This window comes from Corynebacterium sp. HMSC035E02, from assembly GCF_001836065.1.
GTDB classification, from domain to species: Bacteria; Actinomycetota; Actinomycetes; order Mycobacteriales; family Mycobacteriaceae; genus Corynebacterium; species Corynebacterium hiratae.
The window spans coordinates 57,672-98,489 of the sequence record NZ_KV827310.1; the positions used below are offsets into that span (position 1 = coordinate 57,672).

Annotated in this window: 39 protein-coding genes; 29 read left to right on the forward strand and 10 right to left on the reverse strand. The window is 62.6% G+C overall.

Features of this window, described 5'->3' with window-relative positions:
* Positions 1-11: 11 nt before the first annotated feature.
* From HMPREF2635_RS02235 to HMPREF2635_RS02245, 3 genes are read right to left on the reverse strand one after another with little or no spacing between them, the layout of a single operon-like run.
* Positions 12-1,757 (reverse strand): ATP-binding cassette domain-containing protein, encoded by a 1,746-nt coding sequence (locus HMPREF2635_RS02235; RefSeq protein WP_246824829.1) that lies wholly within the window; start codon positions 1,755-1,757, stop codon positions 12-14.
* Between the two features lie 9 nt (positions 1,758-1,766).
* A complete protein-coding gene (gene modA, locus HMPREF2635_RS02240; RefSeq protein ID WP_070821215.1) occupies positions 1,767-2,489 on the reverse strand; it encodes a molybdate ABC transporter substrate-binding protein in 723 nt (240 codons plus the stop codon).
* Between the two features lie 21 nt (positions 2,490-2,510).
* Entirely contained in the window at positions 2,511-2,771 is a 261-nt protein-coding gene (locus HMPREF2635_RS02245; protein ID WP_070681037.1) for a DUF2249 domain-containing protein, read from the reverse strand.
* Positions 2,772-2,864: 93 nt separating this feature from the next.
* Here HMPREF2635_RS02245 and HMPREF2635_RS02250 point away from each other — a divergent pair, with 93 nt between their 5' ends.
* Together HMPREF2635_RS02250 and HMPREF2635_RS02255 are read left to right on the forward strand one after the other, a co-directional pair.
* Positions 2,865-4,064, forward strand: a complete 1,200-nt coding sequence (locus tag HMPREF2635_RS02250) for a beta-carotene 15,15'-monooxygenase (RefSeq protein ID WP_070511559.1) — start codon at positions 2,865-2,867, stop codon at positions 4,062-4,064.
* Positions 4,045-5,424, forward strand: a complete 1,380-nt coding sequence (locus tag HMPREF2635_RS02255; RefSeq protein ID WP_070821216.1) for a multicopper oxidase domain-containing protein — start codon at positions 4,045-4,047, stop codon at positions 5,422-5,424. Before HMPREF2635_RS02250 ends, HMPREF2635_RS02255 begins: the two co-directional genes overlap by 20 nt.
* Here the strand turns inward: HMPREF2635_RS02255 and HMPREF2635_RS02260 are convergent.
* The 5 genes from HMPREF2635_RS02260 to HMPREF2635_RS02280 all read right to left on the reverse strand — a co-directional run bounded on the left by HMPREF2635_RS02260 (position 5,411) and on the right by HMPREF2635_RS02280 (position 10,767).
* Positions 5,411-5,977 (reverse strand): molybdenum cofactor guanylyltransferase, encoded by a 567-nt coding sequence (locus HMPREF2635_RS02260; protein WP_049155084.1) that lies wholly within the window; start codon positions 5,975-5,977, stop codon positions 5,411-5,413. The two genes, HMPREF2635_RS02255 and HMPREF2635_RS02260, sit on opposite strands and share 14 nt — an antisense overlap.
* A gap of 6 nt (positions 5,978-5,983) precedes the next feature.
* Complete coding sequence (moaC, locus tag HMPREF2635_RS02265) at positions 5,984-6,469, reverse strand: cyclic pyranopterin monophosphate synthase MoaC (RefSeq protein ID WP_049155083.1); 486 nt, start codon at positions 6,467-6,469, stop codon at positions 5,984-5,986.
* Between the two features lie 126 nt (positions 6,470-6,595).
* A complete protein-coding gene (locus HMPREF2635_RS02270; protein WP_049155082.1) occupies positions 6,596-7,813 on the reverse strand; it encodes a molybdopterin molybdotransferase MoeA in 1,218 nt (405 codons plus the stop codon).
* A 10-nt stretch (positions 7,814-7,823) separates the two neighbouring features.
* The gene (moaA, locus tag HMPREF2635_RS02275) at positions 7,824-8,963 is read right to left on the reverse strand and encodes a GTP 3',8-cyclase MoaA (RefSeq protein ID WP_049155079.1); all 1,140 of its coding nucleotides are present in this window, start codon (positions 8,961-8,963) and stop codon (positions 7,824-7,826) included.
* Positions 8,964-9,012: 49 nt separating this feature from the next.
* Positions 9,013-10,767, reverse strand: coding sequence for a long-chain fatty-acid--CoA ligase (locus HMPREF2635_RS02280; protein WP_070547243.1), 1,755 nt, complete (start codon positions 10,765-10,767; stop codon positions 9,013-9,015).
* A 466-nt stretch (positions 10,768-11,233) separates the two neighbouring features.
* On the opposite strand from HMPREF2635_RS02280, the gene rho reads away from it, so the two are divergent.
* The 21 genes from rho to HMPREF2635_RS02380 all read left to right on the forward strand — a co-directional run bounded on the left by rho (position 11,234) and on the right by HMPREF2635_RS02380 (position 30,316).
* Positions 11,234-13,177, forward strand: a complete 1,944-nt coding sequence (gene rho / locus HMPREF2635_RS02285; protein ID WP_070821217.1) for a transcription termination factor Rho — start codon at positions 11,234-11,236, stop codon at positions 13,175-13,177.
* Entirely contained in the window at positions 13,177-14,253 is a 1,077-nt protein-coding gene (prfA, locus tag HMPREF2635_RS02290; protein ID WP_049155076.1) for a peptide chain release factor 1, read from the forward strand. Before rho ends, prfA begins: the two co-directional genes overlap by 1 nt.
* Positions 14,254-14,275: 22 nt before the next feature.
* Positions 14,276-15,196 carry a peptide chain release factor N(5)-glutamine methyltransferase gene (prmC, locus tag HMPREF2635_RS02295; protein WP_070821218.1) on the forward strand — a complete coding sequence of 307 codons (921 nt, stop codon included), beginning with the start codon at positions 14,276-14,278 and terminating at the stop codon, positions 15,194-15,196.
* Between the two features lie 54 nt (positions 15,197-15,250).
* Positions 15,251-15,928: an L-threonylcarbamoyladenylate synthase gene (locus tag HMPREF2635_RS02300; RefSeq protein ID WP_070515577.1), complete on the forward strand. Its 678-nt coding sequence runs from the start codon at positions 15,251-15,253 to the stop codon at positions 15,926-15,928.
* Positions 15,929-15,938: 10 nt separating this feature from the next.
* Positions 15,939-17,114, forward strand: coding sequence for an MraY family glycosyltransferase (locus tag HMPREF2635_RS02305; RefSeq protein ID WP_070821219.1), 1,176 nt, complete (start codon positions 15,939-15,941; stop codon positions 17,112-17,114).
* Positions 17,115-17,130: 16 nt separating this feature from the next.
* Positions 17,131-17,565 (forward strand): Cg1360 family ATP-synthase-associated protein, encoded by a 435-nt coding sequence (locus HMPREF2635_RS02310; RefSeq protein WP_049155069.1) that lies wholly within the window; start codon positions 17,131-17,133, stop codon positions 17,563-17,565.
* Between the two features lie 447 nt (positions 17,566-18,012).
* Positions 18,013-18,825 carry a F0F1 ATP synthase subunit A gene (gene atpB, locus HMPREF2635_RS02315; protein WP_049155068.1) on the forward strand — a complete coding sequence of 271 codons (813 nt, stop codon included), beginning with the start codon at positions 18,013-18,015 and terminating at the stop codon, positions 18,823-18,825.
* 98 nt (positions 18,826-18,923) lie between these two features.
* The gene (locus tag HMPREF2635_RS02320) at positions 18,924-19,166 is read left to right on the forward strand and encodes an ATP synthase F0 subunit C (protein WP_010187073.1); all 243 of its coding nucleotides are present in this window, start codon (positions 18,924-18,926) and stop codon (positions 19,164-19,166) included.
* Positions 19,167-19,211: 45 nt separating this feature from the next.
* The gene (locus HMPREF2635_RS02325) at positions 19,212-19,784 is read left to right on the forward strand and encodes a F0F1 ATP synthase subunit B (protein ID WP_070821220.1); all 573 of its coding nucleotides are present in this window, start codon (positions 19,212-19,214) and stop codon (positions 19,782-19,784) included.
* Positions 19,785-19,790: 6 nt separating this feature from the next.
* Positions 19,791-20,606, forward strand: coding sequence for a F0F1 ATP synthase subunit delta (locus HMPREF2635_RS02330; RefSeq protein ID WP_010187070.1), 816 nt, complete (start codon positions 19,791-19,793; stop codon positions 20,604-20,606).
* 60 nt (positions 20,607-20,666) lie between these two features.
* Positions 20,667-22,307: a F0F1 ATP synthase subunit alpha gene (gene atpA, locus HMPREF2635_RS02335; protein ID WP_010187069.1), complete on the forward strand. Its 1,641-nt coding sequence runs from the start codon at positions 20,667-20,669 to the stop codon at positions 22,305-22,307.
* A 56-nt stretch (positions 22,308-22,363) separates the two neighbouring features.
* The gene (locus HMPREF2635_RS02340) at positions 22,364-23,347 is read left to right on the forward strand and encodes a F0F1 ATP synthase subunit gamma (RefSeq protein ID WP_070511577.1); all 984 of its coding nucleotides are present in this window, start codon (positions 22,364-22,366) and stop codon (positions 23,345-23,347) included.
* A 3-nt stretch (positions 23,348-23,350) separates the two neighbouring features.
* Positions 23,351-24,799 (forward strand): F0F1 ATP synthase subunit beta, encoded by a 1,449-nt coding sequence (atpD, locus tag HMPREF2635_RS02345; RefSeq protein ID WP_010187062.1) that lies wholly within the window; start codon positions 23,351-23,353, stop codon positions 24,797-24,799.
* A gap of 10 nt (positions 24,800-24,809) precedes the next feature.
* Positions 24,810-25,178: a F0F1 ATP synthase subunit epsilon gene (locus tag HMPREF2635_RS02350; RefSeq protein WP_049155064.1), complete on the forward strand. Its 369-nt coding sequence runs from the start codon at positions 24,810-24,812 to the stop codon at positions 25,176-25,178.
* Positions 25,179-25,352: 174 nt separating this feature from the next.
* Entirely contained in the window at positions 25,353-25,838 is a 486-nt protein-coding gene (locus tag HMPREF2635_RS02355; RefSeq protein ID WP_070511579.1) for a DUF2550 domain-containing protein, read from the forward strand.
* 23 nt (positions 25,839-25,861) lie between these two features.
* Positions 25,862-26,554 carry an endonuclease NucS gene (gene nucS / locus HMPREF2635_RS02360; protein WP_049155061.1) on the forward strand — a complete coding sequence of 231 codons (693 nt, stop codon included), beginning with the start codon at positions 25,862-25,864 and terminating at the stop codon, positions 26,552-26,554.
* Positions 26,554-26,838, forward strand: a complete 285-nt coding sequence (locus HMPREF2635_RS13610) for a hypothetical protein (protein ID WP_083306479.1) — start codon at positions 26,554-26,556, stop codon at positions 26,836-26,838. The genes nucS and HMPREF2635_RS13610 overlap by 1 nt, the downstream gene beginning before the upstream one ends.
* Before the next feature lie 10 nt (positions 26,839-26,848).
* Complete coding sequence (locus HMPREF2635_RS02365) at positions 26,849-27,157, forward strand: thiamine-binding protein (protein WP_049155059.1); 309 nt, start codon at positions 26,849-26,851, stop codon at positions 27,155-27,157.
* Positions 27,154-28,089: a tetratricopeptide repeat protein gene (locus tag HMPREF2635_RS02370; RefSeq protein ID WP_070821221.1), complete on the forward strand. Its 936-nt coding sequence runs from the start codon at positions 27,154-27,156 to the stop codon at positions 28,087-28,089. The genes HMPREF2635_RS02365 and HMPREF2635_RS02370 overlap by 4 nt, the downstream gene beginning before the upstream one ends.
* Positions 28,090-28,292: 203 nt before the next feature.
* Positions 28,293-29,870, forward strand: a complete 1,578-nt coding sequence (locus HMPREF2635_RS02375) for a peptide ABC transporter substrate-binding protein (protein WP_070511583.1) — start codon at positions 28,293-28,295, stop codon at positions 29,868-29,870.
* A gap of 47 nt (positions 29,871-29,917) precedes the next feature.
* Positions 29,918-30,316 (forward strand): arsenate reductase/protein-tyrosine-phosphatase family protein, encoded by a 399-nt coding sequence (locus HMPREF2635_RS02380; protein ID WP_070515586.1) that lies wholly within the window; start codon positions 29,918-29,920, stop codon positions 30,314-30,316.
* Positions 30,317-30,407: 91 nt separating this feature from the next.
* Here HMPREF2635_RS02380 and glgB read toward each other — a convergent pair whose 3' ends face one another.
* Both glgB and HMPREF2635_RS02390 read right to left on the reverse strand, forming a co-directional pair.
* Positions 30,408-32,528: a 1,4-alpha-glucan branching protein GlgB gene (glgB, locus tag HMPREF2635_RS02385; protein WP_070821222.1), complete on the reverse strand. Its 2,121-nt coding sequence runs from the start codon at positions 32,526-32,528 to the stop codon at positions 30,408-30,410.
* A gap of 106 nt (positions 32,529-32,634) precedes the next feature.
* Complete coding sequence (locus HMPREF2635_RS02390; RefSeq protein ID WP_070821228.1) at positions 32,635-34,641, reverse strand: maltotransferase domain-containing protein; 2,007 nt, start codon at positions 34,639-34,641, stop codon at positions 32,635-32,637.
* Between the two features lie 57 nt (positions 34,642-34,698).
* On the opposite strand from HMPREF2635_RS02390, the gene HMPREF2635_RS02395 reads away from it, so the two are divergent.
* The 6 genes from HMPREF2635_RS02395 (at position 34,699) to HMPREF2635_RS02420 (ending at position 40,584) form a co-directional block, all read left to right on the forward strand.
* Positions 34,699-35,547: an ABC transporter ATP-binding protein gene (locus tag HMPREF2635_RS02395; RefSeq protein ID WP_046648947.1), complete on the forward strand. Its 849-nt coding sequence runs from the start codon at positions 34,699-34,701 to the stop codon at positions 35,545-35,547.
* A gap of 96 nt (positions 35,548-35,643) precedes the next feature.
* On the forward strand, positions 35,644-36,471 hold the full coding sequence (locus tag HMPREF2635_RS02400) for an NUDIX hydrolase (protein WP_049154926.1): 828 nt from the start codon (positions 35,644-35,646) through the stop codon (positions 36,469-36,471).
* Positions 36,472-36,492: 21 nt separating this feature from the next.
* A complete protein-coding gene (locus HMPREF2635_RS02405; protein WP_070821223.1) occupies positions 36,493-37,641 on the forward strand; it encodes a THUMP-like domain-containing protein in 1,149 nt (382 codons plus the stop codon).
* Between the two features lie 34 nt (positions 37,642-37,675).
* Positions 37,676-38,476, forward strand: coding sequence for an electron transfer flavoprotein subunit beta/FixA family protein (locus HMPREF2635_RS02410; RefSeq protein WP_070821224.1), 801 nt, complete (start codon positions 37,676-37,678; stop codon positions 38,474-38,476).
* A 12-nt stretch (positions 38,477-38,488) separates the two neighbouring features.
* A complete protein-coding gene (locus tag HMPREF2635_RS02415; protein WP_070821225.1) occupies positions 38,489-39,448 on the forward strand; it encodes an electron transfer flavoprotein subunit alpha/FixB family protein in 960 nt (319 codons plus the stop codon).
* Positions 39,448-40,584: a cysteine desulfurase family protein gene (locus HMPREF2635_RS02420; RefSeq protein ID WP_070821226.1), complete on the forward strand. Its 1,137-nt coding sequence runs from the start codon at positions 39,448-39,450 to the stop codon at positions 40,582-40,584. Before HMPREF2635_RS02415 ends, HMPREF2635_RS02420 begins: the two co-directional genes overlap by 1 nt.
* Positions 40,585-40,818 lie beyond the last annotated feature (234 nt).

A 40,818-nucleotide genomic window follows, 5' to 3' on the forward strand; every position in this document is an offset into this window, starting at 1 on the left:
GACTCAGAAGATTAAGTACGGGTATAGACCGTGAGGGCGCTGGCGTCGAGGGCCACAGGCACCACCTGGCCGGGAGCGGTTTTACGCGCTGGCTGGCCCACCGTGACCCGTTGGCCGTCGATGTCAACGAGGGTAGTGCTTCCCAAATCAGCCACAATGGTGGCACTCAAACTGGTGGCGTGCTGCGCGCCAGTGGGGTCGAAGTGCAGCGCGGTCTGCGGGAAGGCCGCCCAGTGCTCACCGTCGCGGTCTGGAGCAAACGCGTCTCCTCTGATGGAACCGCGCAGAACATTAACGCCCGCTAGCTCCGCCATGAAGCGGGTGGTGGGCTGCTCCAATAGTCGGTCCGCAGGGCCTTGGGAAGTGACTTCGCCGGCTTCCATCACCGCGACGTCATCCGCCAGCGTGGTGAGGTCCACGCAGCTGTGGGTAACAATGACCGTGGTACGGTCAGCGGCCGAGATGCGCAGAAGGTGGCGCCACCGCGCAGCGGATTCGACGTCCATGGCGGCAAAGGGCTCATCCGCAACCAATACTTCTGGCCGCGCCGCCAGCGCGCGCAAGAGGGCAACCTGCGCGGCCTGGCCGCCGGAAAGTTCTGATACATGGACCAGCTCCTGCAATCCGGCGGCCTTCAGCAATTCCTCCGTCCGTCGCGGGTCATTGGTCACCATGGTCAACGCTTGAGCCACGGTGGCTGTGGGCGGTAGTCCGGGGTTTTGAGAGAGCATGATGACGCGTTCAGTGTTAGTTTGCGCTCCCTGGAGCCGCCCGCTGATAAAACGCATCAGCGTGGTCTTGCCGGCGCCGTTGGGTCCGACCACCGCGGTCACGCGCCCGCCCCGGAAGGTCGTGGTGGTGTCGCCGACCGTCACGGAAAGATCGTGGGGCGGCGTCAGCGGGGCAGTCGCCGCGCGGAGTGCATTTGGGTCCATCGGTTGCAAAGCGCGTACAGCTTGCTCGCGGCGGCGGCGCAGCAGCAGGGGCATTCCGGCAGCGGTGAGCGTAAGGATGGCTATCCCGATTAACACGGCCGACAGAGCATAGGCTTTGTCCGCGCTGACTTCACGTTCAAGGTAGATACCGCTCGGCATGGTTCGGGTAGAACCGGGCAGGGATCCGGCGAAGGTGATCGTCGTTCCAAATTCACCCAGTGAGCGGGCGAAAGCCAGTGCACCGCCCGTGAACACGGCGGGGAGGATAGCCGGGAGGATGATGTGCCGAAGGATGGTACTTGGGCTGAGGCCGACGCCCCGCGCGCTAGCCACGACCTCAGGATCGAGCTGCCGCAAAGCAGAATCCACCGCCACCACCACGAAGGGGAGGGTGACAAAGAGATGTGCTGCCACGACACCGGGGAAGGCAAAAGATATGTGCAGCCCTGCTTGCTCCAATACCGGGCCAAGCAGACCGCGGCGCCCGAGCAGCGCGGTAAGAGCCAACCCGCCCACCACGGGAGGCATGGCCAAAGGGAGGTAGACCACCAGCCTCACAAGGTGAGAGGCGCGGCGCAGCTGCTGGAGCCACAGAGCCAGGCAGGTGCCTAGGAACGTGGATAGCAAGGTTGACAACGCCGCCGCGGAAAGGCTGACGCGCAGAAGATCATGGGTCGTTGGAGAGCTCAGCGTGTCAGAGAGCTGTCCCCAAGGCACCCGCAGGCCCAGGGCGAGGACAGGGGCAAGGATGTAAATAGCGGCGAGCGTGCCGGCGGCGATAACCGGCCAGGGGACTCGTGGGCGCTTTTCGCGCAGAATCATGCGCGACACCTAGTTCACCGAGGTGAAACCGTACTTTTCCCAGGTGCTATCAAAATCCGACTCGAGGAGCGAGAGGACCTCTTGGGCTTCCTCATGTCGGGGCGAATCAGACACGACCGCGCCCATGATCTCGTTACGGAAGTCTTCCGCGCGGTCAAGCGGAATGGCCTCGACATCCTCGCTAGCGGCGGCGTCGGTGGAATAGACCCACCCGGCGTCCGCCTCGCCGGAGGCAACCTTGCCTAGGACGTCAGCTACCTGTCCCTCCAGGGAGGAGGCGTGCAGGTCCCAGTTGTTGGCCTCCATGATGCGCGTGGAAATGGCACCGCACGGCACGTTTGGGTCGCAGAGGACCAAGCGCGCGGAGGAATCCAAGTCCGCCGCGGAGCGCAGTCCTAAGGGATTGCCTTTCGGCACGACCATGACCATGACGTTGCTAGCGAGGGCCACGGGGGTGTCCACGTTTCCCTGAGCGGTTGCATCATCCATGGTCTCGCGAGAGGCAGTAAGCAGCAGATCTGCGGGAGCGCCTTCATTGATCTGCTGGACTAGGGCGGAAGAACCACCGTTGTTGAACGCCAGCGGGGTTTCGGACGCACTGGAGAGGTCGTCATTGAGCACTCGCGTGGATGACGCGGCGAAGACCTGCAGCGGTTCATCGGAGCTGGAGGTGCAGCCAGCGACAGCCAGTGCGGCAGCGAGGACGGGGACGGCAATTTTGACAAGGCGCATGCTAGGTACCTTACGGGAGTGCTAGGCGGTGCGCGTGAATTTAATATGGACTTCCTTTGGTTCCTTCTTGAGGTATTCACGGTCGAAGGATTCTTCGCGCTGGTCCACCTCTGTGAGCAACGGAAGCGGGTCGTGCGGAGCGATGAGAATCATGGATTCGCCCACGTTGAGGGTGCCCAGCGCTCCATGGATGGCGCCGTGGCGCACCGCGTGGGGAATTTCGGAGGCGTTGAGGGTGGGGATGTCGTGGCCCTTGGAGGCGTCGAAAAGCGGCAAGTTCATTGATGGATTCCTTTCGAGTTCTAGCAGAGTGGGCGTTGCTGCCCGGGCCATCAATTTACTACGATTATATCCGTGCAAATAACAATGTCAGATATGTCTTTGCGTGATGTCTCCCTGGCTTCGCGCCGGCGCTGGCACACCATTGCTTTCAGCCTCGTCGCGTTCTGGATTGTGGCAGGCGTGGGGATCACCGTGGCGAATATCTGGGGCGCGCCCGTCGTATGGTGGGACCTCATTCATCCTTTCACCCTCGGGGCGCTGACCACCGCCATCCTCGTATTCAGCACCCACTTCACGGAGGCGCTGACCCGCACTCCGGCCGCCGGTTTCCGCGGGGTGGGCGCGCGGGTAGGGCTGGTCCAGGTGGGGCTGGTTCTTCTACTCGTTGATCGCGCAGGCTACGACTGGGGCGTGCTCTCGGATAGTGGCTCCGCTCTCGTCATCGCTGCCGTTGCGTGGCACCTGTGGGCGCTGTGGGGCAAGCTCCGGGGGTCATTGTCTGGTTCCTTCGCCGTCACCGTGCCCTTTTATCTGGCTGCGGCCTGCTTCATGATCTTCTCAGTAGTCCTGGTGATTCTGGCTGCGCACGGGGTAGGGAATTACTCGCTGCTGGTGGCCGCGCACTCACGCGGGATGGTGTGGGGCTTCGGCCTGCTTACCATCCTGGGCACGGTCATCACGCTTGTGCCGACGTTTACCCGGACCCCCATTTCCTCGGTGGCCCGGGCGCGGTGCAGCCGGGCTTTGGCAGTGCATTGCGTGGGCCTAGCGGCGGCCATGCTTGCCGACGCCTCCGGGCTCACCCGCGCCGCCGGTATGGCGCAGCTGCTCACCGTGCTTGCTGCCGTGCTCATCATCCAGCCCGTGCTTGCCAGCGCTCTTGGCGGCGAAAAGACGACGGCAAGCGTGTCCGCGATGGCAGGCCTGGTGTGGATGGTGGCGCTCTGCGCCGGTGATGCCGCCGCTACCGTCGCAGGGGCCTACCCGCGTGCGGTTACCTTGCTGCTCATGCCGGCATTTCTCGGTGCCGGCCTACTGCAGCTCGTGACCGGGGTGCTCCACCACATGCTGCCCATCCTGGCCGGGGCGGCACGTCCCGCACGTGGGCACCTCGCAGGGTTCCTGCGCGTGGCACTCATCAATCTCGGCGGCGTGCTCAGCCTTCTTGGCATTGCTGGCGTGTCCTTCGCCGGGCTTATCATGATGGGGCTAGGCCTCATCGCCAATATTGTGGCCCTGGTGTGGGCCGTCTCGTCACCTCAAGGAGAAGTTCATGTCAAGCGTGCCCGTTAAACAGGAGCATTCTGAGAAGCAATGGGCATCCTGGCTCATTATCATCGTGGCGCTTCTCGCCGTCATTGGGCTGGCGGTGTTCAACTCGGCCACAGGCAAGCAGGACCCAGCTACGGTGGCATCCGCCGACGCCGTGACTGTTGATGTCTCCGTGGACGGCATGGCCTTTGTCCCGTCCTCCATTGACGTGGCCGCGGGCAGTCACCTCGTAGTGAACTTCACCAACACCGGCGACCAGGTACATGACCTGAAGATCGGACGCGAGGAGACCGGACGGGTAGAACCGGGCGAGACCGTGCAGCTGGATGCCGGGGTCATCGAGGAGTCCATCGAAGGATATTGCACGATCGCCGGCCACAAGATGCAGGGCATGACGTTCATGGTCAACGTCGATGACTCCGCTTCGAGTGGGCATGATCATGCGGGGGCGTCGGAAAGCACGGGCTCTGCCGCCGCACCCGCGACGGTGCCCTCGGTTGCCGAGCGCATGGCAGCCCGCGAAGGATTTGAGGCTTTTGATGCTTCCCTTGCCCCTGCTAAAGGTGACCTTCATGAGGAAACGTGGGTGATGACTGAGGAGGAGATGGAAGTCGCCCCAGGAGTCCGCCAAACCCGGTGGCTCTTCAACGGGCAGGCACCCGGCCCAACCCTTCGCGGCAAGGTAGGGGATACGTTCCGCATCACCATCAAGAATGAAGGCTCGATGGGACACTCGGTGGATTTTCACGCCGGTGAGGTCAACCCGGATGAGAACATGAAGACCATCCAGCCGGGCGAATCGCTGACCTATGAATTCGAGGCCCACAGGGCGGGTATCTGGATGTATCATTGCTCGACCATGCCGATGAGTCTGCACATTGCCAACGGCATGGCGGGAGCGGTCGTCATCGATCCGCACGGGAAGGATGCATTGACAGACGTCGATGCGGAGTACGTCATGACGGCAAACGAGATTTTTCTGGCCTCCGCGGGCAAAGAAGCAGAGGGTGCGGATGCGCAGCGAGTCAGCGACGGCGATTATGACCTCACCGCCTTCAACTACTATCCCAACCAATATGACGAGGGCTTAGCCCCGCTGCGCGCCAAGGTGGGCGATACCGTGCGCATTTGGCTGGTCAACCTCGGCCCGGATCTGCCATTGAGCTTCCATGTCGTGGGCGAGCAATTCGACACCGTGTATAAGGAAGGCGCCTACCTAATTAAGGGCGCGAAGGACTCCGGCTCCCAGGCGCTGGACCTTTTACCGGCCCAGGGCGGATTCGTGGAGATGACCTTCAACGAGCCGGGCACTTATTCCTTTGTTAATCACCTGATGACGAATGCGGAGAAGGGCCAGCACGGCCAATTCATCGTTGAGTAGCAAGTCGCTCGCGCCGCGCTCGTAGCTCGTCCAAGGTGTCGATATCGCGCACTGCGGGCGTTGCCTCGACCTCGGCGATGGTGCCCGCGAGCCTCAGTAAGTGCATGGCCGGCTTGTTGCGTGGATCTCTGAGCTCCTCCAGCGCGCGGGTGAGGGCCTCGGTGCGCCACAGCGCGCACAGCGGCTGCGGGAGCCCATCGAGTGTGGCCACTGCGACATCAGCACCGGAGCTTTCTAATGCCTGTTCGAGGGCAGGCAGCATCTGTGGGGAATCCGGGGCATCGACGGCCAAGATGGCGGTCGTGGACTTTGCGGCACCAGCCAGCGCGGCGTGGCCCGCGGCGATTCCCGCGGCTGGCCCGCCGAAAAGGGGCTTTTCACATACTTGGGGCATGCCCAAGTGGTAGGGCGAGACAACCGCCACCGGCGCATCATAAGGCAATTGGCGCAGGAGGCGGTCGATGAGGCGCTCACCGGCGAGGATGATACTTGCCTTGTCCACACCACCCATGCGTGTGCCGCGCCCACCCGCCAAAATAATGACACCTGACATTGTTCACTATCCTTCCTCACCCGGCAGGTCGCGGGACCAATCACCCGAGCGGCCGCCGGACTTCGCTGTGATGCCGCAGCGCCGGATATAAGCGGAGCGGTCCACGCCTTTCACCATGTCGATGAGAGCTAGCGCCGCAACGTTCACCGCGGTCAGCGCCTCCATTTCCACGCCGGTGCGGTCGGCGGTGTGAACGGTGGCTTCGATGAAGACGTGGTCTTCGCGCAGCTCGATGTCGACCGCGCACCCGTGCACGCCGATGGTGTGGGCAAGCGGTAGGAGATCCGGGACCTTCTTGGCGGCCGCAATACCGGCCACTCGAGCAACCGCAAGCACGTCGCCCTTCGGCACGGTTCCTTCCTGCAGCGCGGTGAGGACCTCCGGCGAGCAGGCCACCTCGCCTTGGGCGGTGGCGGAACGCACGGTGGGCTTCTTATCGGTGACGTCCACCATGTAGGCGGAGCCGGCCTCATTAAGGTGAGTGAACTTCATGGCTACAGCGGGTCCTTTCCTTGGGTGGACCTAGCCTATCTGACGAAGAGTGGGCCGATCCGGCGTTTAGAGGCGCGATCTTTGGCAACAACGGAGGGGTGGGGGATGTGGTGAAGCACCGTGAAGCTAGTAGGGGTAGACGGTAAGTTGCTCCCCTGTGGTGACGGGGCTCGTCAGCAGCGCGAAACCTTGCGTGCCGGGCAGTGCTGCAACGTGGTGGCTGCGCATGCGTGGTCCAGGCGGCGGGAAGGCGGTGATGCTTCCGTCCAGAGCAATCGAGCACGGCTGAATAAGCGGGCGGTGCGGATGCGGGAAGTCAGCCCCAGCGACGGCCGTCAGGTGCGGCCGGTCTAAAACTCCGGTGGGGCGGGGCAGCCCACGCAAGGAACGCATCAGCGGGGTGAGGTAGAGATGCGCGGAGACGAACGCCGCCACCGGGTTGCCCGGCAAACACACCACGGGAACACCGTCCCACAGCGCGTGGCCTTGCGGCGCGCCGGGGCGCTGGTTGACGTGTCCGAACCAATAAGAGCCGCGCTCCACGGCATCCTCAACGACCGCGCGAACCACGTCAAAGGCTCCTGCGGATACCCCGCCGGTGGTGACGATGAGATCGGAGTCAGCGGCAGCCGCGTCGAAGCGGCGGCGCAGCTCAACGGGTGAATCGCCACATACCGTGCGGGCGATGTCAACGGGGCCGGTAGTGCTAAGGAGTGCGTCGAGCATCGGACCATTGGAATCCGGGAGCTGGCCGTTGAGCAGCTCCTCACCCGTGGCAATGACGGTCACCCGCGGGGTGCGGTGGAGCACGGCGGTGTCGACGCCGGCGGAGAGGGCGGCGGCGATAAGGGAGGCGTCCACCAGCGTGGCGGCACCGGCTAGTTGGTGCCCGGCCTCGATGTGGGAGCCGCGCCGCCGGATGTGGTTGCGCTCGGGAAGGCGGTGCACCGTGACGGTCTCAGGCAGTGGCCCGGGGCCTGGTGGAATATCGGTGTCTTCCACGGGGATGACCAGACCATCAAAGCCCGCGGGTACTGGACCACCGGTCATGATGCGCAGCGCAGTGCCGGGCGGCAGGGTTTGGGCCGGCGCGCCGGCAGGCACATCACCCACGACAGGCAAAGTGAAGGGAACGGTGAGACTGTCTGGTGAGGAAGGCTGAGGAATGAGGAAGCCATCCATGGCCGAATTATCCTGCGGCGGGAGGGGAAGGCGGGCGACGAGGGGCTCAGCCAGCACGCGACCCTGCGATAAGGCAGCGCGTTCCGAAGGCAAGGCGCGGACCAGCGCGTGGAGGCACTCGAAGTATTCCTCGATACTTAAGTCAGTCCCGGTACTCGTCATTGCACCCAATCTAGCCACCGATGGCGGACATCGGGCGATCCGGCTGGAGGAAACCTTCATCATCCACCCCGTGGCCCGGTAATTTCCTCCACATTTCACCCGCCCACGCGGTAGCTAGCTCCGCATCGCTGGCGCCAGAGCGCATGAGGTCGCGCAGGGAGGTTTCCGAGTTGCCGAAGAGGCAATTGCGCACCGCGCCGTCTGCGGTCAGGCGCGTGCGGTCGCAGTCCCCGCAGAAGGGCCGAGTTACGGAGGCGATCACCCCGATGTGTCCTATGGGGAGGGAGCCATCGCGCGAGACCGCGGACCACAGTGCCGCCGGCGCGGAGCCGCGGGGTTTCTTAGCCGGGGTGAGCTCGAAGTCTTCGGCCAAGCGCGCCAAGATATCCTCCGCGGTGACCATCCGGGAACGCGCCCACTCCTCCCGTGGGCCCAATGGCATCTGCTCGATGAAGCGCAGTTGCGCGCCGCGTTCGAGGCAAAAGCGAGCCAAGGGAAGGATCGCAGACTCGTTGACACCCGGCATGATGACGGCGTTGATCTTGACTGGGTCCATGTCGGCGGCCAGCGCGGCGTCGATGGATGTGAGCACATCTGCCAGGCGGTCGCGCCGGGTGAGCCGGGCATAGAGCTCCGGATCGAGGGTGTCTAAGGAGATATTGACGCGGTCGAGCCCGGCGCGCTGCAGCCCCGGCAGGCGCTTATCTAGGCCCAGCCCGTTGGTGGTGAGAGCAGTAGTGGGTGCCGTACCTTCGTCGGTCCGCAGAGCTTTGGTCGCGGCGATGATTTTCTCTAAGGAGCCGCGCAGGAGCGGCTCCCCGCCGGTGAAGCGCACCTGCTGGATGCCGAGCTTGTCTACCGCGAGGCGGATAAGACGGATGGTTTCTTCATCGCTGAGCGTGTGTTCGGTGGGCAGCCACTCATAACCTTCGGCGGGCATGCAGTAGGTGCAGCGCAGGTTGCAGCGATCCGTCAGGGAGACACGCAGGTCGCGGGCTTGGCGGCCGTAGCGATCCACGAGCGCGCGGCGGCCGTCGGGCCCTGGCGCCGGCAGGTCCGTGGGCGGAGTCCCCGCGCCCCGTACGCGCGGCAATGGCAGCGTCAGCGGGGCGGAGGTGTGTGGCGAAGGTTGGGATCGTTGGGCGGACATTGCTGGCAAGTCTAGATCGAAGCCTGCCGAATGAGTAGGCGGGGTGGGGCTAGTCTTCCGCGCCGCCCTCTTCGGCGTCTAAGCGCTGCGCCTCGCCCGGGCCCTTCAGCCGGATGATGTTGTACTCGCCTTCCGCCAAGTGGGCGCGCAGGTCCTTCTTGTCGAACTTGCCCACCGAAGTCTTATCGATGGATTTTACAAAGGTCCAATACTCCGGCAGCATCCAGGAGGGAAGCTCAGAGCGCATCCCGTTGCGCAGGCGCTCGGCGGTCTCAATCGTGGGGCTGATGTCCGCGGCGAGCACGGTGACAGCCAGCGGGCGCTCGACCCATTGCTTGTCGGGGTAGCCAATGACGGCGCATTCCAGCACCACCGGGTTGGCCATGATGAGGTTCTCCAATTGGACGGAGTAGATCCACTCACCGCCGGAGCGGATGACATCGCGGGCGCGATCCTCCACGGTGAGGAAGCCATCCTCGGTGACGAAGCCGACGTCGCCGGTGCGCAGCCAGCCGTCGGCCGTGAACTTGGAGTCCGCGTCCTCGACATCCTTGCCACGGAACTCGTGGGCAGCACCGCCGTCCTCCGAAGCGGGCGAGTGGTAGTAAGAACCGGTGACCAAGTTGCCGCGGACCTGAATCTCACCAGCGTTGCGGTCGGTGGTGTTGACCACGTGGCCGTCATTGACCACGCGGTATTCCAGGGAGGCAGGGAAGCGCCCTTGGGAGATGCGGTAGGCCCAGCGAGCCTCGCCCGAGGCGCCTGAGGGTGGGCGGGCCACCGTGCCCACCGTGGTGGTTTCCGCCATGCCCCACACGTGGACCACGTCCACGCCGTAGCGCTCTTCCCAGCTTTTGATGAGCTGCGGTGGCACAGGCGAGCCGCCAGCGAAGATCTCCGTCAGCGTCATGCGCTCCGGTGGATTCTTGAGGTAGTGCACGAAGAGCTGAATCCAAATGGTGGGCACACCGTGCGCCACGCGCGGGGAGGTGGCGGCGATGATTTTGGCCAGGGTGGCGGGGGAGACGTCGGCGTCGGGAAGCACCAGCGGCGTGCCCGTCATCCACGCAGCAAAGGGAACACCCCAGCTCAGCACGTGATAGATGGGGATGCAGCACAGGAATGTCTCGCCGTGGGTCACACACAGGGAATCGGAGGAGCGCAGCTGCATTCCTTCCAAGTACAGAGCGCGGTGGGAGTAGAGCACGCCCTTTGGTGCACCAGTGGTGCCGGTGGAGTAACACAGTGCGGCGGCGGTGTGCTCATCCAAAACCGGCCAGTCATAGACGGTGGAGCGCCCATCCAGCAGTTGCTCGTAGCTGTAGATTTCAACGTTGCCCGGCAGAGCGGTGCTGGGCTTGCCGACGCCCGTAAACACCACCGCACGCACACAGTCCACACCTTCCAGAACCTGGGCAAGCTGCTCGGCGAGGCGACAATCCGCGACGATGACGCGGACCTCGGCGTGGTTGATGATGTGCCGGATCTGATCATTCATCAGCTGCTTGTTGAGCGGGGTGAACACCGCTCCCTTACAGGCGGTGCCAAAAAGCACTTCGAGGTGCTCGGCGCAGTTCCACATCAGTGAGCCCACGCGCTCGTCACCGGTGATGCCGAGCGTGTCATGCAGGGCGTGGGCGAAGGCGGCGGCGCGGGCGCCGACATCAGCGAAAGTGGTTTCCTCGCGTTCATTGCCGGGATTGGCGCTGTGCCAGGTGATGACCTGGGTTTGGCCGTGGACGGAGGAACCGTACTCCAGGATGCGGGTGAGGGACAGCGGGATATCCTGCATTGTGGAGAGCATGCGCACTACTTTAGCCGTGTCAGTGTGAGCGCGGGGGAAGGATGCGGTATAGTTATCCGCGACTGGTGGGGAACGCTTTCCCCGCATCTCCGAGCTCCCTCCACGGCGCACACACCTGCGGTGACACTCTCATGGCAGTCCAACGGTGCGCGCGACGGTGAGAGGGGAGAGATACGCTCGCAGTCGCCTTCTTAAAATATCTCCCCGCGCTTGACCCGCGGCCGATTCCTTGAGTGCTTTCAGGAGTTCAACAAGGAGTCCTTCACGTTCCGTACCGCCGGGCCGGAGAGGGGGGAGAGCCAAGACAACCACCGCCCACGGGGATCGCGGTTGCGTGAACTCGCTGGTGGCGGAGGACCATCCCAATTACACACTGGCTTCCAACGCCCGCTTGGAACAGCACCACGCACAGTGCAGGTGCGGCAGACAAGACGGCGCGCGTTGGTGAAGCGACGAAAGGATATCCGTGAGCGATACGGACAAGACCGCAGCACAGGATCTCGCCTCCCTGAAGCTGCCGGAATTGCGCAAGCTAGCTGCGGAGCGCGGACTTCGCGGCGTCTCCGGACTGCGCAAGGGGGATCTCATTACTGCCCTGACCACCGGCCAGGTGCCGGCGCGCGGCGCGAAGGCCGCTGCCCAGGGCGAGGCTAAGGACGCACCCGCCGCAGAGGACTCCGCACAGAAGGAGTCGAAGAAGGACGCGCAGCCGCGCCGCGCGACCCGCAAGGCTTCCCGCCCTGCCGGCGCTGCTGACCAGGCCTCCGAGAAGCAGGAGCCTGAGAACACCCACAAGGGCGAGGACGGCGCTCAGGAGTCCGAGCAGAAGGACGGCCACGACGAGCAACGCTACGAGTCCCGCTCCCAGGCCCGCCGCGCCCGCCGTAACCGCGCGCGCCGCCAGGAGCGCGAGGCCCGCGAAGAAGCCAAGGGCAATAACAACGGCAACGGAAATGGCAACGGCGCCGAGGACAAGCAGTCCAAGTCGGAGGGTAACCAGTCCCGTGGCGGCAACAACTCCGACAACTCCGATAACGGGGACCACGGCAACGGTGGCAACAACGGCGGTGGCAATAGCGGGGGCGGCAACAACAACCGCCGCGATAACCACCGCAACGATGATGACAACAACGGCGGCGGTGGCCGCCGCAATCGCCGTAACCGTCGCAACCGCCGCGGCCGTGACCGCGATGGCGGCGGCAACGGCGGCAATGACCTGCAGATCCGCGAAGGCGATGAAGTACAGGTAGTGGGCGGCATCCTCGAGGTCGTCGACAATAACGTGGCCTTCCTGCGCACTACCGGCTACCGCGCGGCCAGCTCCGATGTTTTTGTCAACAACAACCTCGTGCGCCGCCTGGGCCTGCGCTCTGGCGACGCCCTGACCGGCAAGGTCAAGGTCTCCGGCCCGACCCACACCCATGGCAACGGCCGCAACCGCCGCAAGTACAACCAGCTCGTGGAGGTCGACACCGTCAACGGCCTGGATCCGTCCACCGCGAAGGAGCGCCCGGACTTCGCCAAGCTCACCCCGCTGTACCCGAACCAGCGCCTGCGCTTGGAGACGGACCCGAAGATCCTCACCACCCGCGTCATCGACCTCATCATGCCGATTGGTAAGGGCCAGCGCGCGCTCATCGTCTCCCCGCCGAAGGCCGGTAAAACGACGATCCTGCAGAACATCGCCAACGCCATCGCCACGAACAACCCGGAGTGCTACCTCATGGTCGTCCTCGTGGACGAGCGCCCCGAAGAGGTCACCGACATGCAGCGCAGCGTCAACGGTGAGGTCATCGCCTCTACCTTTGACCGCCCGCCGTCAGAGCACACCTCGGTGGCGGAGCTGGCGATCGAGCGCGCCAAGCGCCTGGTGGAGCAGGGCAAGGACGTCGTCGTCCTGCTCGACTCCATCACCCGCCTCGGCCGCGCTTACAACAACTCCTCCCCGGCATCCGGCCGCATCCTGTCCGGTGGTGTGGACTCCAACGCCCTGTACCCGCCGAAGCGCTTCCTGGGTGCTGCTCGCAACATCGAGAACGGCGGCTCGCTGACCATCATCGCTACCGCGATGGTGGAAACCGGCTCCACCGGTGACACCGTCATCTTCGAGGAGTTCAAGGGCACCGGCAACGCCGAGCTCAAGCTGGACCGCGCCATCTCCGAGCGCCGCATTTTCCCGGCCGTGGATGTCAACCCGTCCGGCACCCGCAAGGACGAGCTCCTGCTGGTTCCGGAGGAAGCACGCATCATGACCAAGCTGCGCCGCATCCTCTCCGGCCTGGACTCCTTCGCCGCTATTGACCTGCTGATTAAGCAGCTCAAGAAGACCCGCTCCAACGGCGAGTTCCTCATGCAGGTGGCCTCGTCCGCGCCCATGGCGGCTGACACGGATGAGGAGGACTACAAGTAATGTCTAACCAGGTTTCCCTCGTCGATGACATTGTCTCCGAGTTCCAAGGCATCGAAATGCAGATGGCTGACCCGGAGGTAGCCGGTGATCAGTCCCAGTTCCGCAAGCTGTCCAAGCGCTACGCCGAACTGCGGCCCATCGTCGCCGTGAACGACGAGCTGGTCCAGGCTCGCCAGGACCTGGCCGATGCCAAAGAGATGGCCTACGAGGACCACGAGTTCCAGCCCGAGGTCGACCGCCTTGAGCCGCTCGTCGTCCAGCTGGAGGAAAAGCTCGCGGACCTGCTGGCCCCGCGCGATGAGCATGACTCCGAGGACATCATCATGGAGATCAAGGCCGGCGCCGGCGGCGAAGAGGCAGCACTCTTTGCCGGCGACCTGGCCCGCATGTACGAGCGCTACGCCGATAAGGTCGGCTTCCAGTGGGAGGTCCTGGGCCTCAACGAGTCCGACCTCGGTGGTGTGAAGGACATGTCCATCTCCTTCAAGTCCAAGACCCCCTCGCGCGATGGTGCGTGGAGCGTGTTCAAGTTTGAGGGCGGCGTCCACCGCGTGCAGCGCGTGCCGGTGACCGAGTCCCAGGGCCGAATCCAGACCTCCGCAGCTGGTGTGCTGGTCTACCCAGAACCGGAAGAAGTCGAAGCCGTTAACATCGATGACAAGGACATCCGCGTCGACGTGTACCGTTCCTCCGGTAAGGGCGGCCAGGGCGTGAATACCACCGACTCCGCGGTGCGTATTACCCACCTGCCGACCGGCCTGGTGGTGACCTGTCAGAAGGAACGCTCCCAGATCCAGAACAAGGCGCGCGCCCTGCAGGTGCTGCAGGCACGCCTGGACCAGATGGAGCGCGAGGCCCGCGAGGCCGAGGCCGGCGAGCAGCGCGCTTCCCAGGTGCGCACCATGGACCGCTCCGAGCGCATCCGCACCTATAACTGGCCGGAGAACCGCATCACCGACCACCGCATCGGCTACAAGGCCAATAACTTGGATTCCGTGCTCAACGGTGACATGCAGGACCTCATTGATGCCCTGCAGGCCCAGGAGCGCGCGGAGCGCCTTGAGGCTGAGGACTAAGGCTAAGGCACGGTTTAGTTCGGTGACTTTTCACACCTATCGGGAGGCGCTTCGTGATGCCACGGAGCGCCTTCGCGCTGCCGGGGTACCTTCACCCGAGTGGGACGCGCGCCTGCTGGCTGCCCACCTCATCCACTGCGGCCACATGGACATCCCGCTTAACGAGGCTCCGATGCCCGGCTTTGACGTGGCATATGGGGCGTTGGTGGGGCGTCGTGAAGCGCGCGAGCCCCTCCAGCACATCCTGGGCGTGGCGTGGTTCGGCGCCCTCGAACTCGAGGTGGGCCCCGGCGTGTTCATCCCGCGCCCGGAGACGGAGGTGCTCGCCGACTGGGGAGTTAAGTTTCTGACGAAACTTAACTCGGGGAAGATGACGATATTTAACTCGTACGGGACAAAGGAATTTAACTCGCAGCCGCCCCGCGTCGTGGATCTGTGCGCCGGATCCGGGGCGCTGGCGCTGTACGTCGCCCACTATGTGCCGCAGGCCCAGGTGTGGGCAGTGGAGCTTGCCGACGCCGCCCTGGCCTACACCCGGCGCAATGCCGCAACCGCTGCGCGCGGCCGGGCGGGTTCTGTGAACGTGGTGCAGGGCGACGTCACCGACGCCCAGCTCTTGTCGGAGCTGCACGACACCGTTGACCTCGTGCTCACCAACCCACCCTACGTTCCGGAGACCCCGGACCTGGACCCAGAGGTCTACCAGGATCCGCACGATGCGGTGTTTGGGGGAGCAGACGGCATGGAGACCATCAACGCGATGATTCCGACCATCGCCGCGCTGCTGCGCCCCGGCGGGCGTGTGGGCATTGAGCACGACGACGAGACCTCCCAACAAGTGCAGGAAGCCCTGCGCGCGCACGGCGGCTTCAGCGATATCGAGGTGCTCAAAGACCTCACTGGCACCGCACGATTTGTCACAGCGAAGCGGGGAGTACAGTAGATTGGTCGAAGATTGGTCGACAAGCCGACAAGAACGGGATTAAAGGAGAGACCAATGCAGGGACAGATTTATAACTGTGCGGACGCTGCTGAGCGCGAGGAAGGCATGGCACTTGCCGTCAAAGCAGCCAAGTCAGGCCGACTCGTCGTGATGCCCACCGACACGCTCTACGGGCTGGGCTGCGATGCTTTCGATAACGATGCCGTGGCCAGCCTTTTGGCCACCAAACACCGCGGCCCGGACATGCCGGTGCCGGTGCTCGTCGGCTCCTGGGACACCGTCAAGGGGCTTGTCGCTTCGTTGGATGACACCGCGCAGACCCTCATCGAGGCCTTCTGGCCGGGTGGGCTGTCCATCGTGGTGCCGCAAGCGCCTTCGCTGCCTTGGAACTTGGGCGATACCCGTGGCACGGTGATGTTGCGTATGCCCCTGCACCCCATTGCTATTGAGCTCCTCCGCGAGGTCGGCCCCATGGCGGTCTCCTCCGCGAATATTTCTGGGCAAACCCCGCCGACCACCGCGATTGCCGCCAAGCAGCAGCTGGGCAAGGCCGTCACGGTCTATCTGGATGGGGGAGAGGCCGAGGTGGGCAAGCCCTCCACCATTATCGATCTGTCCGGTCCGCGCCCCTACCTCTTGCGCGAAGGCGCGCTGAGCGCCGAGCAGATCGGCGAGGTCATCGGAGTGTCTGCAGAGTCCTTGCGCACCCGGCCGGGTAGCCAATCCTCTTAAGGAGACATCAGTGGCTGGAACCGGAGTGCCGCTGCGCGAACTGGCGTTGATCATTTTCGTCGCGGCGGCGTTTACCTACATCACCACCGGACTGGTGCGCAGCGTCCTGGTGCGCAGCGGACAGGTGGCGGAGATTCGTCTGCGTGATAGTCACTCGCAACCCACCCCGCAGTTGGGTGGCGTTGCCATGTTCACGGGGTTTGCGGCTGCTGTCTATCTCGCGGGCCAGCTTCCAGCCTTGACTCGCGGGTTTATGCCGGTCACGCCGGAGATGAACGCTGTGCTGTGGTCAGCCGCGGCCATCGTACTCGTCGGCGTGGTGGATGACCTGGTGGAGCTGAGCGCTCTGGTCAAACTCATCGGGCAATTGGTGGCCGCGGCCATCATGAGCGGTCTCGGTCTGACGTGGACTCTTCTCTTCTTGCCCTTTGGTGATGGAACCACGGTCATCCTCGACCAGGTCCAGGGGACACTCTTGACTACGTTCTTTACAGTCCTGCTCATCAACGCCATCAACTTTGTGGACGGACTCGATGGGCTGGCTGCCGGGCTGGGCATGATTGCGGGTGGTGCCATCCTGCTTTTCTCGCTGACCGTGCTGCACGACCAGGGCGGGGCGGTCTCAGCCTATCCGCCGGCGATCATCGCGGCGGCGCTCGTGGGCGTGTGCGCCGGGTTCCTTCCACATAACTTCGAGCCCTCCCGCATCTTCATGGGGGATAGCGGAGCGATGCTGATCGGTTTGTTGCTTGCCGCGGCGTCGACCTCCGCGTCGGGCAAGATCAACATGTCGCTGTATGGCACCGTAGACATCGTGGCGCTGATGTCGCCCGTCATCGTCGTTGTTGCTGCGGTCTTTATTCCAGTCCTCGACCTTGTCTGGGCCGTGATCCGGCGCGTGTCCCAGGGGCGCTCACCCTTTGCTGCGGACAAGGCCCACATCCACCACCGGCTGCTCTCGCTGGGGCATACCCACCGCCGCACCGTGTTGGTGCTGTACCTGTGGGTCTCTGCGGTGGCCTTCGGGGCGGTCTCTTTTTCCATCGTCCCCGCGCCCGTGGCCGTCGTACTAGCGCTTGTTGCGCTCGTCGTTGCCTTTGGCGTGACCCTGATTCCGCTGCGCCAGGGCAAGCTTGGGCGCCAGTCGCGTCCCACCAGCGTGGTGCTGGAAACGGATCCCTCCTGAGGTAGGGTATGGGGCTGTGACTGATTCAACGACCTCCGAAGAGCTTTCGCCGTACGACGATCATCGGCGTCCCCTCAAGCGTGCGCTCCGCCTTGGGGCCATCGGCCTTGTCGTCGTGACCATCGCGTCCCTGGCTATCTGGGGCGGTGTCCGTGGGTTGCCCGGAATCTGGGGTGTCCTCGTTGGCGCGGCCATTGGTGGCGGCTTCGTGCTCTTTACCGCGGCCTCAGTTCTTCTTACTGCGCGCACCACGCCGTCGACCACGATGGCGGTGGTGCTCGGCGGCTGGCTGCTCAAGGTGGTCATCCTCATTATGGTGCTGTTGCTGATTAAGGATCTTGAGTTCTACGACACGATGGCGCTTTTCGTCACCGTGCTGCTAGCGTTGGCTGTGACGCTCGGCACTGAGGTCTGGGGTGTGATTACATCCAACGTGACCTACGTGTCCTAGCCAGTCTCGACCTTTTAGAGTGAGCCACTGCTTCCGGTGACCCCGGGAGGGTGGCTTTTTGTGTAGTTAAGTGGTCACGGCGACAGCCCCCGTTACCCCCGTCAAGGTGGGAAAACACGGGTGTGTGACCAAATACACTTGGCAGGGTTTCGGCAGAATGTGGGCGTTTTATAGGGCCCACTGGCACTAGGCTGTGCCTTTAGGGCCGCAACGGGGCCCCCACGTGCGAAAACTTGAGGGCGAACTGATAGCATTCTCTTCGGGTTACCGCGGGTTAGCGTCATGCTATCCCGAAAAAGTACGGTTTATCCTTGCCCTGTTTACGCTGATGTGCGACGGAGTCCGTAGACAGGGCAAAGAGCTTGAGACGTCCATCGCACCACATAGCCTTCGACAAGCTGTGTGGCCCGAACACGGGAGAGAACGCTGAGCGTTACGACATTGGCCATGAAGGGTGAGTTTCACGCACCCGAACTGGATCCAGAATTTTTCCCGGGGCACGTAACCGATGATGGTGAAGTCGTCGATCTTCTTTTCGCCGATTTCGCCAACGGTTGGTTCGCTTTGGATCGCATCATGCTGGTTCGTCTGTTCATGGCGGCCATCCTGGTGCTCCTTTTTGTTGTCGCCTTCAGGAACCCGAAGCTGGTTCCTAAAGGATTGCAAAACGTAGCGGAGCATGCGATTGACTTCGTACGAATTCACATCGCAGAAGACATCTTGGGCCGCAAGGAAGGACGTCGATTCCTTCCGATCCTGGCCACGATCTTCTTCGGTGTTTTGTTCTGGAACGTAGCAACTATTGTTCCAGCTCTAAACATCTCTCCGAACGCTCGTATTGGTATGCCAATCGTGCTGGCTGTCGTCGCGTACATCGCCATGATTTACGCCGGCGCCAAGCGCTTTGGCTTCGGCAAGTTCATCAAGTCCTCGGTGGTTATTCCTAACCTGCCGCCGTTGCTGCACGTGCTTGTCGTGCCGATTGAGGCTTTCTCTACGTTTGTCATGCGCCCAGTCACGCTGGCTCTTCGTCTGATGGCGAACTTCCTGGCTGGCCACCTCATTTTGGTCCTGTTGTACTCGGCAACGAACTTCTTCTTCTTCCAGTTCAACGGTTGGACTGCACTGAGTGGCCTCACTCTGGTCGCAGCGGTTCTGTTCACGCTGTACGAAATTATCGTCATCTTCCTGCAGGCATACATTTTCGCCCTGCTGACGGCGGTATACATCGAACTGTCGCTGCATGCAGATTCGCACTAACAACAACGCGAACCTCGCGGTTAACTAAATACCCCAAAACCACCACATCCCCCGCGGAAGAATCCGTGGGAAAACTTTGAAAGGGAACGACTTTCATCATGAACGAAATCATTCTTGCTCAGGCTGCTGACGAGTCCACCCTCAAGGGCCTCGGCGCCATCGGCTACGGCATCGCAACCATCGGCCCGGGTCTGGGCATCGGTATCCTCGTCGGCAAGACCGTCGAGGGCATGGCACGTCAGCCGGAGATGGCTGGCCAGCTGCGTACCACCATGTTCCTGGGTATCGCCTTCGTTGAGGCCCTCGCCCTGATTGGCCTCGTTGCAGGCTTCCTGTTCTAAAGAGCGCTTTACACAAAGTAAATCGAACTTTAAGAACGGAGCCCCATGAACAACGTCATTTACTACCTTGCAGCAGAAGGAAGTGAAACCCTGCCCCTCGAGTCGGGCAACTCTATCCTTCTGCCCAAGATGTACGACTTGGTCTGGTCTCTCATTCCGTTCATCATCATCCTGATTGTGTTCTGGAAGCTCGTTCTTCCGGCATACAACAAGATGCTGCAGGAGCGTGAAGACCGGATCGAAGGTGGCCTTAAGCGTGCGGAGGCTCAGCAGGCCGAAGCAAAGGCCGCTCTGGAAAAGTACAATGCTCAGCTCGCTGACGCGCGAGCAGAGGCTGCGGAGATTCGTGAGCAGGCGCGCGAGCGCGGCAAGCTGATCGAGGCAGAGGCTAAGGAAGCTGCAGAAGAAGAGTCTCGTCGCATTCTGACCGCTGGCGAGAAGCAGCTTGAAGCTTCCCGCGCACAGGTCGTGTCTGAGCTGCGTTCCGACATCGGACAGAACTCCATCAACCTGGCAGAGAAGCTGCTCGGCGGCGAACTTTCGGACGCCACCAAGCAGTCCTCCACCATTGATAACTTCCTGTCCGAGCTCGACACTGTGGCACCGGCCGGAAAGTAGGCAACGATGAAGGCAGCTAGCCGCGAAGCACTCGCTACCGTTGAGTCCAAGCTGGATGAGTTCCTCTCCGGTGACCGCTCGGTGGCGACTGCTACCCAGGCAGGCCAGGACCTCTTTGAGGTGGTCCGCGTTCTCGACGGCGACCGCGAGCTGCGCGTCGCGCTGACCGACGACGCCTCCACCTCCGAGGAGCGCAAGTCCCTGGTCCAGACCCTTTTCGGCGGCAAGGTTTCCCCGGTAGCACTGCAGGTGCTCCAGGAGGCAGCCGCCGCACAGTGGTCGACCCCGCGTGATATCGCCCGCGGCCTTATCATCCTTGGCCGTCGCGCACTGCTGCGTGGCGCTGAGTTTGAGGGCAAGCTGGGCCAGGTGGAAGACGAACTCTTCTCCCTGTCGCGCGTGCTTGACCGCGAAGGCGAACTGACCCAGCTGCTTTCAGACCGTACTGCGACGTCCGACCGCAAGGTTGGGCTGCTGGCAAGCGTGCTCTACGGCAAGGTCACGATGGTCACTGAAGCGCTTGCGCTGCAGGCCATTGGCCGCCCGGAGCAGAACCCGATTGATGATCTCGCCGGATTGGCGGACACTGCAGCCAAGCTGCAGGGCCGTACCATCGCGCGCGTGACCTCGGCGGGTGAGCTGAACGATAGCCAGCGGGCAGCACTCGCTGAAAAGCTGGGCAAAATTTATGGTCGTGCGATGTCCATCCACTCTGAGGTTGACACCAGCCTCCTCGGTGGTATGACCATCCGCGTCGGCGACGAAGTCATCGATGGTTCGACGGCAGGCAAGATTGCTCGCCTTCGCGCGCAGATGGCATAAGCCGAAACGACAGAAACGATTAAGTAATTGCTGGAAGATACTACCGAGAGCAGGAAGAACATGGCGGAGCTGACGATCTCCTCCGACGAGATCCGTAGCGCGATTGCGAACTACACCTCGAGCTACTCCGCGGAGGCCTCCCGTGAGGAGGTCGGCGTGGTCATTTCGGCAGCTGACGGTATTGCGCAGGTTTCGGGCCTGCCGTCCGTCATGGCGAATGAGCTGCTCGAGTTCCCCGGCGGCGTAATTGGCGTCGCACAGAACCTTGACACCAACTCCATCGGTGTCGTGGTCTTGGGCAACTTCGAGTCGCTTAAAGAAGGCGACGAGGTCAAGAGGACCGGCGAGGTTCTCTCCATCCCTGTGGGCGAGGAATTCCTCGGCCGCGTTATCAACCCCCTGGGCCAGCCGATTGACGGCATGGGCCCGATCACCGCTGAAGAGGACCGCGTCCTCGAGCTGCAGGCACCGTCCGTGCTGCAGCGTCAGCCGGTGGAAGAGCCGATGCAGACCGGCATCAAGGCTATTGACGCGATGACCCCGATTGGTCGTGGTCAGCGTCAGCTGATCATTGGTGACCGTAAGACGGGTAAGACCGCCGTCTGTATCGACACCATCCTGAACCAGAAGGCTAACTGGGAATCTGGCGACAAGAACAAGCAGGTCCGCTGCATCTACGTCGCCATCGGCCAGAAGGGCTCCACCATTGCTGGTGTGCGCCACACCCTGGAGCAGCACGGCGCTCTGGAGTACACCACCATCGTGGCTGCTCCGGCATCCGACGCCGCCGGCTTCAAGTGGCTGGCACCGTTCTCCGGTGCAGCTCTGGGTCAGCACTGGATGTACCAGGGCAACCACGTCCTGATCATTTACGATGATCTGACCAAGCAGGCTGAGGCCTACCGTGCGATTTCCCTTCTGCTGCGCCGTCCGCCGGGCCGCGAGGCTTACCCGGGCGACGTCTTCTACCTCCACTCCCGTCTGCTGGAGCGTGCTGCAAAGCTCTCTGACGACATGGGTGCAGGTTCCATGACCGCACTGCCGATCATTGAGACCAAGGCGAACGACGTCTCCGCCTTCATTCCGACCAACGTTATTTCTATTACCGACGGCCAGGTCTTCCTGGAGTCCGACCTGTTCAACCAGGGCGTCCGTCCGGCAATTAACGTCGGTGTGTCCGTCTCCCGTGTTGGTGGTGCCGCACAGACCAAGGGTATGAAGAAGGTTGCCGGTAACCTCCGTCTCGAGCTGGCTGCCTACCGTGACCTGCAGGCCTTCGCGGCCTTCGCATCCGACCTGGATCCGGCTTCCAAGGCTCAGCTGGAGCGCGGTGAGCGCCTCGTCGAGCTGCTCAAGCAGTCCGAGTCCTCCCCGCAGCCTGTCGAGTACCAGATGGTGTCCATCTTCCTCGCAGACCAGGGCATCTTCGACGTCGTTCCCGTCGAGGACGTACGCCGCTTCGAGAAGGAGCTGCACGACCACCTCAACTCTGCAACCCCGCAGGTGTTCGAGCAGATCCAGGGCGGTACCGCTCTGACCGACGAGTCCAAGGATGCACTTGTTGCAGCAGCAAAGGACTTCACTCCGTCCTTCCGCACGACCGAGGGCAACAACCTTGGTACCGAGGCGCCGGTTGACCCACTCGCCGCGGATGATGTGAATAAGACCGAGCTCAACGTCTCCCGCAAGACGGCCAAATAGAGTTTCGCACGCTCTAAGAATTAACCGTCTAGAAAAAGAAGGGAGGAGCGAACACCATGGCTAATCTTCGTGAACTGCGTGACCGTATCCGGTCCGTCAATTCCACCAAGAAGATCACCAAGGCACAGGAGCTCATTGCTACCTCGCGCATTACCAAGGCTCAGGCCAGGGTAGAAGCGGCGCAGCCTTATGCACGTGAACTGTCCAACGTGCTTAACAAGCTGGCGGCGCACACGTCCTTGGATCACCCGATGCTCCGGGAACGCGAAGATGCGAAGGTTGCCGCTATTCTCGTGGTCTCTTCGGACCGCGGTATGTGCGGTGGCTACAACAACAACATCTTCAAGAAGGCGGCCGAGCTGGAAGCCCTGCTCAAGAGCGAGGGTTTCGAGACCGTCCGCTACGTGACCGGCAACAAGGGCGTTGGCTTCTACAAGTTCCGTGAGGACGAGGTCGCAGGCAGCTGGACTGGATTCTCGCAGGATCCGACCTGGGAAAAGACGCACGATGTGCGCCGCCACATTATCGACGGCTTCGTCGCCGGTTCGAACGGCCAGGCCAAGACCCGCGAGGGCATTAACGTGGAGGGCGAGACCGTTCGCGGTTTCGACCAGGTACACGTCGTGTACACCGAGTTCGAGTCCATGCTGACCCAGACCGCGCGTGTGCAGCAGCTGCTGCCGGTGGTACCGGTTATCGAGGAAGAGGACTACAACCTGGGTGAGTCCGCGCTTTCCGACGCCGAGCCGAACAATCAGATCACCCCTGATTACGACTTCGAGCCGGATGCGGACACCCTGATGGAAGCGCTGCTTCCGCAGTACGTGTCTCGCCTCCTATTTGCGATGTTCTTGGAGTCCTCGGCCTCCGAGTCCGCCGCACGCCGTACCGCAATGAAGTCTGCAACCGACAACGCTACCGAGCTGGTCAAGGACCTCTCGCGCGTGGCCAACCAGGCCCGTCAGGCGCAGATTACCCAAGAAATCACAGAGATCGTCGGTGGCGCTGGGGCGCTCGCCGAAAGCGCAGAAAGTGACTAGATTATGACTACAGCTCTGCAAGAGCAGAACACACAGTCGTCGGCTACCGCCGGCCGTGTGGTGCGTGTCATCGGTCCGGTCGTCGACGTGGAGTTTCCGCGTGGCGGGCTGCCGGCACTGTACAACGCACTGACCGTCGAGGTGACCCTCGAGGCTGTTGCAAAGACCGTCACCCTTGAGGTCGCTCAGCACCTCGGTGACAACCTCGTCCGTGCCGTGTCCATGGCTCCGACCGACGGCCTCGTCCGCGGTGCCGCCGTGACCGACACCGGCAAGCCGATTTCCGTCCCGGTGGGCGATGTGGTCAAGGGCCACGTCTTCAACGCCCTCGGTGACTGCCTTGACCAGCCGGGTCTGGGCCGCGATGGCGAGCAGTGGGGCATCCACCGCGAGCCGCCGGCTTTCGACCAGCTCGAGGGTAAGACCGAGATTCTGGAGACCGGTATTAAGGTCATCGACCTGCTGACCCCGTACGTGAAGGGCGGCAAGATCGGCCTGTTCGGTGGTGCAGGTGTGGGTAAGACCGTTCTTATCCAGGAGATGATTACTCGTATCGCACGCGAGTTCTCCGGTACCTCCGTCTTCGCCGGCGTCGGCGAGCGCACCCGTGAGGGCACCGACCTCTTCCTCGAGATGGAAGAGATGGGCGTTCTCCAGGACACCGCACTTGTCTTCGGCCAGATGGATGAGCCGCCAGGAGTCCGTATGCGCGTGGCTCTGTCCGGCCTGACCATGGCGGAGTACTTCCGCGATGTGCAGAACCAGGACGTGCTGCTGTTCATCGACAACATCTTCCGTTTCACCCAGGCCGGTTCTGAGGTGTCGACCCTGCTGGGCCGCATGCCTTCCGCCGTGGGTTACCAGCCGACTCTGGCTGATGAGATGGGTGTGCTGCAGGAGCGTATTACCTCCACCAAGGGTAAGTCCATTACCTCCCTGCAGGCCGTCTACGTGCCGGCCGATGACTACACCGACCCGGCTCCGGCGACCACCTTCGCCCACCTCGATGCCACCACCGAGTTGGACCGTGGTATTGCTTCGAAGGGTATTTACCCGGCAGTGAACCCGCTGACCTCTACCTCTCGTATTCTGGAGCCGTCCATCGTGGGCGAGCGCCACTACGAGGTTGCACAGCGCGTCATCGGTATTCTGCAGAAGAACAAGGAGCTTCAGGACATCATCGCCATCCTTGGTATGGATGAGCTATCTGAGGAAGACAAGATTACCGTTCAGCGTGCTCGCCGTATCGAGCGCTTCCTGGGCCAGAACTTCTTCGTCGCAGAGAAGTTCACCGGCCTGCCGGGCTCCTACGTGCCGCTGGCCGATACCATCGATGCTTTCGAGCGCATCTGCAACGGCGAATTCGACCACTACCCGGAGCAGGCCTTCAACGGCCTGGGTGGCTTGGACGACGTCGAGGCTGCGTACAAGAAGCTGACTGAGAAGAAGTAGGGAGAGGCACATGGCTGACATCACCGCCGAATTGGTTTCCGTCGAGCGCCTGCTGTGGACCGGCAAGGCCACCATGGTGACGGCTGAGACCACCGAGGGTGAGATCGGCGTGCTTCCTGGTCATGAGCCCATGGTCGGTCAGTTGATCGACAATGGTGTTGTGACCATCCACCCAGTCGACGGCGACCGTCGCGTCGCCGCTGTCCAGGGTGGCTTCCTCTCCGTGTCCGAGAACAAGATCACCGTCCTCGCCGATTGGGCCATCTGGGCCCGCGAGGTCGATGAAGCCCAGGCACAGGAAGACCTGAAGTCTGAGCGTGAGTTGACAAGGTCTCGCGGCGAAGCTGCACTGCGCGCCGTACGCCGCTTCAACAGCTAACGGATGAGCGGAGAGGGAACCGACGGGCAGCAATGACCGCCCTTCCCACTTTCACTTAGGAACCCCACAACCTCGCTAAGAGGGGGTGGGGTTCCTTCGTCTTCTCCGCCCCCAAGACGAGTAACTCTGAGCAATGACTAGCGTTGTCTACTCCAACGGCGGTACAATCAACCCATGAATTCTCAGGTGCTTCAGGGGCTAACAATTCTTTTAGGTCTGTGTGCACTGGTCCTTCTGGTTTTCCTCATCCTGGCGGCGGTGCGCTTTTTCACCGTGCGCTCCCGCGGCACGAGCATCCTTTTGCGCCAACTACCGTCGAAGGACTCTCATTCTTGGCGTCACGGTCTCGTGCGCTATGACGGCGAGTATATGAATTACTTTAAGCTTCGCTCCGTCATGCCGCGCGCTAACAAGCGTTTTAATCGCCTCGACATCGAATTGGGTAAGACTCGCCCGATGGACGATGACGAGGCTTCTTTTATGCCCTCGGATCATCAAATTATCCAGATTCGCATCGATGGGCGGGACTACGAGATTGCCTCCGATGCGCAGGGCATTATGGCCCTGAACGCGTGGGTGGAGTCGGCTCCGTCGAAGCGCCAAGAAAAGCTGGACTATCACCAGATGCGCCAACGGGCTACCCGTTTACCTAAGAAGTAGCGCTCAACGATAGGGTAGAGGGCATGCGTCTTGTCATCGCCCAATGCTCCGTAGACTACGTCGGCCGCCTCGACGCCCACCTTCCGATGGCGGATCGGCTCATCCTCATTAAGGCCGATGGTTCGGTGTCCATCCACGCGGATGATCGCGCCTACAAGCCCTTGAACTGGATGACGCCGCCGTGCACCTTTGAGGAGTCAGCGATTGAGGATATCGATGGCGAAGACACCGGGGAAAAGCTGTGGCTGGTGGAGAACCCCAAGGGTGAGCAGCTGCGCATCACCATTGCTGCGATCCACCAGGATATCGACATGGAGCTAGGTGAAGATCCGGGCTTGGTCAAGGACGGTGTGGAGGCCCACCTGCAAGAGCTGCTGGCCGAGCACATCGAAACGTTGGGGGAGAAGTACTCTCTGGTGCGCCGCGAGTACCCCACGGCTATTGGCCCGGTGGACATTATGGCGAAGAACGCTGAGAACGAGTTCGTCGCCGTGGAGGTCAAACGCCGCGGGGGCATCGATGGCGTCGAGCAGCTCACGCGCTACCTCGAACTGCTTAACCGCGATGATTTGCTAGCACCCGTGCATGGTGTCTTCGCCGCGCAGGAAATCAAGCCCCAAGCCAGGACACTGGCGGAGGACCGCGGCATTCGCTGCGTGGTCCTGGACTACCAGGAGCTGCGCGGCATCGAATCCAACGAGCTGCGGTTGTTCTAGTGCCACGCCGCAACCGCAGAATCCGCGAGGAGTCGCGCTCGCTGCCGCGCGATGGCAGCGCCTTCCTGGGCTCGCAGACGGTGGCAGGGCCGACCTGGACCAATGGCGAGCCCTTCGTCATGCGGCACGTCGGAAGTGCCGCCGCCCAGAAGTTTTACGTTTGCCCAGGATGCAACCAGAATATCCCTCCCGGGGTGGCGCACATCGTGGCGTGGCCACGGGATACCGGTGGGCGCGGTGAGGACCGTCGACACTGGCACCGGCACTGCTGGGACCGGCGGTAGGATGGCGGGCATGATTGTTGCCTTTTCCGTAGCGCCCACTGTCGTGGGCGATGAAAGTGCTGAAATGTCCGAGGCCGTGGCCGAAGCAGTGCGTGTTGTCCGTGCTTCGGGCTTGCCCAATGAGACCAACTCCATGTTCACCATCATTGAGGGTGAATGGGACGAGGTCTTCGCGGTCATTAAGGAGGCCACCGATGCCGTACGCGCCGTGTCGCCGCGCACGAGCCTGGTGATTAAGGCCGATATCCGCGAAGGCGTGACCGGGCAAATCACCCAAAAAGTAGATTCCGTTAACCGTTACCTGGAGGAGAATAAGTGACCGGACCGTACGTAGGAGGAGCCCTCGACCTGGGTGCGATCAAGCAGCAGGCGGAGGCACGGGCGCAAGCCCAGACACAGGCTGCAAGCGCCGGAGCCGCTAGCTCCAGCGGAGGGATCGCGCCCTTCTTCGAGGTCACCGAGCAGAACTTCGAGAATGACTTGGTGCGCCGCTCTGCGGAGGTGCCGGTTATCGCCCTGATTGGCTCGCCGCGCTCGCCTGCCTCTGAGCAGCTCAAGAAGGACTTCGAGGAAATGGCGGCCGCCGGTGGGCTGAAGTTCATCGTGGGCTACATTAACGCTGATGTCGTGCCCCAGGTGGCGCAGGTCTTCGGCGTGCAGAATCTGCCGACCACCGTCGCCATTGCCGCCGGCCAGCCTGTGACCAACTTCGAGGGCGGGCAGCCGCGTGAGAACCTCGAGCAGTGGATCGCGGCGATCGTCGACAAGCTCGGCCCCCAGCTCAAGGGCCTACCCGAACAGGGCGAAGCAGGGGAGAACCCCGCAGAGGAAGTTGCTGATCCGCGCCTGAGCCTTGCGGAAGACGCACTCAACCGCGGCGATTTCGATTCCGCCATCGCCACCTACGAGGAGATCTTGGCCGCCGAGCCAGACAACGTGGAAATCAAGCAGGCCCGCGATACCACGCTGTTGCTCAAGCGTTTGGACCCAGCTAATCGCAGCGAGGATCCCGTCGCCGCTGCGGATGCCGCCCCGGAGGATGTGTCCAAGCAGCTCGATGCCGCCGACGCGGAGGTTGTCGCCGGTGCCCCTGACCGCGCCTTCGAGCGCCTCATCGACGCCATGAAGCGCACCGGTGGGGATGAGAAGGAACAGCTCAAGACCCGCCTCTTGGAGCTCTTTGGGCTCTTTGACTCCGGCGATCCGCGCGTGCTGGCCGCGCGCACGAAGCTGGCGAGCGCGTTGTACTAAAGACGGCGTAGTAATAGTGCCCGGCTTGTGCTGGGCCCAGAGTGACCTTCCAAGACTGTCGCGGGTTGAACCCTCAGGATGACTCCGTTGAGTCCTCTCCTGAGGGTCTTTTGCGTTAAATCTATTATGTGAGTTGAAGCATGCTAAATTCCTTCTAGTGTTATCACGCACACTTGTTGTTTAACTCTTTCAGGAGGACTCTCATGCGCAAGCTCCTCGGCGTCGTCGGCGCCGCCTCTCTTGCTTTTACCCTTGCCGCCTGCGGAAGCGACGGCTCCGATAGTGCCGGCGGTGCCAACTATGTTCGCGTTCTGGGCACCGAGCCGCAGCAGGGGCTTATCCCCGCGATGACGAATGAGAACGGTGGCGGACGCATCGTCGACATGCTGTTTTCCGGATTGGTGTACTACGACGCTGACGGCAACGTGCACAACGAGATGGCCGAGTCCATTGACAAGGAAGGGGACAAGACTTACAAGGTCACGCTCAAGCCGGACCTGAAGTTCTCCGATGGCTCCGCCGTAACCGCGGCTACTTTCGTCGATACGTGGAACTACGCTGTAGCCAACGAACAGCTCAATGAGAGCTTCTTCTCCTCCATTAAGGGCTACGGTGAAGGCGTCAAAGAAATGGAGGGCCTCAAGGTCATCGATGAGCGCACCTTCACCATCGAGCTCACCCAACCGGAAAGCGACTTTCCGAGCCGCTTAGGTTACAACGCGTACTTCCCGGTGCCTGCGGCCGCACTGGAGGACCCACAGGCTTTCGGCGAGACCCCGGTGTCCAACGGTCCGTACAAGATCAAGGAATGGAACCACAACCAGAACCTGATCATCGAGCCGAACCCGGAGTATAAGGGCGACCGCGCAGCGCAGAACGACGGCATCGAATTCGCCTTCTACGCCGACTCTAGTGCTGCGTACATGGACCTGCTGGCGAATAACCTCGATGTGCTCGAAGCCATTCCTTCATCCGCTTTCGGCAGCTATGAGCAGGACCTGGCCGGCCGCGAGGAGACCAAGCCGGCTGCCACCTACCTGGAGATGTCCATCCACGTAGAAACGCCTCATTTCAGTGGGGAAGAGGGCACGCTGCGACGCAAGGCAATCTCGATGGCCATCAACCGTGAGGAGATCGCGGAGACCATCTTCCATGGCACCCGCACCCCGGCCCGGGAGTTCACCTCACCGGTGCTGAACGGGTACAACGACAGCCTGCCGGGTTCGGAGAACCTGGACTATAACCCGGAGGAAGCCAAGAAGCTGTGGGCGGAGGCCGACAAGAAGTACGGTGCTTTTGAAGGCACGTTCCCGATCAACTATAACACCGATGGTGACAACAAGGACTGGGCTGATGCGGTGGCTAACAGCATCAGCAACGCGCTGGGAATCCAGGCCGTGGGCAACCCTTACCCGGACTTCAAGTCCTTCCGCGATGCCTACCGCACCGAGCGTATGGACGGCGCCTACCGCACGGCGTGGTTCGCCGACTATCCCTCGATGGGTAACTTCCTTGGGCCAAACTTCACCACGGGCGTAGCTTCGAATGACTCGAAGTACTCCAACCCGGAATTCGATGAACTGATTGTGAAGGCCAACGGCGCCGCGAACGAGGAGGAAGCCGCGAAGCTCTACAACCAGGCACAGGAGCTGCTGCTGCGTGACCTTCCCTCCATCCCGCTGTTCTACCCGAACGTGGTCGGCGGGTGGTCGGAGAACGTCCAGGACGTGACATTCAACTGGAAGTCCCTGCCGGTGTACTACGCGGTGAAGAAGAACTAGGGATCTGGTCCTACAGACACACCGCAATATGACTAAAGTGCGGAGGCATGACCTCCGTACTTTTTCTTTGCAATACCAACCGGGGCAAGTCTCAGATGGCGGCTGCCTTAGCTAGGAAGCATGCGCCCGATTGGGAAGTTCACTCTGCAGGCGTAAAGACCACTGAACAGCACCGTGAGCAGGGGGTGAACGCTGAGGCGCAGGCTTCCCTTGCAAAGGTCGGAGCGGACATGGAAGGTACGCCGACGCTGCTTGATGCCGGCCTCGCGTCTTCGGTGGATCACGTCGTCATCGTCGGTGATGCCGACTATGACGGAGTGGCTGAGCGTTGGGAGATTGAGGACCCGTCCGTGCGTGGCCTAGAGGGAGAAGCGCGTATGGATGCGCTGCGCGATGACATTGATGCTCGCGTAAGAGCTTTCCTTGATGGTCACGCGCAGGACTGAAAACTGAAACTGCCTGAGTTGCCAAAACTAGGGGCTGGAATTCGATCCCAGCGGTGATCTTTGGCAACTCGGGCAGTTGTATTTTGAGAAACTAGCCACGGAAGGCATACCACTGCACCGAGTTGGCCGGCAGGTGCAGCTGTACGTGGTTGCCTTCGGAGCGCACGTGGTGGGCAAGGTCGTTGCCAGCGCCTTGGTAGACGGCGTCGTCTGTGTTGATGAGCAGCTCCCACTCGCCATCGCGCGGCACCCAGAGGTCATAGTTGGGCACCGAGCTGCCGGAGAAGTTGCACACCGCCAGAAGCGCGGAGCCGTCCTTGCCGTAGCGCACGTAGCCGAGCATGTTGTTATTGGCGTCGTCAGCCTTGACCCACTGGAAGCCAGCCTGGGTAAAGTCCTGAGTCCACAGGGCCGGCTGTTGCTTGTACACCGCGTTGAGGTCGCGCACCAGGCGCTTAATGCCGTGGTGCCACTCGTTGCCCCAGCCCTCCAAATTGGACCAGTCCACGGAGTGCCCCTCTGCCCATTCGGTGGTCTGGCCAAACTCCTGGCCCATGAACATTAGCTGCTTGCCCGGGTGGGAGAACATGTAGCCATACAGTGCGCGCAGGCCCGCGGCCTTGTTCCAGTCATCGCCCGGCATGCGCTCCCACAAGGAGCCCTTGCCGTGGACCACTTCGTCGTGGCTAAACGGCAGTACGTAGCGCTCCGAATAGGCGTAGACCATGGAGAAGGTGAGCTCGCCGTGGTGGTAGCGGCGGTGAATCGGCTCGTGCTTGAAGTACTCCAGGGTGTCGTTCATCCAGCCCATGTTCCACTTCAGGCTAAAGCCCAGTCCGCCCTCATGCGTCGGGGCGGTTACGCCTGGCCAGGAGGTGGATTCCTCGGCGATAGTCAGCACGCCCGGGTGGTTACGGTTCAGCGTGGCGTTGGTCTCCTGGAGGAATTGGACTGCCTCAAGGTTCTCGCGCCCGCCGTAGATATTGGGCAGCCATTCCTCGCGGGAGTAGTCCAAGTAGAGCATGGAAGCAACGGCGTCGACACGCAAGCCGTCGACGTGGAACTCCTCAGCCCAGTAGAGGGCGTTAGCCACGAGGAAGTTGCGCACCTCGTTGCGGCCGAAGTCAAAGACGTAGGTGCCCCAATCGGCCTGCTCACCGCGGCGCGGATCCGGGTGCTCGTAGAGTGCCTGCCCGTCGAAGCGGCCCAGCGCCCATTCGTCCTTGGGGAAGTGCGCAGGCACCCAGTCGATGAAGACGCCGATGCCAGCGTTATGCAATTCGTCGATAAGCGCGCGCAGCTCATCCGGGGAGCCCCAGCGCGCGGAGGGAGCGTAGTAGCCGGAGACCTGGTAACCCCAGGAACCGCCAAAGGGGTGTTCGGCCACGGGCAGCAGCTCCACGTGGGTAAAGCCGTGCTCCACCAGGTAAGGGATGAGTTCTTCGCGCAAGCTGTTGTAGTTGGCGCCCACTTTCCAGGAGCCGACGTGGAGCTCATAAACGCTCATCGGGACGTCGAGGTCCCCGGTGCGCTTGCTCATCCACTCCTCGTCGCTCCACTCGAAGCTGGAGCGGGCTACTACGGAGGCGGTCTCCGGCGGGGCGATGGTGCGCTTGGCCAGGGGGTCGGCCTTGTCAATGCGCGGAGAGTTCTTGCCGTGGACCGCAAACTTATAACGCTCGCCTTCGCCCACGCCGGGGATGAAAACCTCCCAAATGCCCGTGGAGCCGAGGCTGCGCATGGGGTATTGGGTGGGGTTCCAGCCGCAGAAGTCACCGACCACGGCCACGCCCTCCGCGTTGGGTGCCCATACGGCAAACGCCGTGCCCTCGACTACTCCCATGTCGGTGGTGTAGGTCTTGAGGTTGGCACCGAGCACTTCCCACAAGCGTTCGTGGCGGCCCTCGCCGATGAGGTGCTGATCCAAGGTGCCCAGGGTGGGCAGGAAGTGATAGCCGTCTGCTACCTCGAAGGCGGGCTGGTCTGGGTACGTGATGCGCAGGCGGTAGTCGGCTTCCTCTGCGAGCGGGGCCTCCCAGATATCATCCCCAACCGCGCGCATCGCGGTGGTGCCGGAAGTGGTGACGAGCTCGACGGCTTCGGCACCGGGGCGGCGGGTACGGACGGTTCCGTCGTGCCAGCCATAAAAATCATGGGGCGCGTGGTGGCGGCAGTGGTTAAGGCGTTCGAGGTCTGAGGCCGGGATGTTCATACAGACCAAATTACCGAACAACACCCGCTCGCGGGGCAGAAAAGAAACCCCGCGCTACCCATGAAGGGGGTACGGGTTCAGCGCGGGGTTTCAGCGGCTTTAAAACTTAAGCGCGGTAGTCCTTCACCCGGCGCCACGCAATGCGTTCCTGCAGCTCATGGTGGGCAGGCGGGAGGATGAAGACGTGGGCGACGTCGCGCAGCGGCTCTAGGCGCACGAAGTTGCGGTCGGACCACTCGTAGGCGGCACCACTGATGGTGTCCTGCACCGTGAAGTGTTCACCCGGGTGGCGGCCCACGGCGGCCAGATCCAAATAGACCGTGGCCTCCTGCGCATTGCGCGGATCGAGGTTGACCACCACGAGCACCACATTGCCGGTAGCGGGATCGGCCTTGGAGTAGGCGATGATGGCCTCGTTATCGGTGTTGTGGAAGCGTAGCGTGCGCAGCTGCTGGAGGGCCGGGTTTTCGCGGCGGATGACGTTGAGTAGGCGAATATAGGATTCCAGGGAATCCCCGGACTTCAGCGCTGCCTGGAAGTCACGCGGGCGCAGCTCGTACTTCTCAGAATCGAGGTACTCCTCGCTGCCGGGCTTGACGGCCTGGTGCTCGTAGAGCTCGAAGCCGGAGTACACGCCCCACAGCGGGGAGAGCGTGGCCGCCAGGGTGGCGCGGATGGCGAACATGGCGCGCCCGCCGGTCTGCAGGGACTCGTGGAGGATATCCGGGGTATTGACAAAGAGGTTGGGCCGGCAGATATCGGCCTGCTCCACGTGCATCTGCGCGAACTCAGTGAGCTCATGCTTGGAGGTCTGCCACGTGAAGTAGGTATAAGACTGCGTAAATCCTGCCTTGGCCAGACCGAACAGACGCGGGGCGCGGGTGAAGGCCTCGGAGAGGAAGATGACCTCCGGGTGGGTGATGTGTACCTTGGAGATCAGCCAGTTCCAGAAATTGGCCGGCTTGGTGTGCGGGTTGTCCACGCGGAAGGTGGTGACACCAGCCTCCACCCAAATCATGACGATGCGGTAGATCTCGGCATAGATGGCATCCGGATCGTTATCAAAGTTCAGCGGATAAATGTCCTGGTACTTCTTCGGCGGGTTCTCGGCGTAGGCGATGGTGCCATCGGCCAACACCGTGAAGAACTCCGGGTTGGTCTTGGCCCACGGGTGGTCCGGGGAGGCCTGCAACGCCAAGTCCAGTGCTACCTCCAGGCCCAAGTCGGCGGCCTTCTTGACCAGCTCCTTAAAGTCCTCCATGGTGCCCAGCTCCGGGTGCGTGGTGGAGTGGTCCTGAATGGCCCACGGCGAGCCCACATCACCAGGCTCAGCCACCACCGAGTTGTTGCGGCCCTTGCGGTGCACTTCGCCAATGGGGTGGATGGGAGGGAAGTAGACGGTGTCGAAACCCATGGCAGCCACGCGCTCCAGTGCCTGCGCTGTGGTCTTAAACGTGCCGTGCACGGGGTTACCCTCGTCATCCCACCCGCCGGTCGAGCGCGGGAAGAGCTCGTACCAGGAGTTGTAGAGGGCATCGCGGCGCTCTACCAGGACCTCGTGGATGTCACCTTCGACCAGCAGGTGGCGCAGCGGGTGGTGGTGGAGGATCTCGGCGACCTCCTCGGAGAGCGCGGTACGCACGCGCTTGTCGACGTCCACCGTGTCATCCTTGAGCTCTTTCGACGCCTGAAAGAGCAGCTCCGCCTTATCGCTCGGGCACTGGATGGCCGCCTCCTCGAAGAGCTCGGCGCCGTGCAACAGATCGTTGCTGAGCTCCTGTGCGGATTGCCCCGCCTCCATCTTCTTGATCACCGCGTTGCGCCACGTGGACATCGGATCCGACCAGGCATCGATGCGGAAGAACCAACGCCCGGGAGTCGCCGGAGTAAACACCCCGTGGACTCGGTCCTGGTCTTCCGGGTCCACGGTCATGGTCACGGCGGAGGTGGACGGGGATTCGGTGTTCCACACCGACAGCGTCGCGGCGACGGCATCGTGGCCCTCGCGCCACACCAGCGCGGTGACAGGAACAACCTCTCCGACTACGGCCTTCGAGGCGGCATTACCGGAGAGGGAGGGGCGGACATCGTCGATACCAAGGCGTTGAGTCATGCCCATAGAATAATGCAGCTGTGTCAGTTTCACCGGGGAAGGAGGATATCGGCCACAATGGTGCGTGTGAACACTCCAGAGCAATTGAGCCAGCAAGACCCTGAACTGATGGAAACCGACGAGGATTGGTTGATTGACTTCCGCGGCGTCGAGCTACGACGCGGCGGGCGCACGCTGGTCGGGCCCGTCGACTGGCAGGTGGAGCTCGATGAGCGTTGGGTCATCATCGGCCCCAATGGCGCGGGCAAGACCTCCCTGGTGCGCATGGCCGCCGCCGAAGAATTCCCGTCCGCTGGCGTGGCTTTCCTCATGGGTGAGCGCCTGGGCAAAACGGATATGCGCGATCTGCGCGCCGCCATTGGCATCTCTTCCGCTGCCGTCCAGCACCGCATCCCGGACAACGAGCGCGTGGATGATCTCGTCGTGTCTGCTGGCTATGCGGTCCTCGGCCGCTGGCGTGAGGACTACCAAGACATGGACTTCTCCCGTGCCGACGAGATCTTGGAACAAGTCGGCGCCGCACACCTTGCAGAGCGGACCTGGGGCACGCTCTCCGAGGGAGAAAAGAAGCGCGTCATCCTCGCCCGCGCGCTCATGGCTAACCCGGAGCTGCTCATCCTGGATGAGCCCTCCGCGGGCATGGACTTGGGCGGCCGTGAGGACCTCGTGGGCTACTTGGGGGACCTAGCACTCGATGCGGATGCCCCGGCGATTGTCATGATTACCCACCACGTGGAGGAAATCCCTTACGGATTTACCCATGCGATGCTCCTGGATGAGGGTAAGGTCGTGGCCAAAGGACTCATTAACTCTGTCCTGACGTCGGAAAACCTTTCCAAGGCCTTCCACCAACCTATCCAGGTGGATCGCATCGGGGAGAGGTACTTCGCCCGACGAGTCCGCTAACCCCTAGTACATATCTCTCAGTACAAAACCTCAGTACACACCCTCGACGTATACCTCTCGAATTCTGCCCCCCAGCCTGCAGACACGGAAAGTTGCATGAGTCAGTCCATCCACGACAGCCTTGACGCCATCGACCCTGGCGAAACAACGGGCTTTAACGGGGCACGTCTGGCCGCTACTGTCCTCTTGTTGCGCGATACGGCCGAGGGGCTGCGCGTGTGGATCCAAGAACGCGTGCGCACCATGCGCAACTACCCCGGCCACGTCGTCTTTCCCGGCGGCGGGGTAGACCCGCGTGACTTCCCGCCCCGAACCTGGGACTCTGGCGAACTGTGGGCAGGCCGCTCAGTGGTGTCCATGGCACGCCGCATGGGCGTAACCAAGTACAAGGCACACGCCCTTGTCTTCGCCGCCGCCCGGGAGCTTTTCGAGGAGGCCGGCACGCTGTTAGCCATCCGCGAGGACGGCTTGGTCTCCGACGCCTCTCGTTACCACCGCGAGCGCGAGCTGCTAGAAACCCACGAGATTTCCTTCACCGAGTTCCTTGAGCACAACGGCATGCGTGTCGACGCCGACATGCTGCTGCCTTGGTCCCGCTGGGCCGGCGAAGATAACAACCACTGGTTCGACACCTTCTTCTTTATCGGTGTACTGCCCGAGGGCCAAGAACCCGATGGGGATACGGGCGAAGCCGATGACGCCGGCTGGTTCGACCCCCAACTGGTCCTCGACGGATGGCGCGCCGGGCTGGTGCGCCTGGCCATCCCGACGTGGGCGCAGCTCAAGCGCCTCACGTCCTATTCCAGCGTTAAAGAGGTTTTAGATGATGCCTCTTTCTCCGACTTACGCCCAATTATCGGCGACCCGCGCGATGACGAGCGCTACCGCGAATACTTCACCACTTTTCCCGTCGACCGAATTTAATCCACCCCTGAAGAAACCTGCATGAGCTACACCCTGGACGAAGTTGCCTTCCTATGCGAGCACGCCGCCGCGATCGACGCCGCCGCAGCAGACCTGGAGGGGACCAAGAAGGCGCACCTGCGGGACGTCGCCAAGCTGCAGGCCCACTTTGGTGACTACGGGCGTGCCGTGGCCGAACTCATCCAAGCCCGCAGCTCCGGAAAGCTGCCGGGGCAGTGGCTCATGGACCACGACTCCGCCCAACAAGCCACTCCACCCGCAGTGGCGGCTTATCGCGCGCAGTTCCTTCAGGAACGCAACGTGGACATGGTCCACGACCTCACGTGTTCTATCGGCACCGAGGGGCAGGCTTATCGTCCCGGTGCTTATGTGGGCAGCGACCTGGACGCCTCACGCGTAGCCATGGCGCAGCACAACATTGAGCATCCCGTCTTTCGCGCTGATGCTCTGACCACCACGACCACCGCCGAAGTCTGCATCGCCGACCCCGCCCGGCGCCAAGGCGGCAACCGCATTACCCGCCTGGACCAACTTCTGCCCCCGCCAGCAGATCTGCTGGCCACCCACAGCGAGATGGCCATCAAATGCGCACCCGGCATCGACCACTCCGAATGGGAAGGCCTAGCCTGCGTAGTCAGCCTTGACGGAGGGGTGAAGGAAACCTGCCTGTACACCCCAGGCCTGGGAACAGGGAAAAGGGCAGTGGTCCTCAGTACCACGCCAGATGGAATCCACACGGACGTCATCGACGACGTCGCAGAGCACGAGCTACCTGAGGCCGGCCCCATCGGCCGCTTCCTCATCGACCCCGACGGCGCCATCGTGCGCGCCGGGCTGGTGCGCCACTACGCCGCGCGGGAAGGCCTGCACCAACTGGACCCGCGCATTGCTTACCTCACCGGTGACCGCCTGCCTCACGGCACGTCCGGATTTGAATTCATCGAGATGGTCCCCATGAAGAAGCTCAAGGCGGCTATGGCGGCTCACGACGTTGGCTCGCTGGAAATCCTGGTACGCGGGCAAGACGTGAACCCGGATCAGCTGCGCAAGAAGCTCAAGTTGAAGGGGTCGACCGCCAAGACGCTCGTGGTCACACGCATTGGAACGAAGGGAGTCGCGGTGTTGTGCGGACCGCGAGTAGTATCGACCGAAGGTAATTACGCACCCTAATAGTTTCAAAATTTACGGAAGGGGAAGTGCCCACATGCCAGTCATTGTGGCTCTGGTCAAGCACGTACCGGATACGTGGTCAACGAAGACCCTGGAGGCGGACCACACGTTGGACCGCACCTCGGTGGATAACGTCATCGATGAGGTCAACGAGTACTCCGTCGAGCAGGCACTGCGCCTGCGCGACGATAACGCCGACGCCGGCTACGAGGTCGTCGCACTCACCATGGGCTCGGCCGCTGCCGATGAGGCCCTGCGCAAGGCCCTGGCCATGGGCGCGGATCACGCCGTGCACGTGACGGATGACGCCCTCGCTGGCGCCGACGCCCTGGCCACCGCCTGGGTTCTTAACGCCGCCATCAACAAGGTGGCCGAGAAGTTCGGCGAGGTCCAGGTCATCACCCTGGGCAATAACTCCTCGGATGCCTCCACCGGCCTTGTTGCTGGCCTCCTGGCCGAGTACCGCCAGCTGCCCGCGCTCACTGAGCTCAAGGCAGCCTCCCTGGCCGGCGCCACCGCCACCGGTACCCGTGAAGATGTCCACGGCCACTGGGAACTCAGCGCCAACCTGCCGGCCATCCTGTCCTTTACGGACAAGGCCGACAAGCCGCGTTTCCCCAACTTCAAGGGCCTGATGGCCGCCAAGAAGGCTGAGGTCACCACGCTCGCCGTGGCCGACCTGGGCATTGATGGCGTGCCGTCCACCACCACGGTTACCGCCTCCGCGCAGCGCCCGGCCCGTACCGCCGGTGAGGTCATCACGGATACTGATCCGGCCGTGGCTGCCGCCAAGGTCGCGGACTTCCTGGCCGCCAAGAATCTCATCGAGGGTTAAAGGAGAAAAATTATGTCTCACGTTTATGTCCTAGTTGAGCACGAAGCAGACCAGCTCAGCCCCGTCACCGGTGAGCTCATCACCGCCGCTCGCGCGCTCGGCACCGTCTCCGCCGTCGTTGTTGCCAAGGATGCCGCCACCGCCGCCTCCTTCGATGCCGAGTTGGGCAACTTCGGTGCCGCCCAGGTGGTCCAGGCCACCGCCGCCGACTATGAGCAGCGCATCGTCACCCCGGAGGTCGACGCCCTCCACGCCCTGGCCGCCAATAACCCGGCGCCCATCGTGCTGGCTGCGACTCCGACTAACAACGAGATCGCCGGCCGCCTCGCCGCCCGCCTGGGCTCGGGCGCCCTGGTCAACGTCGACGGCATCAATGCCGACGGCAGCGCACACCACACCATCTTCGGTGGTTCCTACGAGACTTCCTCCACGGCCACCGGTTCTGTGGTCTACACCCTGCGCCCAGGCTCCGTGGTTGCCGAGCCGCAGCCGGTTACCGCAGCACCTGCGCCCTTCGAGCTGCCTGCCGCCACCGCGAAGGATGTCACCGTCACCTCCTTCACCCCGGCTGAGAAGACCGCCCGTCCGGAGCTGACCTCCGCCAAGGTCGTCGTGGCCGGTGGCCGCGGCGTGGGCGATAAGTTCGCTGATGTGGTGGAGCCGCTTGCCGACGCCCTCGGGGCCGCCGTCGGCGCTACCCGCGACGCCGTGGACGAGGGTTTCTACGACCCCGCCCACCAGATTGGTCAGACCGGCGCGACCGTGTCCCCGAAGCTCTACATCGGCCTGGGTATTTCCGGTGCTATTCAGCACACCTCCGGCATGCAGACCTCGGAGACCATCGTCGTGGTCAATCAGGACCAGGACGAGCCCTTCTTCCAGATCGCCGACCTCGGTGTGGTGGGCGACCTCCACGAGATCGCCCCGGCGCTGGTCTCCGAGCTTGAGTCCCGCAAGGGGGCCGGCAACTAATGCCTCGCTACCTCGATTACGCAGCTACCCAACCCATGCGCCAGTGCGCCATCGACGCATGGGTCGACGCCGCCGGGTCCCTCAACCCCGGCTCGGCCTATGGCTCCGGGCGTAAGGCACGCTCCGTGCTGGACGACGCCCGCGAGACCGTCGCCGAGCTGCTGGGCTGCGAACCCATCGAGGTAGTCTTCACCTCCTCCGGCACGGAGGCGGATAACATTGCCATCCAGGGTCTTTTCCGTGCTGCGCAAAGCGCAGCACCGGAGGCGGAGAAGCGCATCATCTCGACCCCCATCGAGCACCCCGCCGTCCTTGAGACCGTGGAGAAGCTCCGCGCTGAGCATGGCGCCACCGTGGATCTGCTGCCGGTCGATTCCACCGGCCACATCAGCGACTTAAGCGCCCTGGATACCCCGGCCGCGGTTGCCACCTGCATGTGGGCTAACAACGAGACCGGCGCTATACAGCCGGTCGCGGACATCACTCAGCGCGCCGCCGCGCAGAACACCCCAGTGCACATCGATGCCGTGCAGGTCGCCGGCAAGCTACCCATCAACTTCCATGAGCTGGGTGCCACCACACTCGCTGCCAGCGCCCACAAGTTCGGCGGGCCCCGCGGCATTGGCTTGCTGCTCGCACGCCGTACCCCGGCGCCTCAACCCATCGCCTTCGGCGGCGGCCAGGAGCGCGGCATCCGTCCCGGCACCGTCGACGTCGCGAGTGCGAGCGCGCTCGCCGCGGCCCTGCGCGAGTCCGTCGCGGAAATGGAGCAGGAAGACACCCGCCTGACGGCACTCCGCGACAAGCTCAAGGCCGGCATTGAGGACAGCATCGACAACGTCATCATCAACTCCACCGAGCCCACCTTGGCCTCCCACCTGCACGTGTCCTTCCCGGGTACGGATGGTGACAGCCTCATCATGCTTCTCGACGCCGCCGGGATCGAAGCCTCCGCCGGCTCTGCTTGCCACGCGGGCGTTAACCGCATGTCCCACGTGCTCGAAGCCATGGGCGTTGACGAAGAACACGGCCGCGGCAGCCTGCGCTTCAGCCTGGGACGAATGACCACTGAAGAAGACATCGACGTGGTTATCAAGGAACTTCCGGAGATTATCCGCCGCGCTCGGTCGGTGTAGACACAACAGCTCCCGGCCAGTACCGAGGCCCAAAGACAAAGGCGAGCAAACGCGTTTCGCAATCTTTGGTGTTGTGCCACGGAGCCGATAGCCCGTCAGGCACAATGTTGTCATGTCGAAGTTCTCTGAGGTCCTAGAACAGCTGCGTGAAAACCAACCAAAGGCAAAGTATGGCATTGCCTTTGAGAAGCTGATGGTCAACTATTTCAAGACCGACCCGACCTTGAAGAACCA

What these genes read in the sequence shown, in the direction of transcription:
- HMPREF2635_RS02255 (WP_070821216.1), top strand. Translation starts at nt 4,045, where the DNA reads ATGTCAAGCGTGCCCGTTAAACAGGAGCATTCTGAGAAGCAATGGGCA.
- HMPREF2635_RS02270 (WP_049155082.1), bottom strand. Translation starts at nt 7,813, where the DNA reads ATGACGAGTACCGGGACTGACTTAAGTATCGAGGAATACTTCGAGTGC.
- HMPREF2635_RS02320 (WP_010187073.1), top strand. Translation starts at nt 18,924, where the DNA reads ATGAACGAAATCATTCTTGCTCAGGCTGCTGACGAGTCCACCCTCAAG.
- HMPREF2635_RS02375 (WP_070511583.1), top strand. Translation starts at nt 28,293, where the DNA reads ATGCGCAAGCTCCTCGGCGTCGTCGGCGCCGCCTCTCTTGCTTTTACC.
- HMPREF2635_RS02330 (WP_010187070.1), top strand. Translation starts at nt 19,791, where the DNA reads ATGAAGGCAGCTAGCCGCGAAGCACTCGCTACCGTTGAGTCCAAGCTG.
- HMPREF2635_RS02280 (WP_070547243.1), bottom strand. Translation starts at nt 10,767, where the DNA reads ATGCTCTCCACAATGCAGGATATCCCGCTGTCCCTCACCCGCATCCTG.
- glgB (WP_070821222.1), bottom strand. Translation starts at nt 32,528, where the DNA reads ATGAACATCCCGGCCTCAGACCTCGAACGCCTTAACCACTGCCGCCAC.
- atpB (WP_049155068.1), top strand. Translation starts at nt 18,013, where the DNA reads ATGAAGGGTGAGTTTCACGCACCCGAACTGGATCCAGAATTTTTCCCG.
- HMPREF2635_RS02415 (WP_070821225.1), top strand. Translation starts at nt 38,489, where the DNA reads ATGTCTCACGTTTATGTCCTAGTTGAGCACGAAGCAGACCAGCTCAGC.
- HMPREF2635_RS02365 (WP_049155059.1), top strand. Translation starts at nt 26,849, where the DNA reads ATGATTGTTGCCTTTTCCGTAGCGCCCACTGTCGTGGGCGATGAAAGT.
- nucS (WP_049155061.1), top strand. Translation starts at nt 25,862, where the DNA reads ATGCGTCTTGTCATCGCCCAATGCTCCGTAGACTACGTCGGCCGCCTC.
- HMPREF2635_RS02250 (WP_070511559.1), top strand. Translation starts at nt 2,865, where the DNA reads ATGTCTTTGCGTGATGTCTCCCTGGCTTCGCGCCGGCGCTGGCACACC.
- HMPREF2635_RS02400 (WP_049154926.1), top strand. Translation starts at nt 35,644, where the DNA reads ATGAGTCAGTCCATCCACGACAGCCTTGACGCCATCGACCCTGGCGAA.
- atpA (WP_010187069.1), top strand. Translation starts at nt 20,667, where the DNA reads ATGGCGGAGCTGACGATCTCCTCCGACGAGATCCGTAGCGCGATTGCG.
- HMPREF2635_RS02325 (WP_070821220.1), top strand. Translation starts at nt 19,212, where the DNA reads ATGAACAACGTCATTTACTACCTTGCAGCAGAAGGAAGTGAAACCCTG.
- HMPREF2635_RS02420 (WP_070821226.1), top strand. Translation starts at nt 39,448, where the DNA reads ATGCCTCGCTACCTCGATTACGCAGCTACCCAACCCATGCGCCAGTGC.
- HMPREF2635_RS02410 (WP_070821224.1), top strand. Translation starts at nt 37,676, where the DNA reads ATGCCAGTCATTGTGGCTCTGGTCAAGCACGTACCGGATACGTGGTCA.
- atpD (WP_010187062.1), top strand. Translation starts at nt 23,351, where the DNA reads ATGACTACAGCTCTGCAAGAGCAGAACACACAGTCGTCGGCTACCGCC.
- HMPREF2635_RS02395 (WP_046648947.1), top strand. Translation starts at nt 34,699, where the DNA reads ATGGTGCGTGTGAACACTCCAGAGCAATTGAGCCAGCAAGACCCTGAA.
- moaA (WP_049155079.1), bottom strand. Translation starts at nt 8,963, where the DNA reads ATGTCCGCCCAACGATCCCAACCTTCGCCACACACCTCCGCCCCGCTG.
- HMPREF2635_RS02405 (WP_070821223.1), top strand. Translation starts at nt 36,493, where the DNA reads ATGAGCTACACCCTGGACGAAGTTGCCTTCCTATGCGAGCACGCCGCC.
- HMPREF2635_RS02300 (WP_070515577.1), top strand. Translation starts at nt 15,251, where the DNA reads ATGCAGGGACAGATTTATAACTGTGCGGACGCTGCTGAGCGCGAGGAA.
- prfA (WP_049155076.1), top strand. Translation starts at nt 13,177, where the DNA reads ATGTCTAACCAGGTTTCCCTCGTCGATGACATTGTCTCCGAGTTCCAA.
- HMPREF2635_RS02390 (WP_070821228.1), bottom strand. Translation starts at nt 34,641, where the DNA reads ATGACTCAACGCCTTGGTATCGACGATGTCCGCCCCTCCCTCTCCGGT.
- HMPREF2635_RS02340 (WP_070511577.1), top strand. Translation starts at nt 22,364, where the DNA reads ATGGCTAATCTTCGTGAACTGCGTGACCGTATCCGGTCCGTCAATTCC.
- HMPREF2635_RS02235 (WP_246824829.1), bottom strand. Translation starts at nt 1,757, where the DNA reads ATGATTCTGCGCGAAAAGCGCCCACGAGTCCCCTGGCCGGTTATCGCC.
- HMPREF2635_RS02380 (WP_070515586.1), top strand. Translation starts at nt 29,918, where the DNA reads ATGACCTCCGTACTTTTTCTTTGCAATACCAACCGGGGCAAGTCTCAG.
- HMPREF2635_RS02260 (WP_049155084.1), bottom strand. Translation starts at nt 5,977, where the DNA reads ATGTCAGGTGTCATTATTTTGGCGGGTGGGCGCGGCACACGCATGGGT.
- HMPREF2635_RS02350 (WP_049155064.1), top strand. Translation starts at nt 24,810, where the DNA reads ATGGCTGACATCACCGCCGAATTGGTTTCCGTCGAGCGCCTGCTGTGG.
- HMPREF2635_RS02355 (WP_070511579.1), top strand. Translation starts at nt 25,353, where the DNA reads ATGAATTCTCAGGTGCTTCAGGGGCTAACAATTCTTTTAGGTCTGTGT.
- HMPREF2635_RS02245 (WP_070681037.1), bottom strand. Translation starts at nt 2,771, where the DNA reads ATGAACTTGCCGCTTTTCGACGCCTCCAAGGGCCACGACATCCCCACC.
- modA (WP_070821215.1), bottom strand. Translation starts at nt 2,489, where the DNA reads ATGCGCCTTGTCAAAATTGCCGTCCCCGTCCTCGCTGCCGCACTGGCT.
- moaC (WP_049155083.1), bottom strand. Translation starts at nt 6,469, where the DNA reads ATGAAGTTCACTCACCTTAATGAGGCCGGCTCCGCCTACATGGTGGAC.